This is a genomic window from Neobacillus mesonae (assembly GCF_023715155.1).
In the GTDB taxonomy this organism is placed as follows: domain Bacteria; phylum Bacillota; class Bacilli; order Bacillales; family Cytobacillaceae; genus Neobacillus; species Neobacillus mesonae_A.
Genome location: NZ_JAMBNQ010000018.1, coordinates 1 through 57,671, shown reverse-complemented (window position 1 = coordinate 57,671; position 57,671 = coordinate 1). Strand labels below are relative to the sequence as shown.

Sequence of the window (57,671 nt, the reverse complement as noted above, 5' to 3'; positions counted from 1 at the left end):
CTTGATAGGGAAAGGAAGCTTGTTGAAAATCTTTCCGTCCCAATTATTCCAATTAATCCTCAAATCTGTATTTTACCGCTCATTGGCCGGCTGGACCAGCAGCGAATTATCCCGATTCAAAATAAGGTGCTTGATGAAATTGAAACAAACCATATTCAAACATTAATCATGGATCTTTCTGGTATTGCCTATATGGAAGTGGAGGCAACGGATAATTTTATAAAAATCATTGATGGGATTTCCATGATGGGATGTAAAACGATTCTGACGGGTTTACGTGCTGAAATGGTGAAAAGTTTGATTGCTTCAGGTATTAGTTCAAATTCTCAAATAGAATATAAAGGAACTCTCAAACAGGCATTAAATGATGTGTTTTTAATGAATGAACTGTCAATATAACTCAATAGATTGAATTAAAAGCTGTGTGGATTCTCCTAATCCCGCAGCTTTTTATTATGAATTTAGTCACTTGAGATGGCGATAGCGTCCAAAGCATTATCCACCGGCTTTGCAGGTACGGGGCTCGTTTATTGAAATGGCAAATTCACAAATTTGTCATTTTTGATTTTTGGGCATTTTTTTCACTTAAAAACCTATTTTACAAAAATAAAAACTCGCTTTTTTAAGTTAAAAACAGTGATAACAAGGCATTTTCAGGAGGTTGGAAAATATTCACCCCAAAGCTAAAAGTAAAAATCTGTCTTTTTTAGTGCTGAAAGTCAATTTGAAATTGTGATTCAGTTCACTTCTTTGAGAATGGTTCCTAATTATTATATAGGTAAGAACTAATTAAGGGGGTTGAAACCTGATGAGCTCAACAAAAGTTCACAACCACAAACAAACAGGTGGAGAAAAAGAAACACCAAGAACGGGAACATGGATTTCCCTGGGCGTGGTTGCAGCAGTTATTCTTTTTACGTATTTAGTGTTATTTGGATTATATATGGGAAGAGTTTAGGGGGGATACAGAATGAAGATGCATAAAGATGAAAAAATCTGGCTGGCATTGAGCTTCAGTATCATGATGATTTTCATGTTAATTACAGGCTATCAAGCTGTTGCGGAAGGAATGGAACCACCAAGTAACACTGATTACATTGACCCACAAAAAGTCGACCAAACAGCGCCGTTTGATAAGCCGGGGATTAAGCAGATTGGTGATAAAGAATATGAAGTTGTCATGACAATGCAAGTATTTAGCTTTAATCCTGGAAACATTGAAGTTCCCGCTGGATCAACTGTACATTTTATCTTAACTTCAAAAGATGTTGTCCACGGTTTTGAAATTGCCGAAACCAATGCTAACGCAATGGTAATGCCAGGCTATATCCAAAAGGTTACTCAGAAGTTTGATAAACCGGGAAGTTATTTAGTGCTATGTAATGAATATTGCGGTGCAGGCCACCAAATGATGAGCACAACTATTACAGTTAAGTAAAGGGGGGAAAGGCTAATGGAAACAGCAATCAATCAAACATTTAATACAAAGGTTAATAATTTACTAGGTGTTAATAAAGAAGACGCAAAAATTTCAAAAACATATTTATTTGTATCATTTGTGATATTGTTAATTGGTGGATTTTTAGGTTTAGCACAAGGTTTAAACCGTGCAGGTCTTTTGGAATTGCCATCGTGGTTAAACTATTATCAAATTCTTACAATGCACGGTGTGTTCATGCTTCTTGCATTTACTACTTTCTTTACATTCGGGTATCTCTATGCAGGTCTTTCTCATGAACTGGGAGGTCTTCTTCCAAAGGTCAGAAAGATTGTCTGGACTGCGTTTGCAGCCAAGATTATTGGTGCAGTATTGGTTGTTATTCCAATCCTGATGAATGAAGCATCAGTAATGTACACATTTTATCCGCCTTTAAAGGCACACCCAATGTTTTATATCGGTTTGGTATTTTTCGCAGTAGGTATGTGGCTATGCAACATCGGAGGATTTATCCAAGTAGCAAATTGGCGGAAAAATAACAAAGGTAAGCATGTTCCAATCTTTTCTTACTTTGCGACTGGTATTAATATCCTAATGTTTTTTGCACTTATTCCTGTAGCAATCGAAGTTCTAACGCTTATTCCTTGGTCTATTGGCTGGACTAAGACCGTTAATGTTATGGTTTCTCGTACGTTATTCTGGGCATTTGGACATACGCTCGTTAATATCTGGTATTTAACAGCCACTTCTGCATGGTATGTCATTGCTCCGAAATTAATTGGCGGCAAACGTTGGAGTGATACATTAACCCGCGTTGTTATTATTGCCTTGGTCATTATGAATATTACTGGTGGATTTCACCACCAAATCATTGACCCTGGTATTTCTCTTCCAGTTAAAATGATGCACGTATTTATGAGTTTAGCAATTGGTTTCCCATCATTAATGACAGCATTTGCAATGTTTGCTGTATTTGAAAAAACAGCAAGAAAGCAAGGAGGAAAAGGACTTATCGGCTGGTATAAGAAAATGCCATGGGGCGATGTCCGCTTCTTAGCACTATTTATCAGTATGGCTTCCTTTATTCCAGCAGGTGCCGGTGGTATCGCGCAAACAACCAACCAATTGGACACAGTTGTGCATAATACGATGTGGATTGTCGGCCACTTCCACTTAACACTTGGTGTGACGGTCGCATTGGCATTCTTTGGTATTAGTTATTGGTTAGTTCCATATATTTCAGGACGTGTTCTAACACCAAAAATCAATAAATTAGGTGTCATCCAAACTTGGATCTGGACAATTGGCATGATCTTTATGTCAGGTTCCATGCATACAGTAGGGTTATTCGGATCACCACGCAGAACTTCTTATACAACATATGGCGATCATGCAACTGCATTAAGCTGGGACCCATATATGATGGCATTAGCTATCGGGGGAACATTGTTAATCATTGGTGTAATCCTTCAAGTGTATGCTGTGATCAACATGATGTTCTTTGCACCAAAAGGGGAAACAGAATTTCCAATTGCGGATGTCGAAGAAAATGCTTCTCCAACTCCTTACTGGACAGAGCGCTGGGGTATCTGGATTATCGTTATGCTAATCGTTGTAGCAATGGCATATGTCATTCCATTATCAGAATTTATTCTTAACGGACCTCCAGGATCTCCAGGATTTAAAACTTGGTAAAAAGAAATACAGAAACGCCCTGGTCAGCGGCTTATGGCGTGAACTGGAAATGAATTTTTAAAAAAGAGATAGCTCGATAGATAGGGCTGTCTCTTTATGCTAAATTAAGCAGGAAGTGATCATAATGATCAAGAAAAATTGGCAAACCACATTAGCTGGCATCATCGTAATTATATTTGGTTTTAGTCTATTCTTTTTTGGAACAGATGGATTTACTGCCTATACCGCAGAGAAGGCAAGAGTGAACAAATTAATGCATGATCGACCGAAATTTCCAAATGTCAACTTTGAAGACAGCAAAGGTCGGGAATATTCGATTTCTGAATTTGAAAATAAATATGTATTCGTTACATTTTTATATACATCCTGTACAACGGTTTGCCCGCAGCTTGAAATGAATATGTTACAAGTTTATAAAAAAATACCAAAAAAATACTTGGGTAAAGATATAACCTTCTTAAGTATTAGTTTTGATCCGGAGCGGGATACGCCTGAGACATTGGAAAAATATCGAACTTATTTTCATAGTGATGGGGAAACTTGGAGAATGGCTAGAATTCCAAATCATAAGGAATTGGATACTTTACTGAAGGCATTTGGGGTTATTGTCATTCCTGATAAAAATGGAACGTTTGCCCATAATTCAGCTTTTTACCTAGTGAATAAAAAGGGTACATTAGTGGATGTTTTAGATTATAAGAAACCTGACGAAGCAGCTAAAACAGTTATCAATATTCTTAAACAGGAAGAAGGGGAGTAATCATGACGCAATTACTAGTAGGTTTATTTATGATTATTTTCCTGGCTCTTCCGCCGGTTGCGAAGATAATGGAATCCGTCATGATTATCCATATGCACATGCAAATGCCAATGCTTATTATTGCTGGATTTCTAATAGCGAAGTTTTTTCAAGAACGTTATCCCGGCTTTTTTGAAAAATGGAATCGAAACGGCCTGCCTGGTATTATGTTATTTATCATCATCGTTTCCTTTTGGACTTTACCGAGAACAATGGATGAAGCATTAAATGAAGCAGGAATGGAAATCTTTAAATTTATCAGTTTACCATTATTAGCCGGAATTCCCCTAAGGGATAGCTGGAAACGACTAGGAAAGATTGGCAGGAACGTTGTTATCATTCTCTTTACCATTTTGTTTTTTGTTATGGGGTGGTTATATGTTGATGCACCTGTACAGCTGTGTAATAATTACCTCGTTATCGATCAAATCATCCTTGGCTGGGGATTCCTAACAACCGCCATATGTTTTGTGATTTATCTAGGGTATATTTTGTTTGTGGATCCATCTAAATATGAATAGTGATATTAAAAAGGCAGCGCAGGGCTGCCTTTTTTCGTGGGTTGATAGTTGAGTGAAAAAATTATGGTTTTGAATGGATTAAATTTTTGTGGTATGGATAGTTACGAAAATAATCAGATTTCGGGCACATAATTTTGAGGAAAAAGCAGAGGGCGAGGACTATAAAGGTCCCATAGAACGCGAATACAAGGAAAGAGCAGAGAACCTCACACTAAGAGAGGTTCATAGAGTGCGGACAAAAGAAAAAAGGCTGCCTCCATGCACTAAAAAATTATTATGCTGTGTTTCAAAGTCATAAGCAACTTAAATCCTGACGCGAATTACAGCGAATTTCATTTTTTAACAGAATTATACGTTTCGAGAGCAAATTCCTTGTATGGTGTAGGCGGCATCTCCTCAAAATGTTTAACAGCCGTTTTTGCCTCCCGCAATGCTCTTTCTTGATTACCAAGCCCAGCGTGGCAAAGTGCTTTATACGAATCTTTTATATAAAACAAGGATAAATCATATGGATGATGAGCATAGTCAGGGATTTCCACTTCCTCCAGACAAACGAGAGCTTCATACAGCCTGCCTAAACCAAATAATGATTTTCCTTTTTCTAGAAGGAACCAAGCCCTGTAGTCTTCATCTGTTTTCGAATCGGATAAATATTTATCGATTATGCCAAGGGCCTCGTGGTATTTTTCCTCCTCTGAATTAAGTGACAAGGCTTGAAAAAGATCATAAAAAATAAGGGATTGCTCATCCTCGGTAAAATCGCCGTATTGCTTTAATTTTAATAAATAGTGCTGCTGCTGTTCCTTATCTTTTGTCATTAAGCCATGTGCTGCAGCAAGCCTGTATAAATCATCAATCCGATAAAAAATTCGATGCTCTTTTGAAAATTGAATTGCATTTTTCATTACAGCCGCCGCCGCCTCCGAATCACCGATAGCGAAATGGAGGATAGCTTCATGATAATCCAAGTCAACCCTTGTCATAGGGTCAATAAAATGGTGTTTGGCCTCCAATTGTTTTCGTTCCTGTAAAAAGATACTTAAAGATCCTGAATAGTCATGTTGAATAAATTTTACCATTGACCAGAAGATTCCAATACCAGCCCGTTTAGATGTCAGATTCATGTCATCATACAGATTAGCCGCTTTTTTGGATAATTCCTGCCATCCGTCCTGCTTTTCCTGATAAAGACTTCGGCAGTAAATCTCTAATAAACGTGCAGATTCATATCCTTGTGAAAGGCTTTTAATATAGGGCTCAATCAGCGCAATTAGTTGTTCAAATTTGTTTGGTACTTCCGCTTTATTTAGATTAAAAATTTTTTCTGCCTCATCCAGCAATGCCCGCAGTTTCTGAGAACTGATATCCTCAAGGAGTTCGCTTACTTCCACCCCCAATCTCCCGGCGATATAAGATAAGCTTTCTATTGATGGATTCGCCTTATTATTTTCGATTAAGCTGAGCATTCCCTTAGTCAGCTCGTCACCAGCAAGAGCTTCAAGTGTCATCTTTTTTCTTTTTCGTATTTCTCGAATTCGTTCACCTAACATTAAAATATTTCACTCCTAGACTAATTTATCAATTGGTTTAATTATATTAAACTTTAGCTTGAAAAGGAAGAGGATGCCATGATATAATTTGTTTAATAAAATTAAACATTTAGAGGCGGGGGTTTAATTGAAAAATTCATTAAAGGTAAAAAAGGCCACATATCATCTTTGGACGTTAACAGTTAGCAAAATGATTTCTACTTTTGGTGCACAGGTTTATGCATTTGCGATTAGTTTTTATATTTTGCAGGCAACAGGTTCTGCAGCAAGTTTTGCAGCTAATTTAATCTGCAATATATTACCGCGGACCATTGCAGCACCGTTTGCAGGGTACATTGTGGATAATTATTCGCGGAAGAAGATTGTTATTTTTTCACAAATTGCTTCATCCTTGGCAATTGCCGGACTGCTCATTGTTAGTTTTAAAACGGGCTTGTCTTTATCCGCTATTTACACTACCTCATGCATCTTATCCCTAACATCCATTTTTTCCGGTGTCGCTTTTTCCTCTTCTATTACAGGTCTTGTTGATCAGGACCGGATTCAAAAAGCCATGTCTTTAAATCAAATGTCCATTTCCTTTGCATCTATTGGAAGCCCAGCAATTGGGGGACTGTTGTATGGAACAGTATCAATGTCAACGTTTCTCTTTGTATACATGGCAGCATCAAGTATAGCGGTAATTTTAGAATCTACCATGAATTTTAATCTGTTTACCAGCAAGAATACAGAAGATGATGAAAAAGAACCAATCTGGGAAAGTATGAAATCTGGGATTGATTATATCAAAACACAATCACTATTGATGATTGTCCTATGGATTGCCTTGCTAATTAACTTTTTTTTTGGTGCCTATCAGGTTGGTTATTCATTTATTCTGATTGAAAAATTAAAAATGACATCTCAGCAATTTGGCTTGACAGAAGGGGCTTTTGCTGCCGGAATGTTATTGTTGTCGATATATTACACGGTTCGGAAAGAAGTAAGATATCCATTACTAGTGTCAAAATGGGGGATTCTAGGTATGGGGGTTATTATGATGGCCATTTCGATGCCATTAATGCTGAAGTTTCCTCATCACATAATATTTGCCTATTATATGGTGCTTCAGCTGGGGCTGGGAGCAATGGACATGACGACCAATACGCCAATCATGGTTATTTTGCAAAAACAAATTGATGACCGTTTTAAGGGAAGGGTATTTTCAATATTGGAAACAATGGCAATGGCATTGATGCCGATTGGAATGGTGTTATTTGGTTTCTTGTACGATGTTTTTCCAGCACAATGGACTATTATTGTCTCTTCTTTGCTGTTTATCGGTGTTATTCTTGTCCTTGCAAGACCTTCAGTCATTCGAAGAATTCATCCAGAACTGAGCTCAAAAAAGGGTGTTAAAGTGAAAAAAGTTCCTTCAAGTGTTTAATTTTGACGTAAGATTATCTTTATAATAGAGATAAGCGATATAGAAGGGGCGGATGTACAATGTTTGCAGCAGGTCAGAAGGAAATGCAGCAAATGGACCAGTATACAATGAATAAAATAGGGCTGCCCGGAGTCGTTTTAATGGAAAACGCCGGGGCGGCTGTTGTTGAAGAAATTTTAAGATGCGCTTCATGTGAAAGTCCGAAAGTAGTGGTACTCGCGGGGGGAGGAAATAATGGCGGAGATGGTTTTGTCATTGCCCGCAGGCTGTTTGATTTGGGCCTCAAACCATCGCTGTGTTTATTGGCAAGTCCAGCACGGCTTAAAGGGGATGCGAAAATTCAATTTAATGTATATGTTAATCGAAAACTGCCGATTTTTTACTTTCAAGAAAATACTATCAAAGACCTTCGAAATGTATTAGACCGAGCAGATATTATTGTCGATGCAATTTTAGGAACAGGTGTCAATGGTCCGGTTAGACCGCCTTTTGATTCTGTCATTTCGATGGTAAATGAGTACCACGGAGAAAAATTAATAATTTCTGTTGATATTCCTTCTGGGGTAAGCAGTGATAACGGTAAAGTGGCTGGGGCTGCGATTAAGGCTGATAAAACCATATCGTTTGTTTTCCCGAAAAAAGGATTTTTCCTGCAGGATGGTCCCAAGCATATAGGAGAGTGGAAGGCAGTTGATATTTCTGTCCCCCCTTCCATTGCAGCGGATTTGGAATTTGATTTGCCAAAGGTGATTACGGAAAGTTTAGCGAAAAAATGTATACCTGTCAGGCCTCAGCAGGGACATAAGGGGACGTTTGGCCATGTGCTTGTCGTTGGCGGATCGCTGCATTTTGTGGGAGCGCCGATTTTTACAGCAAAAGCAGTGTTAAAGTCTGGGGCAGGCCTTGTCACATTAGCGGTCCCGAAAAATATCTATCCTATGGCTGCTGCACAGAATCCGGAATCCCTGTTTTTACCATTGCCAGAGGCGGATGGCCACTTTGCAGAAGCAGGACTGGAAGAACTAGCAGGAAGGTTGTCACAGTTTGACAGTATCGCTATTGGACCTGGGATGGGCCGGTTTTCCGGCGGTGAAAAATGGCTTGGAACCTTGTTTGGTTTATTGGAAAATCAGTCCGTGGTGGTGGATGCAGATGCCCTTTATTTACTGCGTAATGAGCTGGATAGGATCAGGCAGTATAAAGGAGATGTCATTTTTACTCCGCACCCTGGAGAAATGGCTAGGTTATTAAATTGTACAGTGAAAGAGGTGGAAGAGAACAGGTTAGATGCTGCCCAAAAATTTGCCAGGGAAAATTCCGTTTATTTGCTGTTAAAAGGACATCGTTCAGTGATTGCTGGTCCTCTAGGTGAGGTTTATATTAATCCATACGGTCATGATGCCTTAGGGAAAGGTGGAAGCGGCGATGTACTGACAGGTTTGATTACCTCTTTTTTAGCTCAAGGGGCAGGAGTTTTGGACGCTATAGTGGCAGCTAGTTATCTCCATGCAAAGGCTGGGGAGGAGAAAGCCAAAACTTTATCCCATTATGGGGTAACACCGCTTGATATTATTGATGGGGTGCGGGAACAGTTGAATTTAATTGGATAATGGAGGGGCGTAGCCGTTTGGGCTGCTCCTTTTTATGAGGACAGAAATAGTTTTCAGTTTCTGCGCAGAGTTCTCATAATCACTTCATGAGGAGAAAAGGGGTTTCTAGTTCCCGCGCAGAGTCCTCATAACTGCTTCATGAGGACAAAAAAGGATTCTAGTTCCCGCCTAGGGTCCCCATAACCGTTTCATGAGGACAGGGAAGGACGCAGAGTTCTCATAAACATCCCATGAGAACAAGAAAGGGCTCAAGCCCACACCAAAAGTCCCCAAAAATAAGAACATTTCCGGACCCGGATTCCTTTTAAGTTAATTATTAACCGCCGTATCCTTTACCACGTATTGATTCCGTGCAGCTCCAACACCTGCAATTGTCATGAGGACAACCACAACGCACAAAATAACCAGCGGTATGATCCAGGAATGTGTTTGGTCAAATAAAAAGCCGATGAGGCTTGGTCCAATAGCCGCGAGCAAGTAGCCAATGGATTGTGACATCCCGGATAAATCAGCTGCCTGCTTGGCACTTGTTGTACGCAGGCCAATCATGGTAAGTGCAAGACTAATGCTTGCCCCCTGGGCAACTCCGATGAAAACAATGGATAAAACAATCATCCAATAAGCCGAGGCGGCAATTAGTCCTAAAGTTCCGGTTAAGTAGCAGGCTCCGATTACCAGAACTAGGCCTTTCTGATTTTGAAACCGTCCAGCCAGCACCGGTGCGAAAAAAGTTGCCGGCAAACCGACGATCTGCATCAAGGACAGCATCCATCCGGCTGCGGATAAACTCATCCCGCTGCTTTCAACTATTTCTGGTATCCACGCAATGGTAGAATAGAAGGAAAAAGATTGCAGACCCATGAAAAAAGTCACCTGCCATGCGATAGAGGAACTCCATAATGCTTTAAAAGAAGAGTGGCCGCCCTGAGAAGCGGTTCTTTTGCTCATTTTCCCCCGAAGCTGCGGCACCCAAATAAAGATAGTAATCAAGGTGAGGATTCCCCAAAAAGCAAGTGCTTTTTGCCAGCCTAGTCCTAACCCTTGAGCAAGAGGAATACTGATTCCTGATCCAAGTGCTGCAAATGCATTCATGGATGTGGTATAGATACTGGTCAAAATCCCGACTTTATCAGGGAATTTTGATTTAACAATGCCTGGAAGCAAGACATTCCCGATGGCAATCCCAATACCGACTAATAAGGTGCCTAGAAAAAGAGCGGTAATCATTCCTGTTGATCGAAGGACGATTCCGATTAATAAAACAATTAATCCAAGCAAAATTGTCCGTTCATTACTTAAAGTCTGGCCGATTTTTGGTGCCAGAATAGAAAAAACGGCAAAGGAAAGCAAGGGAAGTGTTGTAATAAAGCCTGCTGTTCCATTGGATATACTTAAATCCTCACGCATTAAACCAATAATAGGACCAATTGATGTAATCGCCGGCCGCAGGTTAAAGGCAATAAAAATGATTCCGATGATTAAAAAAATGTGGTACATCTTTTGATTTTCATTTTCGTTCATCTGTTACCCCCAAATTTGGCCAAAAAAGTCCAGTTTATTAAACTATTATAACTATTATTATGTAGAAAATTCCAATTAAAGAGTCCAAAGGCAGGAAAATGGATCCATTTGCTAAAAGTGATATAATAGTAGATATAATTCTAATTCATATATAACCAGCTGATGCCTTATACTGAAATGTTTTTTTATAGGAGATGAAGGAACATGGGGTTAATTAGAAATGGGATTAGTATTATGCATTTTGATGAAACATATTATGCACAATCAAAACTATTAAACTACAAACATGAAGACCTTGATTTTCGTCACATTCAACATGTTAATTTATTTTGCGAAGAAGATTCATTAACTATTTTAAAACGGTATTTGAAAAAAAGAGCCCAGATGGGAATTACCTTTATTGGCAGCGGAAACTTTCATTATATGACGTATTTAATGTTAAAAGAAATAACTAAGCCGTTCACCCTCGTATTATTTGACAACCATCCAGACCTTGGGATGGGTGAGGTGCAAGGTGAGAGTTTGCTTTCATGTGGTTCATGGGTCGCTTATGCCCTGAATGACATCCCTTTATTACAGCAAGTTGTCATCATTGGACCAACTACGATTTCAAAGCATCCTATTCAGCATCGAAAAGTGACCATTTTTCCGCTTGACGAACGACATCATTATTCATTAAAATCAATTTTATCCACTATTCATACTCAAAATATTTATATCAGTATCGATAAAGACGTGTTGAATACGGCTGAAGTAGAAACCAACTGGGATCAAGGTATGATGAAACTTGATACACTAACCCACTACTTGGAAATGCTTATCAAGAGCAAACAAGTAGAAGGGATAGACATTTGCGGTGAGGAACATATTTCTCCAGTTGACATGGTTCTGCCTGATTATCAAGCCATGATTCATAAAAATGAACACGCAAACCTTGAAATATTGCAAACTTGTCTAAAAGCAGCACAACAAAAAACAATAGGCGCATAGAAACTCTGGATCCAATCTCAGAGTTTTTTTTTTGAATACGAACAATCCAAAAGTTCATATTTCTTCCATAAAATTGTTTCAATTCTGTAAATGTTCCCCGAAATTCACGATGTCCTTTTATGATAATGTCAAGATAAGGAAATGGATTTTAATCGGAGGGAGTCATACAGTATGGGAGCACGTTTATATGAACTGAATACCGGACCGAATATCCTGAAGGAAAAAGAATTAGTGAAACAAATGATTGAACTCTATTGTCATAAGGAACATCACCACGAACAATTATGTAACGAATGTCAGGAATTAAGAAATTATTGTTTATTGAAACTCTCATTTTGCCGCTTTGGTGAGAATAAACCGACATGCTCCAACTGCAAGGTTTATTGCTTCAGTCCTATCTACCGTCAGAAAATGGATACGATTATCAGATACCTTGGGCCATGGCTTCTCGTATATCATCCAATATTTATTTTTAAATATGTGTTAAATAAATAAGGAGCGAAGTACCAAAGATTCTATCAGCTGTACAGCACAATAGGATTTCTGGTACTTTATTATTTGATATTCACAAATAATTTACATACAACTTCAGTTATGGATTTCGGTTATAAAGGATGATCAACAAAACTAATATGACCATATCAAGTTTTGAGTAAAAGGCAAAATTAAGCAGACCAGAATTTAAGTAGGGCAGTTTTGTAATCAAGATGGCAGCAATCATAATAGCTATTAACGGAACAGTTGCTGTTTTGACAGATTTATTTACTAAAATAAAAATACCACAGCCAATTTCTAAAATAATGACAAGCTTTAGCATCATATTGGGATAAGGAAGACCAAAACTAAGAAAATGATTAGCAGTCTCCGTATTCAAGAGCTTCATTAGCCCGGAAATAATAAAAACATAGGCAACCACATATCGAATAAGTTTCATCGTTGAAAAAGATATACTCATTGTCCAGCCTCCTTTTTGTTCAACTGTATGCAGGAGGGAGGACAAACAATACCAAAAGAAGACTTATTTTAAATGGCATTTTTAGAATAGGATGTTTCGTCTTAAAGAATACTTTGAATAGGATGTTAGATGGGAAGAGGTGTTCTTTTATGAAAAAGACGACGAGAGTTTTTTGGGTTGCACTTGTAGTTTCGATTCTGTTCATTATTTGGGGAGTCGTTCCGAAAGATGTTCTCCCAAATGGAAATTTACAGCATGTGACGAATGTGATTCAAACTTCTATTATTGAAAAGTTTGGCTGGTTTTATCTTCTCTCAGCAACAGGATTTCTTGTGTTTTCTCTGACCATGATTTTTACCAGGTACGGAAATATTAAACTGGGCAAGGATAAGGACGAGCCTGAATTTGGCATCTTAACATGGTTTGCCATGCTGTTTAGCGCAGGAATGGGTATAGGTCTTGTGTTTTGGGGTGTGGCAGAGCCATTATCACATTACTATGATCCTCCAGCGGGAAAGGGACAAACAACAGAGGCGGCCAAACTAGCGGTGCGCTACTCGTTTTTTCATTGGGGCCTGCATCCATGGGGAATATATGCGGTTATCGGCCTAATCCTTGCGTATTTTAATTTTAGAAGAGATACACCTGGGGTCGTCAGCCAAATATTAAAACCAATATTCGGTGACCGGGTAAATGGTCCGCTTGGAGTATTGTTTGATTTTATTGCCATTTTTGCAACAGTTTTCGGAGTTGCCACATCATTAGGATTTGGTGCGACGCAGATCAGTGGTGGTGTATCCTACCTGTTTCCGGCAATTCATAATACTTTTACAACCCAGCTTATCATTATAATCATTGTGACGTTTTTTTACATGTTATCAGCATCTACAGGTTTAGAGAAAGGAATTGCATTTCTTAGTAATGCTAATATCCTTTTAGCCATCTTATTAATGCTGTTCCTGCTTTTTGCAGGGCCAACCAATTTTATTATGGATTTATTTACAACAACACTTGGGGGTTATTTACAAAATTTAGTTTCGATGAGCTTTAGGCTGAGTCCTTTCGAACAAAATACGTGGGTGCAGGATTGGACGATTTTTTACTGGGCGTGGTGGATTGCATGGGCGCCATTTGTAGGCACCTTTATTGCAAGGGTGTCAAAAGGAAGAACAATCAGGGAATTTATTATAGGAGTATTATTGGTTCCGACATTGTTTGGTGCTTTATGGTTTTCTGTATTCGGAGGTTCAGCCGTATGGCTGGAATTTTTTAAGCATGCGGGAATTAATGAGATTGTGAATAACCGAGGACAGGAAATTGCCCTTTTTACGGTGCTTTCTCAATTTCCACTTGGAACAATCATGTCTTATATTGCTATCTTTTTAATCGGAACGTTCTTTATTACCTCAGCTGACTCCGCCACATTTGTGTTGGGAATGCAATCAACTGGGGGAAGCTTAAACCCGCCAAATCGTGTAAAGCTGACATGGGGAGTTATTCAATCTGCATCTGCTGCTGTATTATTATGGGCAGGCGGTTTGGAAGCACTGCAAACGGCCTCCATTATCGCAGCATTCCCTTTCACCATTATCATGATTCTGATGATTTTTTCCTTAGTAAAATCACTGAAAGTGGAGAAGAAAGTATTCCGTGAAAAATTGATTAGACGAATTAAAGAAGCAACAGAAGAGTAATGAAGATACATCCAGTGGTGTCTGACAACGGTGTCAGGCACCCATTTTTATTTAACTGTAAATTCATGATTGACCTTAACGCAGCGTAAAGGTGTATCGTAAAATTACGAGGAGGTGACAAGTTGGAGTATACCGTGCAGAAGCTGGCAAGTTTGGCGGGAATCAGTGCAAGAACTTTAAGATATTACGATGAAATTGGCATGCTTAAGCCTGCTAGAATAAATTCATCAGGTTACCGAATTTATGGCCGGAAAGAAGTGGATCTGCTGCAGCAAATTCTCTTCTACCGCGAACTTGGATTAGCTTTAGATGATATTAAAATAATCGTAAAAAACCCTGCATTTGATGCCTCCCAAGCACTAAGAGAACATAGACAAAAGCTCCTCGAACAAAGGGAACAATTAAATAGACTAATCGAGAATGTCGAAAAAACAATCGCACATTCAGAAGGGAGATTCGAAATGTCGGATAAAGAAAAATTTGAAGGCTTTAAAAAGAAAATGATCGATGAAAACGAGAAAGAGTACGGTAAGGAAATTCGTCAGAAATATGGAGGGGATACAGTAAATCAATCAAATGCCAAACTTCAAAACATGACGGAGCAACAATACGATGAAGTCACAGCCTTGGCTGAACAAATAACAAAAACTCTTGCAGAAGCGATGAAAACAGGTGACCCGGCTGGAGAACTTGCACAAAAGGCAGCTAATCTGCACAAACAGTGGCTTAAGTTTTACTGGCAGAAATATAGTAAGGAAGCCCATGCTGGCCTGGCACAAATGTATGTGGATGATGAAAGATTCAAAGCCTACTATGATAAAGAACAGCCTGGAACTGCTGAGTTTTTAAGAGATGCCATTCTTCATTATACAGGAATAAAGCCTTGATGATCCTGGCACCTGACCCCACGGCGGAACTGTACCCGCTATGGTGTTAGGTGTCTTTTTGAATTTATATCCATTTTTAAGTTTTTTTAGGGTACATAGTATGTTATAATTACCGTAATATTTAGTATATTATGATATTTTTGATAAATAAAAAATGAATAGGCAGGTGGAAATATGAGTATTGAACCTATTCTGCAAATAAAGGATTTAAAGGTATCTTTTCAATCTGGGAAGAAGTTCCTGCCAGCAGTTGATGGAATAAACTTTGACTTAAGAGAAGGGGAAATTCTCGGGATTGTAGGGGAATCTGGGAGTGGTAAAAGTGTTACATCCCTCGCAGCCATGGGGTTAATTCCTTCCCCACCCGGAAGAATTGAGGAGGGGGAGATCATTTTTGATGGAAAAAACCTCAAAGATCTCCCTGAAAAAGAGTGGCGGAAAATACGAGGCAATCAAATTTCAATGATTTTTCAAGAACCAATGACATCTCTTAATCCATTGTTTACCATTGGCAATCAATTAGTGGAGGCTATCCGATTACATACGACAGTTTCAAAAGCAAATGCGAAAAAACAAAGCATTGAATTATTAAAACTGGTGGGGATTCCGAGGGCAGAGGGGATTTTAAAAGAATATCCCCATCAGCTCTCCGGAGGTATGCGTCAAAGGGTCATGATTGCGATGGCTATGGCCTGTCATCCGCGGGTACTGATAGCGGACGAGCCGACTACAGCTCTTGATGTCACTATTCAGGCGCAAATTCTGGCGTTAATGAAGGATTTAAATCAAAAAACCAACACTTCCATTATTCTTATTACCCATGATTTAGGGGTTGTCGCTGAAATCTGTGAACGGATCATCGTAATGTATGCAGGGCAAGTGGTCGAACAAGGAGATGTTCGAACCATCTTAAAAAATCCACAGCATCCTTATACAAAGGGATTATTGAAATCGGTTCCAAATCTAAAAAGCAAGAAAGAACGCCTTTACAGCATACCTGGAACTGTTCCCACACCAGGATCTGTTCCCAAGGGCTGCCGTTTTGCTGCAAGATGTACCGAAGTATTTGAAAAATGCCAAAACGAGACACCAGATTTATATAAATTAGAAAACGAAGGACATGAAGTGCGCTGTTTCCTACATACATTGAAGGGGAGGAGAGACGAACATGCCGGAGTTACTTCTTGAGGTAAAGGGACTAAAAAAATATTTTTCGATAAACGGCGGTATTTTAGGAAGAAAACAGGGGGAAGTGAAGGCAGTAGATGATATTTCTTTTTCCGTAAATAAGGGTGAAACATTAGGGATTGTCGGGGAATCCGGTTGTGGTAAATCAACAACCGGGCGCCTTCTTATGCGGTTGATTGAAGCAAGTGACGGATCCATTGTTTTTGAGGATAAAGAAATTACCAAAATGTCTAAATCAGAGTTGCGAAAGGTGCGCCGTGATATTCAAATGGTATTTCAAGATCCATATGCATCGCTTAATCCAAGGCATTCTATCGAACAAATTTTAGAAGAGCCATTAATTGTCCACGGAATCGGAACGAAAGAGGAGCGGCGAAAGCAGGTAAAAGAAATGCTGGAGGTGGTTGGGTTAAGCAGTTACCATGCAAAAAGATACCCCCATCAATTCAGCGGCGGCCAGCGTCAGAGAATCGGAATTGCACGAGCTCTAATGACAAAGCCGAAGCTGATTATTGCGGATGAACCGGTTTCTGCACTTGATGTGTCCATCCAGGCACAGGTGCTTAATCTGATGAAGGATATCCAGACAGAATTCCAGCTCACCTATATATTTATTGCTCATGATTTAGGGGTAGTCCGCCATATCAGCGACCGGGTAGGCGTGATGTATTTAGGAAGATTAATAGAATTGTCAGAAGGAGAAGAGCTGTATGACAACCCGCTGCATCCTTATACGAAAGCATTGCTTTCGGCGGTGCCGATTCCTGACCCGGATGTGAAAAAGGAAACCATTTTAATCCAGGGAGACCTTCCAAGTCCGTCTAATCCTCCTTCGGGCTGTGCTTTTCATACAAGATGCAGCGAGTGCATGGACATTTGTAAAACGACAAGACCAAAGGAACGTGTTGTAAATGGTCATTATGTTGCCTGTCATTTATATAAAGAGTGATGGGCCGCATTTATGATAGAAAAATAAAACTTTAGGGGGTAAGAAAACTACATGAAGAAAAGGACGTTAAATATGCTGCTGATAGCATTATTAGCCATCAGTATGTTTTTAGTTGGCTGCAGCAGTGAAACAAGTAACGAGGCAGGCGAGAAAAAGAAACCTCAAGAAGGAGGTGCTCCTGCAAAGGATACGCTTGTTTATGGCCGCGGCGGTGACTCTGTTTCACTAGATCCAATTACCACAACGGAGGGGGAAACCTTCAAGGTAACTATTAATATTTTTGAAACCTTATTAAATTATGGAGAACAGGATACAACCATTCACCCCGGACTTGCCGAAAAATGGGAAGTTTCCGATGATGGGTTAACGTATACGTTCCATCTTCGTCAAGGGGTAAAATTCCATGACGGCACCGATTTCAATGCAGATGCTGTGATCTACAACTTTAACCGCTGGATGAACGGGGATGCAGAGAAATTCCCTTACTACACTATGTTTGGCGGCTTTAAGAAGGATGAAGGGCACGTCATTAAAGACATTAAAGCCCTTGATGACCATACGGTACAATTTATTTTAAAAAGACCGCAGGCTCCATTTTTGAAAAACCTGGCTATGTCTATGTTTGGAATTGCAAGCCCCGCAGCACTTGAAAAATATGGTGATGACTTCAGAAGCCACCCGGTTGGAACAGGTCCATTCAAATTTGTCGAGTGGAAGCCAAATGACCGTATTGTGATTGAAAAGAACCCAGACTACTGGGATAAAAATCTTCCGAAGCTGAACAAAATTATTTTCCGCGTGATTCCGGAAAATACAGCGCGTCTTAATGCTCTTGCAAACGGCGAAATCGATGTAATGGATGGATTAAATAATTCTGATGAAGCCACTGTTTTAGCAAACGATAAGCTGCAAATCATCGAACGTCCATCTATGAACATCGGCTATATTGGTTTAACAACTACTCGTAAGCCATTGGATAATAAGCTGGTTCGCCAGGCGATTAACCATGCAATTGATAAGAAAACGATTATCGATGCGTTCTATGGTGGTAAAGCGCTCCCGGCAAAAAACCCAATGCCTCCTTCTATTGAAGGGTATAACGACGCCATTGAAGATTATCCGTTTGATTTAGAAAAAGCAAAGGCCTTGTTGAAAGAAGCAGGATATGAAAAAGGATTCGAAATTGACCTATGGGCAATGCCTGTAGCACGGCCATACATGCCGGAAGCTCAAAAGGTTGCTGAGGTTATTCAAGAAAGCTTAAGTAAAATTAATATTAAAGCAAATATCAAATCAGTGGACTGGGCCACTTATCTGGAAAAAGCAAATAAAGGTGAGTTTGACATGTTTATGCTTGGCTGGACAGGTGATAACGGAGACCCTGACAACTTTATTTACACATTGTTAGACAAAGACAGCATTGGCAGCAATAACTATGCACAATACAGCAATGACGAGCTTCACAAAATTTTAATTGAGGCCCAAACTGTTGCTGATCAAGAAAAGCGTAATGAGTTGTATAAGAAAGCACAAGAAATTGTACATGAGGATGCCCCATGGGTGCCGCTTGTTCACTCCACACCGCTTTTAGCGGCATCAAAAGACGTGGCAAACTATCTGCCGCATCCTACCGGTTCTGAGTGCTTAAGCAAAGTCGAATTTAAATAAGCAGCAATAAAAGGGGGAGGTTTCTTGCCTCCCTTTTTGGTAACAATTCTATTTGAAAAATGGTTATCCGCGAATTTTTGGTATTTATCCGCGTATTTGAGGAAGATCCGCGGATTGCAGCAGGATATCCGCGAATCATGGCCATTTATCCGCGAATCCAAAAAAGAGTAACTGTTGGAAAGCCTAAAAAGGGGTGAGTATCGTGCTTACGTACACAGTCCGGAGAATTTTTTCATTAATTCCTGTTTTAATCGGCATGACGCTGGTTGTTTTTGCTATCATTCATGCTATTCCAGGGAACCCGGCACAGGTAATTCTTGGACAAAGAGCGACGAAGGAGTCCGTTGCGGAACTGACAAAGCAGTTAGGACTGAATCAGCCATGGTACATACAATATTTTGACTATATAAAAGCATTATTGCATGGAGATTTAGGAATCTCACTTAGGACAAGGGTGCCGATTAATGAGGAAATCTGGCCTTACTTAACGGCAACAATTGAGTTAACATTAGTCGCTATTATTATTGCTGTCATAATCGGGGTGAATGCAGGGATTATTAGTGCTTGGTTCTCGAAATCATGGTTTGATTATGCCGCAATGGTATTTGCGTTAATCGGTGTTTCCATGCCAATTTTCTGGCTCGGTTTAATGGGGCAATGGGTGTTTTCGATTGAATTAGGCTGGCTGCCCACAACTGGAAGAGAGAATGTCAGGGATCCGGTTACAGCGGTAACGAATATTTACTTACTTGATACCCTTTTACAGGGAAGGTTTGATCAATTTACTGTGGTATTAAAGCATTTAATTTTACCAAGTGCTGCACTTGCCACCATCCCCATGGCGATTATTGCCAGAATGACGCGGGCAACGATGCTGGAGGTAATGAAATCTGACTACATTCGTACTGCCAGAGCAAAAGGGTTAAGAATGTTCTGGGTAGTGTATAAACATTCGTTAAAAAATGCCATTATTCCTGTCCTTACCGTTATCGGCCTGCAAACCGGACTGCTTTTAGGTGGAGCAATCTTAACGGAAACAATTTTCGGCTGGCCGGGCATCGGCAGATATTTATATGATGCGATTGGTTACCGGGATTATCCCGTTATCCAGTCTGGTATTCTGATCATAGCTGCCATCTTTGTTTTCATTAATTTGGTCGTTGATCTATTATATGTCTTTATTGATCCGCGAATAAAATATACCAAGTAAGGGAGGGGGAGCCCGTGGCAGAACTTGCAAAAAATACAACGGAAATTCAAACGATTGCTGCTGAAGAAAAGTTTGTACCACCATGGAAGGAAGCATGGCGGTCCTTTTATAAAAATCGCTTAGCTGTCATTGGTCTGGCAATTGTCCTGTTTTTTATCATTATTGCTGCCATTGCCCCATGGGTGGCACCGTATGGCTTTAAAGAACAGGTCATGTCTGAAAGGATGCAGGCCCCATCAAGTAAACATTGGTTTGGCACGGACGACTTTGGGCGTGACATTTTTTCAAGGGTATTATATGGAGCAAGAATTTCTTTATGGGTTGGATTTTTCTCAGTACTAGGTTCCGTTGCGGCTGGGACATTCCTTGGTATTATTGCCGGGTACTACGGGCGCTGGGTAGATACAATCATTTCACGGATTTTCGATATCATGCTGGCATTTCCAAGTATTCTATTAGCCATTGCGGTGGTCGCTATTCTTGGTCCATCACTGCAAAATGCTTTGATTGCGATTGCAGTCATCAATATACCCAACTTTGGAAGACTCGTTCGTTCAAAAGTATTGAGTGTCAAGCAAGAAGAATACATTATGTCAGCCAGGGCTATTGGAATGAAGGATTCCCGGATCCTGTTTAGGCATATATTACCAAACAGTATTTCTCCGGTAATAGTTCAGGCAACCTTAGCAATTGCTACGGCCATTATTGAAGCGGCTGCTCTCGGATTCCTTGGAATGGGCGCACAGCCGCCGACACCGGAATGGGGAAAAATGCTCGCTGATTCAAAGAATTATATTACCAATGCCCCTTGGACACTATTTTTCCCTGGGATGGCAATCATGTTGACAGTACTTGGTTTTAATTTAATGGGAGACGGGCTGCGGGATGTGCTGGACCCGAAGATGAAGAATTAGATGGAAAGACCTCAATTGGGGTCTTTTTTGTATTTGTTTCTTTGAAGAAATGCATTTTTCCTAAAAATTGTTCATGAGCACTTGTGAAGTGGATTGGAAGGAAAAATTGTCCTCATAAAGTGTTCACGAAAACTCGTGAAGGGAGAGAGTATCCCGATAAAACGTTCATGAGAACTTGAACAAGTGCAAGAAGGGGAAATGAATCTTAAGAATATTTATGTAGGAGAAAGTTGTTCTTGTAAAAAAATATTTTTGTCATACATATTCAGAAGATTTATAATAGGCTCAAGATTGTTCGTTTGGTTGTGGAGGGAATGTAAGTGACAAAAGATGAAAAAAGCATCATATTAATCGGCTTCATGGGAGTCGGGAAGACAACAGTCTCCAAGCTGCTCGCCCAAAAATTGAATCGTCCGTTCATTGATATAGATGAAGAAATCGAAAAAGAATTCAATATGCCGGTACCGGAGATTTTTCAAAAGTTCGGTGAAAAAATATTTAGAGACAGGGAAAGAGAATTAATTATCAGCCTGGCTGAATCTAAGCAAAAAATCATATCGGTCGGTGGAGGGGCATTTCTTCAAGAAGATATTAAAAAAGTTTGCTTATCCACGTGCACGGTCATTTATTTAAATATCTCTTTTGAAAACTGGAAGGACAGGATCAGCCTGATCATTGACAACCGTCCGGTTCTTCATGGAAAAACAATAGTAGAAATGGAAGAACTGTTTTATAACCGGCAGGCAATTTACAAGGATCATCATTTGAATATTTCAGTAGATAACAAGAATCCGGAAGACATCGTAAATGAAATTTTATTTAGGCTGGAATAGAATACATGAAACCAATAGTTAAAGTCAGGGAAGTTGTTACCGGCGAGAGTACCCGGTTAGCAGGCAGTACATTGGTTCAGCCATGATAGTCATTTCAGCATCTGTCCAGGACCCGCCCAGTATCTGAACTAAGAAGAACATTAAATCTTTTATTATCATCATTCAAATGAGCCAATCTAACACTGGTAGGAACAGCTGTTGGATTGGCTCCTTTTTATTTTTTAACATGAATAAGGGACAACAAAATTATGTAATCGCTTACAAATTTAAATTGAATAAATATTGATGAATACTGAAAAATTAATATTTTTTGTATTGAATAATTATATATTTAACTGTATAATAATTCATTATTAAAGCAATGTTTGGGAGTGAAAAAATTGAGAGCTGCAATAATCGGTGGAACAGGATATGGGTCAATCGAATTGATTAGACTGATACATCAGCACCCATATTTAGAGGTTGGTACGGTTGTATCCAACTCACAGGCGGGAAACAATTTCAGTGACAGCTATCCTCATTTGTCAGAAGTCATAGAACAGCCATTAGAAAAATTTGATGCGGAAAGTATCGCAAAAAATAATGAAGTTGTATTCTTGGCAACTCCATCGGGGGTAAGCAGCAATCTGGTTCCCCAATTAATGGAAACGGGGATTAAATGTATTGACTTATCCGGGGATTTCCGGTTAAGGTCCGCAGAACAATATGAAACATGGTATAAGAAAAGGCCGGCAAGCCATGAATATATAAAACAAGCAGTCTATGGATTAAGTGAGATTTACCCGGAAAAAGTTAAAACAGCATCCTTGCTATCCAATCCAGGCTGCTATCCAACAGCCGCAACCCTTGGGCTGTTACCTATCTTAAAAACGAACTTAGCAGATAAGGAATCTATCATTATAGATGCTAAGTCAGGTGTTACCGGAGCAGGAAGGGGTCTTTCATTAACCTCTCACTATGCAGAAATCAATGAAAACATAAAAGCTTATAAACTAGGTGCACATCAGCACATACCGGAAATTGAGCAAGTACTTTCAGATGAAAGCGGCAGCCCAATCACCGTGACCTTTATGACCCATCTGGCACCAATGAACAGAGGGATTATGTGTACGATGTATCTAAAATTAAACCAAAAAATACCTACAAAAGAAGTTGTAGAATTATACAACGAATTTTATAAAAATAAACCATTTGTCAGAATCAGACCAGTTGGAGTTGTTCCTTCAACGAAAGAAGTGCAGGGAAGCAATTATTGTGATATCGGACTTCACGCGGACGAGAGGACAAACCGGCTGACGGTAGTTTCCGTGATTGACAATTTGGTTAAAGGTGCTGCCGGGCAGGCCATTCAAAATGCGAATTTAATGTTTGGCTGGGACGAACAAAGCGGTCTTAATCAATTACCAATCTATCCATAAAACAATTAAAAATGAACGGACAAAAAGGGAGATTAAAGGGGGAACCAACATTGGCACAGGCAACAACAAGCAAAGAGATTGTTATTTTAGAAGAAGAAAGCGTCACATTACCGAAAGGATTTAAAGCAGGCGGCTTACATTGCGGTTTAAAAAGAAAACGCCTTGACCTGGGCTATATTGTTTCTGAGGTTCCAGCAGCTGCTGCGGGAGTATACACAACAAACGCATTTCAAGCAGCACCGCTTGTAGTCACTCAAGAAAGTATGGCAAAAGAAAATAAAATTCAGGCGCTGATTGTGAATTCAGCAAACGCCAATGCTTGTACAGGTGAACAGGGAATAAAGGACGCCTATGAAATGCAAAGTCAATTCGCTTCTGAACTTGGCATTCAAAATCATTTGGTCGCAGTTACCTCTACCGGGGTTATTGGCGAAGTGCTGCCAATGGAAAAAATTACAACGGGAATCAAACAAATTTTAAATAAAGAGCATGAAGATGTGAAAAACTTCCTTCAAGCAATCTTGACAACCGATTTAGTGGTGAAACATATCGGAGTTCAAATGACGATTGACGGGAAAACCGTCAGCATCGGAGGAGCATCTAAAGGTTCTGGGATGATTCATCCAAATATGGCAACAATGCTGGGATTTGTTACATCAGATGCAAATATCGCTCACGAAGATCTATCAAATGCCCTGAAGGAAATTACAAATCAAACATTCAATATGATCACAGTGGATGGTGATACAAGTACGAATGACATGGTTGTAGTAATGGCAAACGGTATGGCCGGTAATGACCAGTTAACAAAAGATCATCCAGATTGGGAAGTTTTTAAAGCAGGTTTGAAGATTGTATGTGAATCTCTTGCGAAAAAGATTGCCCGAGACGGTGAAGGGGCAACTAAATTAGTAGAAGTAAAAGTAGATGGTGCTTTCAGTCAAAATGCAGCAAGAGCCATCGGAAAATCAATCATTTCCTCTAATCTAGTGAAAACGGCTATTTATGGAACGGATGCCAACTGGGGACGAATTGTAACAGCCATCGGCTACAGCGGCGTACCGATTGAACCAATGGCGATAAAGGTATCATTAGGCACTATTCCGGTATTTGAAAATGGATTGCCAGCCCCATTCAATGAGGATGAAGCAAAAAAATATCTGGAACAAGATACGGTTCAAATTTTTGTGGATTTAAATCAAGGTGAATTTAGTGCCACTGCCTGGGGATGCGATTTAACCTATGATTATGTAAAAATAAACGCATCCTACCGCACATGAGGGAGGCACATCAATGAAATATCTAGTCATTAAATGCGGCGGGAGCGTATTGGAGAACCTTCCAAGATCATTTTATGAAGATGTCATTTCCCTTCATGAAACAGGAGAATGGACACCGATTATTGTCCATGGCGGAGGACCATTAATCAACCAATTATTAAAAAATTTACATGTGGAAACAACCTTTGTGGACGGTTTAAGGGTGACGAATCAAGAGGTATTGGATATCGTCGAAATGGTATTAAGCGGGACGGTGAACAAGCAGGTGGTGAGAAACATCATTGAAGCCGGTGGAAATGCCGTTGGAATTAGTGGTGTTGATGGCGGCTTGCTGCAATCCATTCCTACAAAAAATGCAAAAGAGCTTGGATTTGTCGGAGAAGTTGTAGAGGTTAACGTCAAGGTAATTGAAGGAATCATACAGCAGGGATACATACCGGTTATTTCACCGATTGGAATTGATGCAAGCGGACAGCGGTACAACATTAATGGTGATATTGCCGCTTCGGCCACAGCCAAGGCGCTGGGCGCAAATCTTTGTTTCATTAGTGATATACCAGGAATTTTGGTTGAAAAAGATGGAGTAAAAACAACAATAGATAAAGCTTCAAAAGCAATGATTGAAAAGTTGATTGAAAATCACACGATATACGGCGGAATGATTCCAAAAGTTAGGGCAGCGATTGACGGACTTGTCCATAATATCAGTGAAGTGGCTATTATCAATGGCTTTGAAAAAAATAGTCTGCTAGATTATACAAACGGAAAAACAATTGGAACGAAAATTGTTTTAGAAGAGGTGATTGCGTGATGGTGAATAATACTACAGTTTCTCAAATTTCTTCAATAATGGCTACGTACAGCAGATTTCCTGTCACGCCTGTAAAGGGAAAAGGAAGCTATATTTGGGATGATCAAGGAAATCAATTTTTAGATTTTACTTCAGGGATTGCAACCTGCAACCTTGGTCATGTGCCAGACGTTGTAAAAGAAAAATTGGCAGAGCAGCTCGAGAATCTTTGGCACTGCACAAACCTTTATCATATACCAAACCAAGAAAAATTGGCAGGCCTTTTGGCAGCCAACAGCTGCGGCGATAAAGTCTTCTTTTGTAACTCAGGTGCAGAGGCGAACGAAGCAGCGATTAAATTGGCAAGAAGATATGCAAATAAAGTGAAGGGAAGCGAATCTTCAGAAGTCGTAACCTTTTCACAATCATTTCATGGAAGAACATTAGCCACTTTGACAGCAACTGCCCAGGAAAAGATTCAAAAAGGGTTTGCTCCATTAATGCCAGGGTTTAGTTATCTGCCATACAATGATTTTGAGGCTTTGGAAGTCTTAAAAACCAAAAATCCGGCAGCAGTTTTATTGGAACTTGTTCAAGGTGAAGGCGGGGTCATTCCTGCTGACAAAGAATGGGCAGGAAAGCTTGCTCAAGTTTGTAAAGAGAACGGGATCCTGTTAATGGTCGATGAAATTCAAACGGGAATGGGCAGAACAGGAACACTATTTGCTTATCAGCAATTCGGAATTGAACCAGATGTCATCAGTCTTGCAAAAGGACTTGGCTCAGGTTTCCCTATCGGCGCTATCATTGCGAAAGAAGAAGCAGCTAAAGGCTTTGAACCAGGAAGCCATGGCAGCACGTTTGGCGGAAATCCATTAGCAACGGCAGCCGGCATGGCAACGGTAACACATTTAGTTGAGAGCGATGTTTTAAAAAATGCAAACGAAATGGCAGTTTATTTAGATGAACAGTTCGAAAGCTTGAAAGATAAATTTACAGTAATCAAAGAATACCGCGGTAAAGGACTTTTAAAAGGGTTGGTTGTTGAAACAAACGCCTCAGACATTGTCCAAAAGGCGATTGCCCATAACCTGCTTATTTTAACGGCCGGTCCAAATGTGGTTCGTATTTTACCTCCGTTAACTGTTACGAAGGATGAAATTGATGAATTTGTAATCAAGCTGGAAAAAGCATTACAAGGTATAGAGAAAGGGGCGTGAGGATGAATGGAAAAGGGATATCTTACTTTGGAAACGGGAGAAGTTTTTGAAGGTGTTTTAATAGGAGCCGAAAAGGATTCTCTCGGAGAAGTAGTATTCAATACAAGTATGACGGGATACCAGGAAATCATCACGGACCCTTCTTATGCCGGGCAAATTATTACATTTTGTTATCCGATTATCGGGAATTATGGTGTGAATGCTTTAGATGATGAAAGCATTACACCTGCCCTTTCAGGGGTAATCATAAGTGACCTATGTGAAACACCAAGTCATTTTCAGTCCATTCAAAAATTTTCCGAAAAGCTTAAAGCTGCAGGAGTACCTGGGATTGCTGGTGTTGATACCCGATTACTGGTTAAAACCATTCGTGCCCGCGGGACAGTTAAAGGCTTCTTAGGCAAACAAAAAGGGACTGATTTTACAAAACAAACTGAAACCTTTTGGATTGAAAAAGTATCGACGAAGGAGCCGAAATATTATCCAAACAGCGGCCCGCACGTAGTTTTAGTGGATTTCGGATGTAAAAAATCGATTCTTACCGCATTGCTCGCTGAAAATTGTGCGGTAACAGTTGTTCCTTACCATACTACATTTGAAGAAGTGAAAGCCTTAAATCCTGATGGCGTTCTATTCAGCAATGGTCCTGGCGATCCAAAGGCACTTAAACAATGGTTCCCGGAGATTAAGAAAATCAGCCAATACTTCCCGACATTGGGAATTTGCCTGGGACATCAGTTAATTGCCCTGGCCTATGGTGCAGAAACAGAAAAACTGGCATACGGGCACCGCGGCGGAAATCATCCAGTGAAAGAATTAATGACAGGCAAGGTGAAAATTACCGCCCAAAATCACAGTTATGTGGTTAAGGACGAAAGCATTGATAACAAAGTATTTGATGTAACCTACCGAAATGTAAATGACCGCTCCATTGAGGGCTTAAAACATAAACATTATCCTGTTCAAACCGTGCAGTTCCATCCGGAAGCACATCCAGGACCAAGTGATACAGAATATATTTTAAAAGGATTCGTTAACCAGATTGCTTCTTTGGGAGAGACACAATATGCCGTTAAATAAAAGCTTAAAAAAAGTACTAGTGATTGGATCAGGGCCGATTGTAATCGGGCAGGCAGCAGAATTTGACTATGCCGGCACACAGGCATGTATCGCACTGAAAGAAGAAGGTCTTGAAGTTGTTCTTGTGAATAATAATCCGGCAACCATCATGACAGATGAAGCTGTTGCCGATAAGGTTTATATTGAACCGCTAAATGTGAAAACCATTGAAAAAATTATTCAAAAAGAAAAGCCGGATGGTGTAATTGGAACGCTCGGCGGACAGACAGGTTTGAATTTAACAGTTGAACTTTTTGAAAAAAAGATTCTGGAAAAATATAATGTCGAACTTCTAGGAACTTCAGTAGAGTCGATTAAGAACGGAGAAGACCGTGAACGATTCCGTAATTTAATGCTCACAATCGGTGAGCCGATTCCGGAATCATCAATCATTCAAAGCTATGAGGAAGGCGTTCAATTTGTAAAAGAAATAGGCTTCCCAGTCATTATTCGCCCAGCATTTACGCTTGGCGGAGAGGGAGGCGGCTTTGCTTATAATGATGAAGAACTGGAAATGGTTTTGAAAAAGGGACTCGCGGCCAGCCCAATCCATCAGGTACTGGTGGAGAAAAGCATCAAAGGCTGGAAGGAAATCGAATATGAGGTCATGAGGGATGCAAATGATACATGCATCATTGTTTGCAATATGGAAAACATGGATCCAGTCGGTGTCCATACAGGAGACTCCATCGTCACAGCTCCATCGCAAACATTAACAGATGTGCAGTATCAAATGCTCCGTGACGTTTCTATAAAAGTTATTAAAGAACTTAAAATTATTGGCGGCTGTAACATCCAGTTTGCTTTGCATCCTGAATCAAATGAATATTACATTATCGAGGTAAATCCAAGGGTCAGCCGTTCATCAGCACTTGCTTCGAAAGCAACCGGTTATCCGATTGCCAGGATGGCTGCTAAATGTGCTGTTGGTTACCATTTAGACGAAATTGTGAACCCGATTACAGGCAATACTTTTGCATCGTTTGAACCTGCGATTGACTATATTGTCGTAAAACTTCCTCGCTTTCCATTTGACAAGTTCCCTGAAGCAGACAGAACGCTTGGAACGCAGATGAAAGCAACCGGTGAGGTCATGGCGATTGACAGGACATTTGAAGGTGCCCTGAATAAGGCCATCCGTTCAATGGAAATGAATGTTTACGGCCTTTGCCGCACAGCCAACCAAGCATTAACAGAAGATGCCCTTTTTGAATTGCTTGAAAAAGCGAATGATCAAAGGCTTTTTGTCATTGCGGAAGCTTTTAGAAGAGGAATCTCACTTGAAAAAGTGCATCAGTTAACCGAGATTGATTTCTGGTTTTTACACAAAATCAACTCTATTGTTTCATTGGAAACGGAATTGGCTTCTTATGAGTGGGGCAATGTTCCTAACAACTTATTGGTTCAGGCAAAAAAGACAAATATTGCTGATAAATTGTTATCCCAAATGTTTGCTGTTCCTGAAAAAGTGATCAGAAATAAGTGGAAAGAACTTAACATAAAACCAGGTTATAAAATGGTTGATACTTGCTCTGCAGAGTTCGATGCTGTAACACCATATTACTATTCTACCTATCACGGATTTGATGAAGCAGAAACAACCGATACGAAAAAGATTCTGGTTATTGGTTCAGGCCCGATCCGAATCGGCCAAGGCATTGAATTCGATTACTGTTCTGTTCATGCAGCTAAAGCGATTAAGAAAAAAGGGTATCAGGCTGTAGTGATTAATAACAACCCTGAGACGGTAAGTACCGATTATTCTGTAGCAGACCGCTTGTACTTTGAACCGCTGGCTGCTGAAGATGTCCTTCATGTAATCGAAAAAGAGCAGGTTGAAGGTGTTCTGATTCAGTTTGGCGGCCAAACTGCTATCAATCTTGCACGTGATCTTGAGGAAGAGGGAGTCAAGATATTAGGAACAACAGTTGATAATGTGGACCGGCTTGAAGATCGGAAGGAATTTTACCAGCTTCTTGAAGACTTGGAAATTCCTCATATTAAAGGAAAGACAGCGGGGCATGCGGAAGAATTAGTTACTGCAGCGACTGAGCTGGGATATCCAGTTCTTGTGAGACCATCCTATGTAATCGGCGGCCAGGCAATGTTTACAATTTTTTCAGAAGCAGAACTTGCAGACTATATAAAACAACTTGAAACAAATACAAATGAAAAAATGTGGCCGTTACTAGTAGATAAGTATTTACCTGGACTTGAAACCGAGATTGATGTGATCAGTGATGGGGAAAGCATTGTGGTTCCGGGGATTTTCGAACATATCGAAAAAGCCGGGGTTCACTCTGGCGATAGTATTGCCGTATTCCCTCCGATTACAATGTCTCAGGAAATCAAGGATACATTAATAGATTATGCAGGCAGAATTGCCAAAGCAGCACCGGTAATCGGGATGATGAATATTCAATTTGTTATTTACGAAAATAAGGTATTTGTTTTAGAAGTTAATCCGCGTTCCTCCCGGACTGTGCCAATCATCAGTAAAGTAACCGGAATCTCAATGATTGAATTGGCCATCGCTGTGCAGTTAGGTGAATCACTGACTAATCTATGTGAAAAAACAGGACTGCAGCCGGAACCAGCTTATTATTCTGTCAAAGCACCAGTGTTCTCTTCTGGTAAATTAAAAGGAGTTGACCATGTTCTCGGCCCTGAAATGAAGTCTACCGGCGAGGTCCTTGGTATGGGAGTAACGTTCCTTGAAGCACTTGATAAAGCAATGCCTGGTTTAGATGGAAGCCCTGAGGCAGACTATCTGCTATGCTCGATTTCAGACAGAGAAAAAACCTATAGTCTCCCAATTATCAAAGAGCTGGCGAAAGATTATAAGATTGCAGCAACCGATGGAACTGCTGCATTTTTTGAAAATAATGGGATTGACGTTAAAAAAGTTTTAAGCAATGAAAAGGATGTTAATGATCTGTTCCGAAATCAAGTTATAAAAGCAGTAATTAATATACCAAATCAAGGCCGTAATAAAATAAAATTTGGATTCCATATCCGTGAGCAGGCGATTCGCTATAAGGTACCGGTATTTACCCATTTTGATACGGTTCAAGCGATGATTGAAACAAAAAAAGGTTCTTTACCAGATATAAATGTTCGGACAGTAAGCGAATATTACAAAACAGAAGAAAGAGGTGCACTTCATGTCTGAAGCTACTAAATTACAATTAAAACAAAAGGACTTTCTACAGCTTGATGATTTTTCAAGTGAAGAAATTAAATATATGCTTGAAACTGCGCTGGAAATGAAAACACAGCAAAAACAGGGGATTCCACATCCCCATTTGAGCGGGAAGGTGCTGGGGATGATTTTTGAAAAATCATCTACCCGCACCAGAGTTTCGTTTGAAGTAGGCATGCTGCAGCTTGGCGGTCATGCCCTTTTCCTAAGTTCAAGAGATATCCAGATTGGAAGAGGAGAAAGTCTTTCAGATACAGCAAAGGTACTTTCCCGTTATGTGGACGGAATTATGATTCGTACGTTCAGCCATGATTCAGTAGAAGAATTAGCAAAGCATGCAACAGTTCCAGTAATAAATGGACTGACAGACCTGCAGCATCCGACACAAGTTATGGCCGATCTATTGACCATTATTGAACATAAAGGCAAGCTTGCTGGATTAAAAATGTGCTATATCGGGGATGGAAATAATAATATGGCTCATTCATTAATGGAAGGTGCTGTCAAGGCAGGCATGGATATCAGTATTGCCAGCCCTGCAGGATATTTACCAAACGGCAAAATTACAGAAAGAGCAATTGAAGCTGGAAAACAAACAGGTGCCTCAGTCATGATCACGAATGATTCTGTGAAAGCAATCAAAGATGCTGATGTAGTCGTAACGGATGTATGGACCAGCATGGGACAAGAAGAAGAATCGGCAAAGCGTCTTAATGATTTTGCAGGGTATCAGGTAAATGAAGAACTTTGTGCACATGCAAAAGAAGACTATATCTTCTTACATTGTCTGCCGGCACATCGTGGTGAAGAAGTAACAGCAGAGGTGATTGATGGTCCTCATTCCGTTGTATTTGATGAAGCAGAAAACCGCCTGCACGCTCAAAAAGCAATTTTAAAATTATTACTTGCAAAATAGTCTTTCTTTTTTTGAAAAATAATGTATAATAATACTATCAGATGAATTTTAATACAAAGATAGAAAGTAAGGAGCGTTTAAAAATGGCAAAAGAGAAAATTGTATTAGCCTATTCAGGCGGTTTAGATACATCGGTTTCGGTAAAATGGATTCAAGAAAAGTACGGTTATGATGTCATCGCTTTAGGATTGGATGTTGGTGAAGGCAAGGATCTTGAAGCCATTAAAACAAAAGCATTAAATGTTGGGGCAATTAAGGCTTATATCGTGGATGCAAAAGAAATGCTGGCAAAAGATTATATTTTACCAGCTTTAAAGGCTAATTGTTTATATGAAGGAAAATATCCGCTATCTTCAGCTATTTCACGTCCGCTTATTTCAAAATTACTCGTTGATGTAGCGGAAAAGGAAGGTGCAGTAGCAGTAGCACACGGCTGTACTGGAAAAGGAAATGACCAAGTGCGTTTTGAGGTTTCAATCCAAGCGTTAAACCCAGAATTAAAAGTAATTGCTCCTGTTCGTGAATGGGGCATGACACGTGACGAAGAAATTGCTTATGCAGAAAAAAATGGAATTCCGATTCCAATTAATTTAGATAATCCATTTTCTATTGATGCCAACATCTGGGGACGTGCATGTGAAGCAGGCGTTCTTGAAAATCCGTGGGCAGAAGCACCAGAAGCAGCATATGATTGGACCACTCCAATCGAAATGACTCCTGACGAAGCAGAATATATTGAAATTGACTTCGAACAAGGTGTGCCAGTTGCCCTTAACGGTGAAAAGATGCCGCTTGTTCAATTAATTGAGTCATTAAATCTATTAGGCGGTAAACATGGAGTCGGCCGTATCGACCACATCGAAAATAGATTAGTAGGGATTAAATCCCGTGAAGTCTATGAAAACCCAGCTGCCTTAATTTTAATCAATGCTCATAAAGAATTAGAGTTCTTAACATTACCACGTGAAGTAACTCAATTCAAAACACAAGTTGATCAGCAAATGGCCAAAATCGTCTACGAAGGACTTTGGTATTCACCATTAAAAGCAGCACTTGATGCATTTGTTGATGAAACACAAAAAGTAGTTTCGGGCACCATTCGTGTGAAACTTTTCAAAGGCAGTCATACAGTTGTCGGACGTAAATCTGTTCACAGCCTTTACAACGAAGAGCTTGCTACTTATACAAAAGGCGATGCCTTCGATCATAATGCAGCAGTTGGTTTCATTAAACTTTGGGGTCTGCCAACAAAAGTTTATTCAGAAGTAAACAAAAAAAAAGAAGTAGTCACTAAATAATTAGGGATGCCCCCGGAGTTCATTCGGGGGCAATCTACTTAAACGGGATTTTGAAAAACTGCAGATATATTTGGAGAAATGGCAGATAAATCTTGAAAGGCTGCAGATATATTGCTTAAAATGGCAGATATATTTTCAACTCGCAGATAAATTCTTTCAAGTTGCAGATATATCAGGTCTATTCGCAGATAAATTATCCAAACGCGCAGATACATTTCAAAAAACACCAATATGTTAAGGAATTTCACATAATTTAGGGGGAGCAGCAATGTCAAAGCTATGGGGCGGACGTTTTACGAAAGAAACGAATAAACTTGTTGAAGAATTTACTGCATCGATTTCGTTTGACCAAAAACTAGCGAAAGAAGATATCGCCGGAAGCTTAGCACATGTTCAAATGCTTGGCGAATGCGGTATTATTCCAAAAGAAGATGCTCAAACAATCAAACAGGGTCTGCTTAAAATTAAGGAAAAAGTGGCTCGTAATGAGGTTGAATTTTTAGTAGAAGATGAAGACATTCATATGAATATTGAAAAACTCCTGCTGGAAGAAATCGGGCCAGTCGGCGGTAAATTACATACAGGCCGAAGCCGGAACGACCAGGTTGCAACTGATATGCATCTATATTTACGGACGAAAACAACGGAATTAATTAAATTAGTTGAAGATGTTCAAGCATCCATCATCAAACAAGCAAAAGAGAATATTGAAACACTGATTCCAGGATATACCCACTTGCAGCGGGCACAGCCTGTTTCTTTTGCCCATCATTTAATGGCCTATTTCTGGATGTTCGAACGTGACAAAGAAAGATTGTTGGATTCCCTAAAACGAATCAACTGGCTTCCGCTAGGTTCTGGCGCATTAGCTGGGACAACCTTCCCAATAAAGAGGGAAACAGTTGCGCAAAATTTAGGATTTGAAACCATCTATCCAAACAGTATGGATGCGGTCAGTGACCGTGACTTTATCCTTGAGTTTCTCTCAATTGGTTCAATCATCATGACACATATTTCGCGTTTGTCAGAAGAAATGGTCCTTTGGTCAAGCCAGGAGTTCCAATTTATTGAACTGGACGATTCTTTTTGCACAGGCTCAAGCATCATGCCGCAAAAGAAAAACCCAGATGTTCCAGAGCTTCTTCGCGGAAAAACCGGCCGTACGTATGGCAACCTAATCGGTCTTTTAACTGTATTAAAAGGTCTGCCGCTTGCTTACAATAAAGACCTGCAGGAAGACAAAGAAGGTATGTTTGATACGGTGGAAACACTTGAAGGTTCACTCAAGTTATTAGCACCAATGATTGAAACAATGACCGTTAAAAAAGAGGTTATGCGTAAAGCAATCAACAATGACTTTTCAAATGCAACCGATATTGCTGATTATCTTGTAACAAAAGGACTGCCTTTCCGTGAAGCTCATGAGGTAATTGGAAAAATTGTTCTTTATTCCATCCAGTCCAACAAATATTTGCTTGATTTAAGTATGGAAGAATATAAAAGTTTCAGCGAATTATTTGAAAACGATATTTATGAGGTGCTGGCTCCTGAACATGTTGTCGCAGTTCGTTCAAGCTTCGGCGGAACTGCACCAGAGCAGGTGAAGCAGCAGATTAAATTGGCGGAGGAAAAACTGCAGCAATAATTTTGAGTAATGCCCGCGAATTGCGGGCTTTTTTTAGGTGAGAAATGTATTTTTAAACTGCTTTGACTTATGTTTACCTTCGGATAAGGAGCTGCTATAGCTGTCGTCATCTCTGGTTAAATATTTTACTAACCTCTATTATGCAGTTTTACCAAATAAGCCTCAAGAGCCGCTTAAAACGATTGAAAGAATACAGAAAAAGAGGTCATTAAATTATTACGGCTTTTATTCAAGAAACTATTGACAATACAAGTATATTCGGCTAATATTTAGTGTAATTATTGGAAAATTAATAAAGTTTATTATATAACTCTTATCGAGAGCGGCGGAGGGACTAGGCCCTGTGAAGCCCGGCAACCTTCAAGGTAATCCTTGAAAAGGTGCTAATTCCTGCAGATCTTTTTAGATCTGAAAGATAAGGGGAGGAATTTGCGGCCTCTTCTTATGGAAGAGGTTTTTATTTTGATGAAAGGGTCGATGTAGAATGTCTGTCATTAAAGTTGCCATTTTAGGTTTCGGAACAGTTGGAGAAGGGGTTTATCGAACGATACAATCCCATGCTGAAGAATTTATCGCAGTTCTTGGAAAAAAGGTTGAAGTAGCTGCGATCCTTATTAAAAACAAGCAGAAGGAAAGAGGCATTCATGACAACATTCTCCTGACATCAGATTTTGAAGAAATTCTTAAGCTGCCGCAGCTTGATGTTGTAATAGAAGCAATCACCGGCAAGGAAGCTCCATTCATTTATTTGAAAGAAGCAGTTACCAGAGGCTGCCATATTATAACAGCCAATAAAGAAATGTTTGCCTATCATGGAAAAGAATTGCTTGATCTGGCACGTGCAAAGAATGTTTCGGTTGGCTATGAGGCAACAGTTGCCGGAGGAATTCCAGTTATCCAAACACTAAGACAGCTTTTAAAAATCAACCGTGTATCCCAAATCCAAGGGATTTTAAATGGGACTTCAAACTTTATTCTTTCTGAAATGAGGGAAAAGAATCAGTCTTTTGCTGAAAGTCTGCATAAGGCACAGGAAAAAGGATATGCAGAAGCAGATCCGACAAATGATGTGGAAGGCTTTGATGCTTTTTATAAGGCCATGATTCTTAGCAGAATTGCCTTTGGGGAAGAACCAAACTGGGAGGCAGTCGAGCGTCAGGGAATTACTTCAATCACGCGTGAATTAATGGAGGCAGCCGAAAAAATAGGATTAAGATTTAAGCATGTTGCAAGCATCAGCCGCGATGGTGATCAGGTGAATGCCTCAGTAAAACCCGTTTTAGTGGACAGTGAGAATCCATTCTATCATGTGGAAGGCGTTGAAAATGCGGTTAATGTCCATTCGGATATTGTCGGACGGATTACGCTGCAAGGCCCGGGAGCAGGGATGTTTCCAACTGCCTCTGCTATGATTGAGGATTTAGTTTATGTTTGCCAAGGGAAGGCAGGCAGACGTAGAGCTAATCATTCTTCGGCTTGTATTGAATCGGATAAAAAGGAACAAAAGGAGCTTTGGCTGGTTCAAGAACTTGATGGAGAAGTAACCATTCCAGCAATTAAAATGATCGATGAAGTCTCAAAAGGAATCTATTTGGTCGAGTCAGCCAAGGAGGATATGTTACAGTTTGCCTCCCAACATCCGACTGTTTGTTATTTTTCAATTCTGGGTAAAGTAGATTTAACCGTTTTAAATAACGAAAAAGCAATAGTAACTGTTTTATAAAGTGGAATCATTTTATTTATGTGAACTAAAATGAAACTTGAACTTGTTCCTATAGGGCACGTTCATGAGAACAAGAAGCGGTGGAAAACCATCGGACTTGTCCTCATAGGGCATTCATGGGAACAGTAAACAGAAGAAATCCCGCGGACTTTTCCTCATAAAGAGTTCATGAGAACAGTAATCAAAAGAAATTCCCCGAGCTTATCCTTATGAAATGTTCAAGAAACTAAAAGGTAGAAAAACAAACAAAAACGGGTCTCGAAGTAAAAAGCATCCACATGTTCGGATGCTTTTTACTTTATCCAAAATATTATCCACATCTAAAGTCTTATATTATCGGGCGTTTTTCATACTTATGCACAGTATCCACAGTTATTTTGTCACTTATCCACAAATGGTTATGAACATCTAAATATGAAGGTAATCCGCGGTGTGATCAGACTTCTATGGTCTTACTAACAATATCCACATAATCCACAAAAAATAGCTGATATGATAGTTCACACTTTATTCAATTATCTAATAATTATTTGTGAAGAAACTGTGAAAGCCGTTGTTATTTGATATGCAGGGGAGTATATTAAGAGTGTAGAGAAGATGGTGAAATAATTCACAAACTTCTCTAACAGAAACAGCTAGCTGATGAATCTTATCAAAAAAATATGAATCATTTGGAGATGATTGTGATGAGATGGTACAAAACCCCTATCGCAGCAGTTGTTTGGACAGTTTTACGCATTTATTTAGGTGTTCAATGGGTTACAGCTGGTATTGAAAAATTAACAGGCGGTTTCGATGCCGGCGGCTTTCTAAAAGGAGCACTTGCTAATGCAGCTGGTGAACACCCTGCAGTGCAGGCATGGTATGCTGATTTCTTACAACAATTTGCCCTTCCTAACGTTCAAATTTTTAACGTACTAATTCCTTGGGGTGAACTTTTAGTCGGTATTGGATTAATCGTTGGTTTAGCAACCATTCCAGCATTAGTCGCCGGTGCATTTATGAACTTAAACTTTATGTTAGCAGGTACAACCAGCACTAACCCAATTCTTTATACAATTGCCATGATTTTATTATTCGCAGGCACAGGTGCTTATTATTTCGGACTTGACCGATTTGCAGTACCATATGTAAAAGCATTTTTCAAAAAAGATCAGGAAAAAACCGTTACACATTAACTTAGTGAATTCTCTCCCTAAACTTTGAAGCAGGGCTGCATACCCTGCTTCTTTTTTAATGAAAATTTATAAGTTTGGCTTAGTTTCAGACCTAGCCAGTTTTCGTTGCTCCCATGAGTATCATAGAAAGGAGACTGCTTTAACAGCTCAAGGTTAAATAACTCAGTGTTAAAAACCGAACTTTCAGGTCAGAACATTTGCTTGCCAGGGCTGACTGAGGCCCTTCCGTTTTATTCATTATTTCCGTTTTTTTGCACGCTGATTGGCAGCATTCGATCTTGCTTGTGCTTCAAGATCAGCTTGATCCGCCATTTCTTGAGAAAATTCTACATCAATACCATCAGATTTCATGTTCTGCGGCACTTGTGGAAGTGAAGCTTTGTTTTTATCACGTGATCTTTGTCCTCTTGAACGACCCATTACAAAAACCCCTTTCACTTGAAGAGAATGTGAACCGAAAATGGTTCTTTATTAGCATCTACAATTAAACGAGGTTCATGAATGGGAAAACTTTTCAGAGTGATTAAAGCTTCGTATTTCGATCTGTAAACCCGCCTGCGCGGTCAGCCATTTTAAATTCGCGCTGATATAGCACCTCTTGTGTACTGGTTAAAGAATATTTTCCTTTACCCAAATCCTTTTTCTTTTTTCCACCCATCATGCTCAATCCTTTCAACATTATTTGTTAATCGTATTTAAAAAGCAAAAATGGTACTTTATCCCGCCTTAACGGGGAGTATGACCCACCTATAGATTTTGAGTAAAAATGAAGCTAGATGGGAGACTCACTGCCCGTTAAGGCCCGATTGGTTCCACCACCATCAGTGGGGATGTCATACCCCCCCACTGATGGTAGTTTCACTTTATGTACTCAGAACCATTTTTGCCTTTATGAAAAAGAAAGATACGGATTTTGAAAAAAAATATATTTTTTCTCACAGGTTTAGTTAGCGGAATATGGTAAAGTAGTGTTGAGGTGAGCATATGGCTATCATTACGAAAATCACCACGCAGCAGAAAAATCAGGATCGGTATAACATTTTCATGGATTATGGCAAGGGAGAACAATTTGCCTTTAGTGTGGATAGTGATATATTAATCAAGTTTCAATTAAAAAAAGGGATGGAACTTGATGAATTTTCTATTGTAGAAATCGGGTATCAGGATGATATTCGCAAGGCATACAATTTAGCTGTCCAATTTCTTGCAAGAAGAATCCGCTCTGAAAAAGAGATCAGGGATTATCTAAACAAAAAAGAAGTTGAGCATCCTGTCATCCATGAAGTGATTCATAAATTAAAAGGGCAAAAATATATCAATGATGCGGAATTTGCCAAAGCGTTTGTGAGAACCATGGCTAATACCACAGACAAAGGTTCGGATGTCATTAGAATGGAACTGAAGGAAAAAGGCATTGCTGAAGAGATTCAAAATCAGGCATTAGCTGAATACCCAAAAGAACAGCAAATAGAAAAGGCAATAAAGATCGGGGAAAAGTTTTTCAAAAAGCCCTCAAAGGACTCGATAAAAATTCAAAGACAGAAGCTTGAACAGCAGCTGCTTAGAAAAGGATATTCCTTTGAAATGATTCAAATTGCCATACAGGAAACCATAAACGAAGAGGAAGAGGATGAATTAGAAGCTATTAGATACCAGGGAGAAAAAGCTCACCGCAAATTTGCCAAGTATACAGGATTTGAGTTTGAGCAAAAGATGAAACAAGCTTTGTATAGAAAAGGGTTCTCCATTAACCTGATTGAAAAATTCCTATCAGAAATAGAAAAATCATGACAAGGCGTCCTGATTTTTTAATTACCAGAATGGAATTTATATGTTTTCGACTTTGGAGATTGGCTAGCTCAAGCGGCCCTAGCCCCTCGAGGTCAAATAACCATCTGCCATAAAAGTCAAAAAAAGAACTTTTATGGCAGAAGAACTATTGTTAGTCTTTAGGCTGATCGCTAAGAGAAACTAATAAGAATAATCCTTGCAGGAACAAGCTGTTCTTGTTTTCGAAGGCTCTTACGCCGTTCTAATTCTCAATAATAATTTCGTCCTGATCCATTTTATCAATAATCATTTCTGCCACTTCTTTAGCGGACATCAGGCCTGACGGGTTTTTTACATAGTCGCTTCCTTCCCAGAAAGGTGTATTCATCCCGCCCATATATACAGCATTAAATTTAATTTTCGTATCTGCATATTCTTTTTGCAGGCTTTCTGTAAATCCTCTTACTGCAAATTTACTGGCACAATATCCTGCTTCCTGAACTTTCCCTCTTATACCGGCAGTAGAAATAATGTTCATTACCAGCCCTTCACCTTGTTCAACAAGCACAGGCAAAACAGTTTTTGTCATGAGAATGGTACCCAATACATTGGTATCTAACATTTCCCTGATTTGTTCCTCACTAGTATTCGCAAAATATCCAAAATGACCTACACCAGCATTGTTTACCAATCCGTAAACTGAATATTGACTGCTGATTCCATCCATCTTTTTAGAAATATCTTCACTGCTGCGAATATCCAGTGTCAGGATATCTGCCTTACCACCTGTCTCTTCAATTTCCTTTTTCGCGCTGGCTAATGTTTCTTCTCTTCTTCCTGTTAATAATAAATGGTACCCTTTTTTCGAAAATAATAGTGCTAATTCTTTTCCTAATCCGGTGCCTGCCCCGGTAACAATAATTGTTTTCATGAACAAAAATCTCCTTAAAATGCGGGTGCAAAGTACCCTGCCAATTGATATTTTCCTTTATTAATTTTACCAAAAAAATTATACTAAGATAAAACGATATTTGGGAGTGAAACAAATGCAGCAGGAGAGACGGTATAGTGATATGACAGAACAAGAATTATGGCAGGAAATTGCGGGACTGCAAGAAAAAGCACGTAAAGCAGAGCAGCTAGGTTATGTCAATGAATTTGCGGTTTTAGAGAGAAAAGTGCAGATGGCACGAGCATACTTGTTAGATCCGAGCCAATTTAAGCCTGAGCAAGTTTACGAAATTGAAGGTGCTCCAGGTGAATATTTTAAAATTGATTACATTAATGGTGTATTTGCATGGGGATATCGATTAGGCGGCAGCGGAAAAGAAGAAGCATTGCCAATTTCCTTGTTAGGCAAACTGAAATAATAAGTTGAGACAAACCAGAGAACTGATCCCTGGTTTGTCGTGTTTTTTGAAATCTTGCTTTACATATTTATTGCCAAACTTGCGGTGATTCGTCGTCACGTTCACCAGAAGCCCGCATCCGTTCTTGCGGGTGCGTATTAATGGTGCCGTCCGCTCTTTTCGATGCATATTCCGCTTTTGCGCGCGGTTCTCCCTCTAGCTTATTATTATTTTGGTTGGGGAAGTTACGCTCTTTATTTCTCATGTTATACCTCCAAGAAAGGGAATGAGGAGCGTGAAAAGCAAAGCTTTTTTTTGCGATGCTTACCACGTAAATTTATTATTTGCCTAAATGCTTTTCTTATGATAAAAGAAAATGGTAAAGGGGTGTTAGAATGAATGACTATCATGAACGGTTAGCAAAGAAACTGCTTGAAAAAAATGACCATCTTTCCTATTACCAAGCACGCACATGGGTTGAATTGTTATGGGAGGATTTCGAAACGACCTATGCCAGGGCAGGCGAGGAATACATGGGAAGTGAAATGACGGAGAGAATTGTCAAACAATGGATCGAAAATTATGGAGATAAGCTGCATGAGTTTACTGCGGTTAATCCCAAATACAAGCATTTTTTGGAACAGGACAAGTATACATTGCATTAAAATGAAAATGGGCCCTTAAGTGAGCCGCAAAGGAATAAATATAAAAAGCGGTGACGAATTGTGTCACCGCTTTTTATATTTATCCTGGTAAAACTCCTAATTTTTTTCTTAATTTTTTTTCGCTGAATACCCAGCCGGTATAGGAGGTAATCGGCTTTAAATTGTTATCCAGCTGTACCACTGCAACAAATGGGTAATGACCATTGCTTCGGTAGCGTAAATCAATAAACCGGACTTCATAATAATCATCAAATTCATCCACTTCCCAGCGGTAAACCGGCGAGAAGGAGAGGAAAGCTGAAATATTCGGATCCTTTTTCGCTGCTTCTATAACAGGTGTGTCCGGCACTGGAATACGTTTAAACCGATCTAGAATTTCTACTTTGCCGTCCAAGGATCTGCCTACGAAAAAGATTGTTTCATTCATGGCTGCAATCCGCCACTGGTGAAACTTCATCGTTGGGGCAACGATGATATCCGTTGCATCAGGAATGAGTACACGCACTTCCATCAAGACCCGTTTCCTTGTCTGATATCGCTTAAAGTAATAACCAATGATGATAAAATACATTAAGAGAAAGGTAAATCCCGGATGTGCTCCTAATATCCATGCCAGAATGCCAAGAACATGAATGGTAAAAATAAATGGGTCAAATGTGTTGATCCAGCCTAATGCCACCCATTTGGAACTAAGCGGCCTAAGGGCTTGAGTGCCATAAGCATTAAAAATATCAACAAAAACATGGATAAATACTGCAGCAAACGCCCACGCCCATAAATGGAGAAGGTTCGCTCCCGGGAAAAAGGCATATAGCACAGCACTGATTAAAAGCGGCCATAAAACTACTGCCGGCATGGAGTGAGTGACGCCGCGATGATTTCGAATATAAATGGCATTATTCCTCAATTTTAAAACTGTATCAATATCAGGTATTTGAGAACCAACAATGGTTGCTATTATCACGCTTGTTGTCGTGACGTGACTCCCAGCGACTACTGGATCCAGTGTTGCCAGACCGCCAAGTGCAATTCCCATTACAACATGTGTTCCAGTATCCAAAAAAATTGTCCCCCTTAAATATCCTTGTCAAATCCGACAAAGTGGATTATCGTAAAACGAGTTACTTTTATTATATACCCTTTTCATCGTTTGTTTATTAATATGGAGGAAAAAGTATGTCGATTGTACTAAAAAATATAGAAAAAATGAATATAGAAAGTTTTCAAAAAGACTTAATTGATTGGTTTAAAAGAGAACAACGGGATTTGCCATGGCGAAAAGACCAGGATCCATATAAAGTTTGGGTTTCGGAAATTATGCTGCAGCAAACAAGAGTCGATACGGTTATTCCATATTTCAATCGGTTTATGGAGTGGTTTCCTTCCATTGATGATTTGGCTGATGCCGATGAAGAAAAGGTTCTAAAGGCTTGGGAGGGTCTGGGCTACTATTCCAGAGTGCGAAATTTACAATCTGCTGTTAAAGAAGTGAGGGAGCAATACAATGGCGTTGTACCTGACACTCCTGAAGAGATTTCCAAGCTTAAAGGGGTAGGGCCGTATACAGCGGGTGCCATTTTAAGTATTGCTTACGGCCAGCCGGAGCCTGCGGTTGATGGGAATGTAATGAGGGTAATTTCAAGAATTCTTTCCATTTGGGAAGACATCGCTCGTCCGGCAACAAGAAAGGTGTTTGAACAGGCTGTTCGTGAACTTATTTCCCATGAGGATCCTTCTGCTTTTAATCAAGCTTTAATGGAACTAGGTGCGTTAATATGCACACCGACTTCCCCAGCATGTCTTTTATGTCCGGTTCGAGAGCATTGCCGTGCTTTTGAAGAAGGGGTGCAAAACGATCTGCCGGTAAAAACGAAAAAAACGAAAACACGAAATGTTCAGCTGGCAGCGGCAATTTTAGAGGATAAAAACGGGAAAATCCTGATTCATAAACGCCCTTCCACAGGACTTCTTGCAAACTTATGGGAATTTCCAAATGTAGAAATAGAACACCCATTAGATAAAGAACGAGCACATTTAGAAGAGGCTTTTAACAGCTTACTCGGTTTAAACATTCATTTAGACAAAATTATAGGCCAGGTGGAACATGTCTTTTCTCATTTAATTTGGAATCTTAAGATTTACATTGGAAAAATAAATGTTGTCTTGGAGGAAAGTGAAGAGTGGAAGCTGGTTTCAGAGGGAGAATTAGAACAATTTGCTTTTCCGGTTCCTTATCAGAAGATGTTTAAGATTTATTTGAATTCACTTGAGAATGGAGAGTTATTCGCTGAAAAAGAGTAGAAAAATTCGCCCCTCTGGAGTCGCCAATAGGCCTTATTGTTGACCAAATCATGGAAAGACTTAACAGATGGCTGCCAATTGATTTTTATTGGCGGCCGAAAAAATTAAATGGATCCTTCTTCGGCCGCCAATCCCAAAATTAAAGCTTAAGCTGCTGGGTTCCGCCCCTGATTTGAATTTCATCCATAATTTCGCGGTGAATAGTCTGCCCTTCTGTATTTAAATAAGGCATAATCTGTTGCAGTGCATGATGAAAATACCCCAGTTCCTCATCCTTCCAATCTGTAATCGACATCATTGATAATTCGGTCATATCCCGCCCGGCATACATCATTCACATACTCCTTTCAAGCAATCTTAAGTTAGTTTTTTGTATAAAAATTGTCTTCTATTCAAAGAAAAGCTAAAATAATAACATTACATAAAGAGGGGAAAAAATTCATGACACAAAAAGTTGCATTAGTTACTGGAAGCAGCCGGGGGATTGGGAAAGCTACTGCCCTTCGGCTTGCACAAGAAGGATATGACATTGTTATCAATTATGCGAGAAGTAAAAAGGGGGCAATGGACACCGCCGAACAAATTGAGGCATTAGGAAGAAAGGTTTTAGTTGTAAAGGCAAATGTTGGCGATGTCACTAAAATTAAAAATATGTTTGCCCAAATCGAAGAGGAATTTGGCCGCTTGGATGTTTTTGTCAATAACGCCGCATCCGGTGTACAGCGTCCTTTAATGGAGCTTGAAGAACATCACTGGGACTGGACATTAAATATTAACAGTAAGGCACTATTGTTTTGTGCTCAAGAAGCTGCAAAATTAATGGAGAAAAGCGGCGGCGGGAAAATCGTCAGTATCAGTTCATTAGGTGCCATCCGCTACTTAGAAAACTATACCGCAGTAGGAGTATCAAAAGCAGCAGTAGAAGCTTTAACAAGATATTTAGCCGTTGAATTGGCGTCGAAAAATATTATTGTGAATGCTGTTTCTGGCGGTGCTGTTGATACAGAAGCATTGAAATCTTTCCCGAATCGGGAGGAACTGCTTCAGGAAGCTGCAGAAAAAACACCAGCAGGAAGAATGGTGGAAATTGAAGATATGGTGAACACTGTCATGTTTTTACTTTCTGACCAATCCAGTATGATTAGAGGCCAAACGATTATTGTAGATGGCGGCATTTCATTGCTCGTTTAATTTTATTATTTTTTTCGGATAATCTTCACGAACCGGGGTAAATTAAAATTCGTGGAGGTGATATCAATGGCAAAATTCAATCAACAGCCAAACAAAACTTCTGCTGGAACTAATATCCAGGAAGTTAGACAACAAAATGCACAATCGACTGGTGCAGGTTCTGCAGGACAATTTGGTACTGAATTCGCAAGCGAAACAAATGCTGCAGAAGTTAGACAGCAAAACGCTCGTTCCGCTCAAGCAGGTGGTTCTGCTCAAGCAGGCGGTGCTGCTGGACAATTCGGAACAGAATTTGCAAGCGAAACAAATGCTGCTGAGGTTAGAAAGCAAAACCAGCAAGCAGAGTCTCGTAAAAACCAAAATGCTGGCAAATTTGGCCAAAGCTAATTAAACATATTTATTTGGAAGGCGCTCCTCATTCGGAATGGAGTGCCTTCTTTTTTCGACAAAACTTCCTTTCACTCTACAGAAATAGTCAAAGGGAATTATCTCTTTTATAAAGAATACATAAGGGTACTTTAAAATAGGTGGTGAGGAAATGAATGATTTTAATCGATTAGTTTCTGAACAGATGGCAACAATGGAAAAATTGCTGTTTCTGCAGGCAGAGCTTGAGCGCTGTCAGGACATTCAAGCGGAACTTCTAGCCTTGCAAGATAAAACAGATCTTGAAAGTATCCAAATAGAAATTCAACAAATGAAAAAAGAATTAAAAGAAATACAGAACATTTTTGAAAAGCAAACAGAAGAAGTCATTAATTCCTACCGGGAAATGGATCTGACTCCTTCCTAAAATACGTAAAATTTTCAAAGAGCCAATGGGAAATATGGCTCTTTTGTTTTAAATTCTTGTCATAACCGTTATAATAAGAAGAAAAGGACTATTCTTTGTTGCCTTTTGTCGGTAAATTTTTTGGTAAGATAGGTTACAAAGTGTTCGGAATGAAGGTAGGGGAGAACATGGGCGTACCCATCGAAGGTGAACCAGTACAAATACATAGTTACAAACACAATGGGCACATCCATCGCGTCTGGGAAGAAACCACCGTTTTAAAAGCATCGCAAAATTTAGTGATTGGCGGTAATGACCGTACATTGGTGACGGAATCAGACGGCAGAACCTGGATTACAAGGGAACCTGCCATTTGCTACTTTCACTCACAATATTGGTTTAATGTGATTGGAATGATTCGTGAGGACGGCATTTATTATTATTGTAATATCAGTTCACCATTTATTTTTGACGGTGAGGCACTAAAATATATTGATTATGATCTCGATATAAAAGTGTTCCCTGATATGACTTTTAATTTGCTGGACGAGGATGAATATGAACGTCATCGGCGTGAAATGAATTATCCCGATGTCATTGATCAGATTTTGAAACGGAATGTCGATAAATTGATTCACATGATTAGACAGCGGACTGGTCCGTTTGCACCTGATTTTATCGATATATGGTATGAACGTTATTTAACGTACAGACGATAGTGGTGTTTAGTGTATTAAACGCCTGTTGACATGTTCAACAGGCGTTTTCCATGTAATAAAAGGGGGGATTACACTGGAGAGTATCCGCAGGTATCTTGCATTTGTCAAACCCTACCGCTGGCAAATTATTGTGACAATCATCATTGGAATCATTAAATTTGCGATACCGCTCATTCTTCCACTATTACTTAAATATGTGGTAGATGATATTCTGCAAAATCCCAATTTAGCCGGTGATGAAAAAGTTCATAAATTATTGGTTATGATGGGAATAATGGTTGTCATTTTTATCGTTCTTCGGCCGCCAATTGAATATTACCGTCAATATTTTGCACAGTGGACTTCCAATAAAATATTATTCGATCTACGCGGTGCGATGTATGAACATATTCAAAAATTAAGCTTTAAGTATTATTCGAATACTCGGGCAGGAGAAATCATTTCACGCGTGATTAATGATGTGGAACAAACGAAAACTTTTGTCGTTACAGGTCTGATGAATCTTTGGCTTGATATGGCTACCATTATTATTGCTATTATTCTTATGTTTTCTATGAATGTGAAGCTGACGATTGTTTCTATTTTGCTTTTTCCGCTATATGCTTTTTCTATCCGCTATTTCTTTGGAAACCTGCGAAGGTTAACGAGAGTCAGGTCCCAGGCATTGGCAGAAGTTCAAAGCTATTTGCACGAACGCGTTCAGGGAATGTCGGTAATCAAAAGCTTTGCCATCGAAGAACACGAACAAAAACAGTTCAATAAAGTGAATTACAATTTTTTAGATAAAGCGTTAAAGCATACAAGCTGGAATGCCAAATCCTTTTCTGTTGTTAACACGATAACAGATATTGCCCCATTGCTTGTCATTTCTTATTCTGGCTATCTTGTAATTGAGGGCAGCTTGTCATTAGGAACAATGATGGCGTTTTATGCCTATATTGATAAGCTCTATAATCCGCTAAGAAGACTGGTCAACTCATCAACAACCATTACCCAATCATTTGCTTCTATGGACCGGGTATTTGAATTTATGGACGAAAAATATGATGTGGTGGATGCTCCTGATGCTGTGGAATTAAGGCAGGTAAAAGGGGAACTTTCGTTTGAAGGTGTTTCCTTTTCCTATAACGAAGGGGAAGAAACCGTGTTGAAAAATATCAACATCCATGTAAAACAGGGAGAAACAGTTGCTCTTGTTGGGATGAGCGGAGGCGGAAAATCGACGTTTGTCAGTTTAATTCCGCGATTCTATGACGTAACAGATGGGGGCATTCTGCTTGATGGGGTGGACATCCGGAAGTTTAAGGTACAGTCCTTAAGAGATAAAATTGGCGTCGTTTTTCAAGATAATATACTTTTCAGTGAATCGGTCAGGGATAATATTTTACTAGGGAAACCGGATGCTGCGGAAGAAGAAGTGATCAATGCAGCCAAAGCGGCTAATGCCCACGAGTTTATTACCCATCTTGCTGAAGGATATGATACAAAGGTTGGGGAAAGAGGGGTTAAACTTTCCGGAGGACAAAAACAGAGAATTGCTATTGCACGGGTATTTTTGAAAAATCCACCCTTGCTTATTTTAGATGAAGCTACATCAGCACTGGATTTAGAGAGTGAACATTTAATTCAGGAGTCACTCGAGAAATTAGCCAAAGAACGGACAACTTTCATTGTTGCCCACCGTTTATCAACGATTACTCATGCAGACCGAATTGTTTTAATTAAACATGGCCGAATCGTGGAAGTGGGCACACATGATGAACTGATGGAAAAACAAGGGGATTACTATAAACTATTTCAGGTCCAGCAATTGGAACATCAAGAAACCGAAGCAAACTAATCTGCTTCGGTTTTTTATTCATTATTATTATCTTCAATGGATATTTTATTATGATGATAAGAGTGGAAACTTGTAATCAATTTATCCAGGTGCTCGACCTGTTCACCATAATCAATAATAGAGGCAATAATCTGCATCGTATGGTAAACAAGAGGCTCGTGTTCTTCATCCCCGGCAAGTTCTTTTTGATAGCTTAAAAAGTAATGAAATAATTCTTCTCTATTAAATAATACATTCTCTTCAGGATAGGGAGCAGGCGTTGGGATTTTTCCGATAAAGCGAAGCATTAGCTGTTCATGATGATAGACAATTGAATCCAGCTGCTCCTGGGTGGATAGCTTAAATTTTTCCTGAAACCCTAAAAGTTCATTCTCATAGCGGTGAATCCGTTTCAGTGTATCCAGCGCTTTTCTCGCTGTAATTGTCATTTGCCGGTACACTACCAGCTTACGTGCCTTTTCTAAATCATTCTTTTTAAATAGCTTTCGTTCTTCTTTGTATAGTTTATATAACTGTTCCATGGAATGAACGTTTTCTTTTAATTTTTTTATATCCTCTTTAAGAAGATGATGGTCATAATTATGACGGATGCTTAGTCGAATCCACTTAATCATTTCTTCAGTTGTATGGACAATTTTTAAATAAAGCTTATTTTCATATTTTGGCGGCATGAACACGAGGTTCACAATAAATGCCGAAAAAACTCCAATCATTATAGTGGAAAAACGAATTCCAGCGAACTGAATAAAACTCATGCTCGTCGTTTCCATAATAGAAATAAGTGTAACAAGGGAAAGTCCAATGTTATTCTCAAGCTTTAATTTAAGATGAAGAATAATAACAATAATTGCTGCAAGTCCAATCACAATAAAATGATTTCCTAAAATCAGAACAAAGATGACGGCAAGAACTGCACCAATTACATTCCCTTGAATTTGCTCAATTATTGTTAGATAAGATCGATAAATGGTAGGCTGAATGGCAAAGATAGCTGCAATCGCTGCGAATACCGGTGAAGGGGAATGGAGCAGCTGAGCAATATAAAGTGATAAAACAATAGCAATTCCCGTTTTTAATATGCGGGCTCCTAACTTCATTTTTTAGAATATCCTTTCAAAATAGGTTATTATAGTAATTTGCTCATTTAAACCATAAAGTACTATACATGGATTAAAACATATTATCAAGAAAAATTATATGTTTAAATTTCAAATTGTTGCAGAAATTGAAAGAAAAATAAAACGCCCGCTAAAAAGAGAAGCGGACGTTTTATGGGGATTAACATTACTCAGATTTTAATGCAGAAAAAGCGTTTCGTACAGCATGTAAGGTTGCTTCTACATCCTCTTCTGTATGAGCGATGGTCAAGAACCATGCTTCATACTTGGAAGGCGCAAGATTAATTCCTTGGTGGAGCATCAATTTAAAGAATTTCGCAAACATTTCGCCATCTGTATTCTCGGCCTGTTTATAGTTTTCGATTTTTTCTTTTGTAAAATAAACGGTAAAGGCACCTTTTAAGCGGTTGATGGTGATGTCAATGTTATTTTCCTTGGCTGCTTCTAAAATTCCCTCTTCAAGCATGGCACCAAGGCGGTCTAAATATTCGTATAACCCATCTTGTTTTAAAACCTCAAGGCAGGCAATCCCCGCTAACATCGAAGCAGGGTTCCCGGCCATGGTTCCTGCTTGATAAGCAGGTCCAAGCGGTGCTACTTTTTCCATAATGTCTTTACGGCCGCCGTAAGCTCCGATTGGCAGCCCGCCGCCGATGATTTTCCCCATCGCTGTTAAGTCCGGCTTCACTCCTAATAAATCCTGTGCGCCGCCATACATAAAGCGGAAAGCAGTAATAACCTCGTCATAGATGACAAGTGCCCCTGCAGCATGAGTTAATTCATTTACCTGTTCTAAGAAACCAGGGTTAGGCTCAACAATACCGAAATTACCGACAATCGGTTCTACTAAAACTGCAGCAATGTCACCGCCCCATTTTTTTAGTGCTTCTTTAAATGGCTCAATATCATTGAACGGAACAGTAATGACTTCCTGTGCGATTGATTTCGGCACGCCAGCGGAATCAGGTGTTCCAAGTGTAGAAGGACCAGATCCAGCTGCTACAAGGACAAGGTCAGAATGGCCGTGATAACAGCCTGCAAATTTGATGATTTTATCGCGGCCGGTATAGGCCCGTGCAACACGGATGGTCGTCATTACTGCTTCGGTACCAGAATTGACAAAACGGACTTTATCCAGTGAAGGGATGGCTTCTTTCAGCATTTTGGCAAATTTCACTTCATGCGGTGTCGGTGTTCCATAAAGGACTCCAGTTTCTGCAGCATGTTTAATGGCCTCTGTAATATGTGGATGTGCATGGCCGGTAATAATGGGGCCATAGGCTGCAAGATAATCGATGTACTGATTTCCGTCGACATCCCAAAAGTAAGCTCCTTGACCGCGTTCCATGACTACCGGTGCACCGCCGCCAACTGCCTTATAAGAACGAGAAGGACTGTTAACACCGCCCACAATATGTTCTAATGCTTCGTTATGTAATTTTTGTGAATTGGAAAATTGCATGATTTTTCCTCCTGTTTTTTTACTTTTATCCCGCATTAACGGGCAGTATGACCCCCGCTTCAAGAGTTAGCACATGCAGGAAGTATAACTGTCCGTAAAAGCCCGATTGATTCAACTAACAATCAGTGGGATGAGAAAAACCCCAGCTGAATGAAGTTCCACTTTATTTTATCATTTTTTCTTTGTTTTAACTTTTTGACTATTTTATCAGGCAGGAGGATTGGTTTAAAAACTGTAGAAAGATGTGGGAAATTGCTTAAATCATTTTAAGTCTGCAAATTGGATCTGGAAGGTAAAAATAATGCGGATTTGCAAATAAAATGTTCAAAGCCGCAAAGTAATCGGTTAGACTCGCAGATATCCATTCAAAACCAGCAAAACACTAGACAAAAAAACCTCATCTGTGCATCAAAGTTGTGTTCCTCTCCTAATTTAGCTAAACTATTTTTTTAGGTATGTATCGGGAGGTACAAAAAATGAACGCAATTGAAGTGAAGAACTTACGGAAAGAATTTAAAGCATATTCAAGCCGTTCTGGCCTGAAGGGTGCGTTTCGTGACTTATTTACAAGGAATTATAAAATCATTCCTGCAGTTAATGATATTAGTTTTTCCGTCAAACAAGGAGAAATGGTTGGTTATATCGGTGAAAATGGGGCCGGGAAGTCGACTACGATTAAAATGTTAACGGGAATCTTAACACCGACTTCAGGGCAAATTCAAGTGAATGGGATGAACCCTCACAAGGAGCGGGAAAGATTCGTCCAAACAATCGGTGTCGTTTTCGGCCAGCGCTCCCAATTATGGTGGGATATCGCGGTTCAGGAATCGTTCCGTCTGCTCAAAAAGGTCTATAAGGTGTCAGATGAGCAATATGAAGACCATATGCAGCATGTAATCAGAACATTAGATATCGAACCGCTTTTAGATAAGCCGGTACGAAAACTTTCACTTGGTCAAAGAATGAGATGTGAACTGGCTGCGGCCCTCATTCACAACCCGCCGTTGTTATTTTTAGATGAGCCGACAATTGGTCTCGACGTACTCGTCAAACTAAAAATTCGAGAATTTTTAAAAGAAATCAATGAAAAATACAATACGACAATTCTTCTTACCACACATGACTTGTCCGATATCGAGGCATTATGTGAAAGGGTTATTTTGCTTGATGGTGGCAAAGTCATTTACGATGGCGGCTTACATGATTTGAAGGAAAATCTGGCAGACGGAAAAGAACTGCATTTTCAGTTTCTTGAAAATGTGGATCTTCCAGCTGTTAAAAAGGCAACAAACGGAATGCCTGTGAAGTGGGAATACGATGAGAAGGAGCAGGTGTTCATTGCTAATATCGAAAATGATGACCTTCTGATTTCACAGATTATTGCTGTGATTGTGGCTGCATTTAAAATTAAGGACATCAAAATTAACGAGACTTCAACAGAAGAAATTATTCGCAATATCTATGAAAAGGGTGCGGTCGAAGTTGGATAAATATATAGAAATGATACGTGTCCGCTTTTTAATGATGCTTGCATACCGGACTAATTATTACACAGGTATATTAATCTATGGCATCAATATTGGCGCTTACTATTTTCTATGGACAGCTATTTACGGAGGAAAAGAAGAAATTCAGGGGGTGTCGGTCGTACAAATGACCACCTATGTCGCCATTTCATGGATGGCCCGGGCATTTTACTTCAATAATCTTGACCGGGAAATGGCACAGGAAATTATGGAAGGGAAAGTCGCTGTTGAATTAATAAGGCCTTATAATTATCTCGGCATGAAAACGATGCAGGGGCTTGGGGAAGGGATCTTCCGCTTATTTTTCTTTTCGCTGCCAGGACTATTAATTGTATATTTTATTTTTCCAATCCAATTTTCTTGGGATTTAAGTGTCTGGAGCTTGTTTGCACTTTCTATTTTATTGAGTTTTTTCATAAATACGCAGCTGAATTTATTAACGGGAATCACAACATTTTTCTTATATAACAATGCCGGCCTCATTCGTGCGAAACGGGTGATTATTGACTTGTTCTCAGGACTATTGCTTCCAATCAGCTTTTTTCCGGGCTGGGTGCAGTCCATCATGAAATTTTTACCGTTTCAAGGTATCAGTTATGTTCCCAGCATGATTTTCACGAAAGGTTTTACACAACAAGAGGCATGGGCAGCCATCGGTCAGCAGTTTATTTGGGTGATTATTTTAATCATCCCTATCCAATTGCTGTGGTATCTCGCCAAAAAACAGATGGTAATTCAAGGGGGATAAACAGTGTTTTACGTATCCATGTTTTTTCAATATATCTCTCAATACGCAAAGACTAGACTACAGTACCGGGCTGATTTGTTTGTTGAATTTTTTTCTGATTTAATGTCACAGGCAATTAATCTTATTTTTATATTAGTTGTTTTTGGGCATACGGATAAGCTCGGCGGATGGAGCAGGGATGAGATTATCTTTATTTACGGCTTTTTCCTTGTGCCTTACGCTGTATTCTCCGCATTTTTTAACATTTGGAATTTTAATGATCGCTATATTGTCAAAGGAGAATTGGACCGGATTTTAACGAGGCCCATTCACAGCCTTTTTCAAATAATCTTAGAGGGGATTGAATTAGAATCTTTATTAGGAGCAATTACCGGGATAGCTGTAATGGTTTATGCCGGGAGCCGTCTAGGCCTTGCGATTTCCTGGTATGATCCGTTTTTATTTATTTTATTTGTGATTGGCGGTGCCTTAGTGTACGGTGGAATCTTCGTGATGCTTGCCTGCATCAGCTTTTGGGCCGACGCGAAAACATCCATCATGCCAATGATGTATAATATCAGTAATTATGGCCGCTATCCGGTCAATATTTACAATAAATTAATTCGATTTGTTCTGACGTGGATTTTACCATTCGCATTTGTCGGGGTTTATCCGGCTTCCTTCTTTCTTGGGAAAAATGAGTGGTTTTGGTATGCATTTTTAACCCCGGTGATTGGCATCGTCTTTTTTTGTTTATCGGTCATTTTATGGAATTACGGGGTGAAAAAGTACCGCGGTGCAGGGAATTAAATGAAAAATGAGAAACCGGGCAAGTGAAGCCCGGTTTTTTGATATTTTATTGTCCAAGCAGGCATAGAAATAGAGTATCTCCACCGAAGTTAGAGGTGATCATAGGTGATTATTTTCCTCCTGCCAATCGTTTTGTTTTGTATCTTTATGAGTATCCGAACCTTATTTATTCCTAACACGATTAAAGGGAAGCTGGTTTCAGTAGAAAATTTCTTCTATTTATGCACTGTATACTTAACCGTTATCATCGGATTTGGACTAATTTTTTTAATCCTCGAATTAATGGGAATGACAGTGCTGGCTGAGGCAAATAAAGAGCATCAATACAATATCTTTGAAACGAGTTTTTATTTTAGTGCCATGATGCTGTTCTCCGTAGGAAATGGGGATGTCATTCCACAGGGTATCGGCAGAATTATTGCTGCAATGGAGGCGTTAATCGGTTACACCCTGCCTGCAGCATTTGTGGCGAAAGTAATGGTGGAACGCAAAAAATAAAAACAGGAAAGTTGTTTTGTTATAAAACTTTGGTTAGGCTTATAGGTAAGAATATTTTTAAAATGGAGTGAATGAAATGACTGTTGAAATAGGGAAACAAGCACCTGACTTTACATTAGAAGCACAAAATGGGGAGTCCGTAACATTATCCAATCTAAAAGGAAAAAATATTGTTCTTTATTTTTATCCAAAAGATATGACCCCAGGCTGTACAACAGAGGCATGTGATTTCAGGGATCAGTATGAGCAATTTAATGATGTGAATGCGGTCATCCTTGGGGTGAGTCCAGATCCAATCGACAAGCACCAAAAATTTATTGAGAAATACGGCCTTCCATTTCAACTGCTTGCCGATACAGAACATAAAGCAGCAGAAAGCTATGGTGTTTGGAAACTAAAGAAGAACTTTGGCAAAGAGTATATGGGAATTGAACGTTCAACTTTTATCATTGATAAAGAAGGCAATCTGGTTAAAGAGTGGAGAAAAGTACAGGTAAAAGGCCATGTAGAAGAAGCATTAAATTATATTCGGGAAAATCTGTAAATTTCCCACGCCTATTTTTATCAGAAAAGGCATTTGTCCAATGCAAAGATACTTGATTTGAATATCATTTTATTAGGGCATACCTCCTCAGATAAAAACTTTGGGTCCTTTCGGGGGCCCCTTTTTTATGGAAAAAATCCTTTTTCGCAAAATTCCAAGCTGAATAACATGATAATGGAAAAAATGAAATGTTAAAGGATTGATGAGCAAAAATAGTTATTAACGGAGTGAACTTGCATAAAGTTATTTTCATCAGGAAAATTTTAAAGGGAAAGAAATATTTAAAGGAGTTTATCATAAAATACAAACAAACCTTTTTTATGTTAGTCCTGAAATAAGCTGTAGTCAGTCATTGCGCTCATAAAAATCGCTATGTTCCTGGTATTACAATATTGACAAAAGTACTAAAGAATTAGTAAACTAATTATAACAATTATAATTTAATAATTTGTTTTTAATAATATGTTTTAGAAAAGAGGTGCATGGCGATGCAACATTTGAAAGAAGCATTGGATACTCTTAAAGATACTGGAGTAAGGATTACTCCTCAACGTCATGCGATACTTGAATATTTAATAAACTCGATGTCACATCCCACTGCCGATGAAATTTATAAAGCTCTAGAAGGAAAATTCCCAAATATGAGTGTGGCAACAGTTTACAATAATTTACGAGTATTTCGTGAAGTTGGACTTGTAAAAGAATTAACTTTTGGGGATGCTTCCAGCAGATTTGATTTTATTACAACCCATCACTATCATGTGATTTGCAAAGAATGCGGGAAGATTATAGATTTTCATTATCCTGGCTTAGATGAAGTAGAGCACTTAGCTGCACATGTTACTGGATTTAAGATCGATACCCACCGTATGGAGATTTACGGAACATGTCCTGACTGTACAGGGAAAGAAGTGCACTAATATTTAAAAAAGGTGACTTAACCATCTGGCTAAGCCACCTTTTTTATTTTTGCCTTCTGCTATTATATTTCTCATCAAATTCTTTTCCAACTAGATCCGGATCAAGCGTCAATGGTTCACGGCAGTGCATACACATATCTACCCTGCCCAGCATCTTCGTCGGTTTACCACAGCTTGGACACTTCACTTGAATGGCCTTCGTCGAAAGCATTCCAATCCAAAAGTATACGACTGTGCTTGCAATAATAAAAATAAGTCCCAAAATCATTAAAATAGTCATAATAAGGGGAGAGGTACGAAAATAAATTCCTATGTACATAACTATAAATCCAACAAAGATTAAAGCAAGCGCAAAAGTTCGTATTTTATTGATTTTACTTGAATATTTCGCCATGTTTCATCCTCCTAGAGAAACTATACCATATTTATTTTAAAAGGAAAAAAGTTATTGATTTGAAGAATGTCGAAAAATGTCTTAAATTTTAGAAGGAGATTTTTTATTACTGTCGAACATATATTGCTAGCAAGAAAAATGGAGGTTAGACGATGGAGGATATTCTGCGGCCCATTTATCAAGAAAGGGCGAGCCAATCCAATACCTTGGGAGTTTTGTTAATAGAAAAGAAGGAAAAAACGATACTTACAACTGATTATTTTGATGTCATTCTTTTAATTATAGTCAAAGAGGCAGAACAGCCAGTTTTTATAAAACACTATACGTATGACCAGCAAAAGGCTGCCATGCATATTATCTCAGAAGCTCAGCTTCAAGAATGGCTTTTATTGGGAACAAATCGCAAAATTTTTGAATGGCTGCACCATGCAAAGGTTGTTTTTGATCGAAATGAATATGTTGCTAATTTAAAAATGGAACTTCAGGAATTTCCTTTTAATGGTCGAAAAATTAAAATGGGCCTGGAATTTGCGAAATTAATCCGCCGCTATGTTGATGGAAAAACTTTATTTGAAAACAAACAATTTTTAGATGCATACAATCATGTTGTTCATTCTTTACATCATTTGGCTAGATTAGCGATCATTGCAAATGGACTGCATCCTGAATTAACTGTCTGGCGGCAGGTAAAACAAATAGAACCAGAAATCTATAAATTATATGAAGAGCTGGTGAACAGTGAAGAAACTCTTGAACAAAGACTGGAGCTTTTGTTCTTAGCAAGTGAGTTTTTAATCCATTCCAGAACTGAATTGGGCTCAACACACCTAATTGAGGTGCTTAGTAAAAAAGAATCCTGGATGTACAATGAAATGCTGAATGAGAAAGAACTTAAAACGTACTCTGTTGATTTACCGGTATTACTAGAATACTTAATAGAGAAACATATCCTTGAAGTTGTTAATGTAGAAACAAAAGGGCAGGGAGTTTTCCATCGTTGTTATCGTGTGAATCAAAAATTATCGTAAAAAAGTAAAAAAGGTATTGACCATTCATTAAATAATTGGTATATTTATAACCGTCGCTGCGAGACATCATTAAAGCTTTCGCAGTTGGCGGTTAAAAAAGGTGTTGACATAAAGAAACACCTCATGATATATTATAAAGGTCGCTTTTGAGCGATAAAAAATGATTTGTTCTTTGAAAACTAAACAAACAAAAACGTCAACAAACAATAATTATTCATTTCTTAAATGAGATGAAGCCAACGTAATCTTTATGAGCTAATCAACTCAACTTTTTTGGAGAGTTTGATCCTGGCTCAGGACGAACGCTGGCGGCGTGCCTAATACATGCAAGTCGAGCGAATCTTTGGGAGCTTGCTCCCAAAAGTTAGCGGCGGACGGGTGAGTAACACGTGGGCAACCT

Annotated in this window: 57 protein-coding genes, 1 rRNA gene and 1 riboswitch (1 of these 59 running past the window's edge); of the genes, 46 read left to right on the top strand and 12 right to left on the bottom strand. The window is 39.3% G+C overall.

From position 1 onward, the window contains the following. The 6 genes from M3183_RS15385 to M3183_RS15360 all read left to right on the top strand — a co-directional run. Positions 1–399, top strand: partial view of an ATP-binding protein gene (locus M3183_RS15385; RefSeq protein WP_251471023.1) — the 3' end only. Its footprint begins 1,164 nt before the window's first position; the window shows 399 of its 1,563 coding nt (coding positions 1,165–1,563); its start codon lies off the left edge, out of view; its stop codon occupies positions 397–399. A gap of 409 nt (positions 400–808) precedes the next feature. Further along, positions 809–958, top strand: coding sequence for a hypothetical protein (locus M3183_RS15380; protein ID WP_251471022.1), 150 nt, complete (start codon positions 809–811; stop codon positions 956–958). Between the two features lie 12 nt (positions 959–970). Next, positions 971–1,438, top strand: coding sequence for a cytochrome c oxidase subunit II (locus M3183_RS15375; RefSeq protein WP_251471021.1), 468 nt, complete (start codon positions 971–973; stop codon positions 1,436–1,438). A 15-nt stretch (positions 1,439–1,453) separates the two neighbouring features. Beyond that, a complete protein-coding gene (locus tag M3183_RS15370) occupies positions 1,454–3,133 on the top strand; it encodes a cbb3-type cytochrome c oxidase subunit I (RefSeq protein ID WP_251471019.1) in 1,680 nt (559 codons plus the stop codon). 124 nt (positions 3,134–3,257) lie between these two features. Further along, a complete protein-coding gene (locus M3183_RS15365) occupies positions 3,258–3,893 on the top strand; it encodes an SCO family protein (RefSeq protein WP_251471017.1) in 636 nt (211 codons plus the stop codon). A 2-nt stretch (positions 3,894–3,895) separates the two neighbouring features. Continuing rightward, positions 3,896–4,453 (top strand): hypothetical protein, encoded by a 558-nt coding sequence (locus tag M3183_RS15360; protein WP_251471015.1) that lies wholly within the window; start codon positions 3,896–3,898, stop codon positions 4,451–4,453. A gap of 332 nt (positions 4,454–4,785) precedes the next feature. Here M3183_RS15360 and M3183_RS15355 read toward each other — a convergent pair whose 3' ends face one another. Next, positions 4,786–6,003 carry a helix-turn-helix domain-containing protein gene (locus M3183_RS15355; protein WP_251471014.1) on the bottom strand — a complete coding sequence of 406 codons (1,218 nt, stop codon included), beginning with the start codon at positions 6,001–6,003 and terminating at the stop codon, positions 4,786–4,788. A 127-nt stretch (positions 6,004–6,130) separates the two neighbouring features. Between M3183_RS15355 and M3183_RS15350 the strand changes: the two genes are divergently transcribed. Next, positions 6,131–7,429 (top strand): MFS transporter, encoded by a 1,299-nt coding sequence (locus tag M3183_RS15350; RefSeq protein ID WP_251471013.1) that lies wholly within the window; start codon positions 6,131–6,133, stop codon positions 7,427–7,429. Between the two features lie 59 nt (positions 7,430–7,488). Continuing rightward, a complete protein-coding gene (locus M3183_RS15345; protein ID WP_251471012.1) occupies positions 7,489–9,039 on the top strand; it encodes an NAD(P)H-hydrate dehydratase in 1,551 nt (516 codons plus the stop codon). A 309-nt stretch (positions 9,040–9,348) separates the two neighbouring features. On the opposite strand, the gene M3183_RS15340 is transcribed toward M3183_RS15345, so the two are convergent. After that, positions 9,349–10,560 carry a CynX/NimT family MFS transporter gene (locus tag M3183_RS15340; RefSeq protein ID WP_251471011.1) on the bottom strand — a complete coding sequence of 404 codons (1,212 nt, stop codon included), beginning with the start codon at positions 10,558–10,560 and terminating at the stop codon, positions 9,349–9,351. Positions 10,561–10,764: 204 nt separating this feature from the next. Between M3183_RS15340 and M3183_RS15335 the strand changes: the two genes are divergently transcribed. Both M3183_RS15335 and M3183_RS15330 read left to right on the top strand, forming a co-directional pair. Then, on the top strand, positions 10,765–11,550 hold the full coding sequence (locus tag M3183_RS15335; RefSeq protein ID WP_251471010.1) for an arginase family protein: 786 nt from the start codon (positions 10,765–10,767) through the stop codon (positions 11,548–11,550). Between the two features lie 171 nt (positions 11,551–11,721). Continuing rightward, positions 11,722–12,045 carry a nitrous oxide-stimulated promoter family protein gene (locus M3183_RS15330; protein WP_251471009.1) on the top strand — a complete coding sequence of 108 codons (324 nt, stop codon included), beginning with the start codon at positions 11,722–11,724 and terminating at the stop codon, positions 12,043–12,045. 97 nt (positions 12,046–12,142) lie between these two features. Here M3183_RS15330 and M3183_RS15325 read toward each other — a convergent pair whose 3' ends face one another. Next, positions 12,143–12,505 (bottom strand): DoxX family protein, encoded by a 363-nt coding sequence (locus tag M3183_RS15325; protein WP_251471008.1) that lies wholly within the window; start codon positions 12,503–12,505, stop codon positions 12,143–12,145. A 149-nt stretch (positions 12,506–12,654) separates the two neighbouring features. Here M3183_RS15325 and M3183_RS15320 point away from each other — a divergent pair, with 149 nt between their 5' ends. The 19 genes from M3183_RS15320 (at position 12,655) to M3183_RS15230 (ending at position 37,637) form a co-directional block, all read left to right on the top strand. Continuing rightward, the gene (locus M3183_RS15320) at positions 12,655–14,199 is read left to right on the top strand and encodes a glycine betaine uptake BCCT transporter (RefSeq protein WP_251471006.1); all 1,545 of its coding nucleotides are present in this window, start codon (positions 12,655–12,657) and stop codon (positions 14,197–14,199) included. 122 nt (positions 14,200–14,321) lie between these two features. Next, the gene (locus M3183_RS15315; RefSeq protein ID WP_251471004.1) at positions 14,322–15,086 is read left to right on the top strand and encodes a MerR family transcriptional regulator; all 765 of its coding nucleotides are present in this window, start codon (positions 14,322–14,324) and stop codon (positions 15,084–15,086) included. A gap of 174 nt (positions 15,087–15,260) precedes the next feature. Further along, positions 15,261–16,274, top strand: a complete 1,014-nt coding sequence (locus M3183_RS15310; RefSeq protein WP_285879967.1) for an ABC transporter ATP-binding protein — start codon at positions 15,261–15,263, stop codon at positions 16,272–16,274. Further along, a complete protein-coding gene (locus M3183_RS15305) occupies positions 16,255–17,223 on the top strand; it encodes an ABC transporter ATP-binding protein (protein WP_251471002.1) in 969 nt (322 codons plus the stop codon). The genes M3183_RS15310 and M3183_RS15305 overlap by 20 nt, the downstream gene beginning before the upstream one ends. Before the next feature lie 51 nt (positions 17,224–17,274). Next, positions 17,275–18,891 carry an ABC transporter substrate-binding protein gene (locus M3183_RS15300; RefSeq protein WP_251471001.1) on the top strand — a complete coding sequence of 539 codons (1,617 nt, stop codon included), beginning with the start codon at positions 17,275–17,277 and terminating at the stop codon, positions 18,889–18,891. Between the two features lie 202 nt (positions 18,892–19,093). Next, a complete protein-coding gene (locus tag M3183_RS15295) occupies positions 19,094–20,101 on the top strand; it encodes an ABC transporter permease (RefSeq protein ID WP_251471000.1) in 1,008 nt (335 codons plus the stop codon). A 14-nt stretch (positions 20,102–20,115) separates the two neighbouring features. Then, positions 20,116–21,015: a nickel transporter permease gene (nikC, locus tag M3183_RS15290; protein WP_251470999.1), complete on the top strand. Its 900-nt coding sequence runs from the start codon at positions 20,116–20,118 to the stop codon at positions 21,013–21,015. Positions 21,016–21,374: 359 nt separating this feature from the next. After that, positions 21,375–21,848 (top strand): shikimate kinase, encoded by a 474-nt coding sequence (locus tag M3183_RS15285; protein WP_251471075.1) that lies wholly within the window; start codon positions 21,375–21,377, stop codon positions 21,846–21,848. Between the two features lie 380 nt (positions 21,849–22,228). Beyond that, entirely contained in the window at positions 22,229–23,266 is a 1,038-nt protein-coding gene (argC, locus tag M3183_RS15280; protein WP_251470998.1) for an N-acetyl-gamma-glutamyl-phosphate reductase, read from the top strand. Between the two features lie 50 nt (positions 23,267–23,316). Then, positions 23,317–24,546 (top strand): bifunctional ornithine acetyltransferase/N-acetylglutamate synthase, encoded by a 1,230-nt coding sequence (argJ, locus tag M3183_RS15275; protein WP_251470997.1) that lies wholly within the window; start codon positions 23,317–23,319, stop codon positions 24,544–24,546. Between the two features lie 13 nt (positions 24,547–24,559). After that, entirely contained in the window at positions 24,560–25,357 is a 798-nt protein-coding gene (gene argB / locus M3183_RS15270) for an acetylglutamate kinase (protein ID WP_251470996.1), read from the top strand. Next, positions 25,357–26,556 carry an aspartate aminotransferase family protein gene (locus tag M3183_RS15265; RefSeq protein WP_251470995.1) on the top strand — a complete coding sequence of 400 codons (1,200 nt, stop codon included), beginning with the start codon at positions 25,357–25,359 and terminating at the stop codon, positions 26,554–26,556. The genes argB and M3183_RS15265 overlap by 1 nt, the downstream gene beginning before the upstream one ends. A 6-nt stretch (positions 26,557–26,562) precedes the next feature. Further along, positions 26,563–27,636 (top strand): carbamoyl phosphate synthase small subunit, encoded by a 1,074-nt coding sequence (locus tag M3183_RS15260; protein WP_251470994.1) that lies wholly within the window; start codon positions 26,563–26,565, stop codon positions 27,634–27,636. Then, the gene (gene carB, locus M3183_RS15255; RefSeq protein WP_251470993.1) at positions 27,623–30,847 is read left to right on the top strand and encodes a carbamoyl-phosphate synthase (glutamine-hydrolyzing) large subunit; all 3,225 of its coding nucleotides are present in this window, start codon (positions 27,623–27,625) and stop codon (positions 30,845–30,847) included. The genes M3183_RS15260 and carB overlap by 14 nt, the downstream gene beginning before the upstream one ends. Further along, on the top strand, positions 30,840–31,793 hold the full coding sequence (gene argF, locus M3183_RS15250) for an ornithine carbamoyltransferase (protein WP_251470992.1): 954 nt from the start codon (positions 30,840–30,842) through the stop codon (positions 31,791–31,793). The genes carB and argF overlap by 8 nt, the downstream gene beginning before the upstream one ends. An 83-nt stretch (positions 31,794–31,876) precedes the next feature. Continuing rightward, positions 31,877–33,091: an argininosuccinate synthase gene (locus M3183_RS15245; RefSeq protein ID WP_251470990.1), complete on the top strand. Its 1,215-nt coding sequence runs from the start codon at positions 31,877–31,879 to the stop codon at positions 33,089–33,091. A 268-nt stretch (positions 33,092–33,359) separates the two neighbouring features. Continuing rightward, positions 33,360–34,736 carry an argininosuccinate lyase gene (argH, locus tag M3183_RS15240; protein WP_251470989.1) on the top strand — a complete coding sequence of 459 codons (1,377 nt, stop codon included), beginning with the start codon at positions 33,360–33,362 and terminating at the stop codon, positions 34,734–34,736. Positions 34,737–35,046: 310 nt separating this feature from the next. Beyond that, a riboswitch (SAM riboswitch) is annotated at positions 35,047–35,158 on the top strand. Positions 35,159–35,220: 62 nt separating this feature from the next. Continuing rightward, positions 35,221–36,459, top strand: coding sequence for a homoserine dehydrogenase (locus M3183_RS15235; RefSeq protein WP_251470988.1), 1,239 nt, complete (start codon positions 35,221–35,223; stop codon positions 36,457–36,459). 686 nt (positions 36,460–37,145) lie between these two features. Then, positions 37,146–37,637: a DoxX family protein gene (locus M3183_RS15230; RefSeq protein ID WP_251470986.1), complete on the top strand. Its 492-nt coding sequence runs from the start codon at positions 37,146–37,148 to the stop codon at positions 37,635–37,637. A 237-nt stretch (positions 37,638–37,874) separates the two neighbouring features. Here M3183_RS15230 and M3183_RS15225 read toward each other — a convergent pair whose 3' ends face one another. Both M3183_RS15225 and M3183_RS15220 read right to left on the bottom strand, forming a co-directional pair. After that, positions 37,875–38,057, bottom strand: a complete 183-nt coding sequence (locus tag M3183_RS15225) for a YfhD family protein (RefSeq protein WP_251470984.1) — start codon at positions 38,055–38,057, stop codon at positions 37,875–37,877. A gap of 103 nt (positions 38,058–38,160) precedes the next feature. Beyond that, on the bottom strand, positions 38,161–38,295 hold the full coding sequence (locus M3183_RS15220; RefSeq protein ID WP_251471074.1) for a YfhE family protein: 135 nt from the start codon (positions 38,293–38,295) through the stop codon (positions 38,161–38,163). A gap of 326 nt (positions 38,296–38,621) precedes the next feature. Between M3183_RS15220 and recX the strand changes: the two genes are divergently transcribed. Beyond that, positions 38,622–39,428: a recombination regulator RecX gene (recX, locus tag M3183_RS15215; RefSeq protein ID WP_251470981.1), complete on the top strand. Its 807-nt coding sequence runs from the start codon at positions 38,622–38,624 to the stop codon at positions 39,426–39,428. A gap of 241 nt (positions 39,429–39,669) precedes the next feature. On the opposite strand, the gene M3183_RS15210 is transcribed toward recX, so the two are convergent. Next, the gene (locus M3183_RS15210) at positions 39,670–40,338 is read right to left on the bottom strand and encodes an SDR family NAD(P)-dependent oxidoreductase (RefSeq protein WP_251470979.1); all 669 of its coding nucleotides are present in this window, start codon (positions 40,336–40,338) and stop codon (positions 39,670–39,672) included. Positions 40,339–40,453: 115 nt separating this feature from the next. Here M3183_RS15210 and M3183_RS15205 point away from each other — a divergent pair, with 115 nt between their 5' ends. Beyond that, positions 40,454–40,777 (top strand): YfhH family protein, encoded by a 324-nt coding sequence (locus M3183_RS15205; RefSeq protein WP_251470977.1) that lies wholly within the window; start codon positions 40,454–40,456, stop codon positions 40,775–40,777. 67 nt (positions 40,778–40,844) lie between these two features. Here M3183_RS15205 and M3183_RS15200 read toward each other — a convergent pair whose 3' ends face one another. Next, positions 40,845–41,021, bottom strand: coding sequence for a small, acid-soluble spore protein K (locus tag M3183_RS15200; protein WP_251470976.1), 177 nt, complete (start codon positions 41,019–41,021; stop codon positions 40,845–40,847). Between the two features lie 130 nt (positions 41,022–41,151). Here M3183_RS15200 and M3183_RS15195 point away from each other — a divergent pair, with 130 nt between their 5' ends. Continuing rightward, a complete protein-coding gene (locus tag M3183_RS15195) occupies positions 41,152–41,421 on the top strand; it encodes a YfhJ family protein (protein ID WP_251470975.1) in 270 nt (89 codons plus the stop codon). 79 nt (positions 41,422–41,500) lie between these two features. Here the strand turns inward: M3183_RS15195 and M3183_RS15190 are convergent, their stop codons facing one another. Beyond that, positions 41,501–42,481 (bottom strand): metal-dependent hydrolase, encoded by a 981-nt coding sequence (locus tag M3183_RS15190; RefSeq protein WP_251470974.1) that lies wholly within the window; start codon positions 42,479–42,481, stop codon positions 41,501–41,503. A gap of 116 nt (positions 42,482–42,597) precedes the next feature. Between M3183_RS15190 and mutY the strand changes: the two genes are divergently transcribed. Then, on the top strand, positions 42,598–43,722 hold the full coding sequence (gene mutY / locus M3183_RS15185) for an A/G-specific adenine glycosylase (RefSeq protein ID WP_251470973.1): 1,125 nt from the start codon (positions 42,598–42,600) through the stop codon (positions 43,720–43,722). Positions 43,723–43,861: 139 nt separating this feature from the next. Here mutY and M3183_RS15180 read toward each other — a convergent pair whose 3' ends face one another. Then, entirely contained in the window at positions 43,862–44,053 is a 192-nt protein-coding gene (locus M3183_RS15180) for a hypothetical protein (RefSeq protein WP_251471073.1), read from the bottom strand. Between the two features lie 110 nt (positions 44,054–44,163). On the opposite strand from M3183_RS15180, the gene fabL reads away from it, so the two are divergent. From fabL to M3183_RS15155, 5 genes are all read left to right on the top strand, one after another. After that, the gene (gene fabL / locus M3183_RS15175; RefSeq protein ID WP_251470972.1) at positions 44,164–44,913 is read left to right on the top strand and encodes an enoyl-[acyl-carrier-protein] reductase FabL; all 750 of its coding nucleotides are present in this window, start codon (positions 44,164–44,166) and stop codon (positions 44,911–44,913) included. A 66-nt stretch (positions 44,914–44,979) separates the two neighbouring features. Beyond that, complete coding sequence (locus M3183_RS15170) at positions 44,980–45,300, top strand: gamma-type small acid-soluble spore protein (RefSeq protein WP_251470970.1); 321 nt, start codon at positions 44,980–44,982, stop codon at positions 45,298–45,300. A gap of 151 nt (positions 45,301–45,451) precedes the next feature. Then, positions 45,452–45,706, top strand: a complete 255-nt coding sequence (locus tag M3183_RS15165; protein ID WP_251470969.1) for a YgaB family protein — start codon at positions 45,452–45,454, stop codon at positions 45,704–45,706. 167 nt (positions 45,707–45,873) lie between these two features. Then, complete coding sequence (gene ntdP / locus M3183_RS15160) at positions 45,874–46,404, top strand: nucleoside tri-diphosphate phosphatase (protein ID WP_251470968.1); 531 nt, start codon at positions 45,874–45,876, stop codon at positions 46,402–46,404. Between the two features lie 73 nt (positions 46,405–46,477). Then, positions 46,478–48,244, top strand: coding sequence for an ABC transporter ATP-binding protein (locus M3183_RS15155; protein WP_251471072.1), 1,767 nt, complete (start codon positions 46,478–46,480; stop codon positions 48,242–48,244). Positions 48,245–48,258: 14 nt separating this feature from the next. Here the strand turns inward: M3183_RS15155 and M3183_RS15150 are convergent, their stop codons facing one another. Both M3183_RS15150 and M3183_RS15145 read right to left on the bottom strand, forming a co-directional pair. Then, positions 48,259–49,341 (bottom strand): FUSC family protein, encoded by a 1,083-nt coding sequence (locus M3183_RS15150; protein WP_251470967.1) that lies wholly within the window; start codon positions 49,339–49,341, stop codon positions 48,259–48,261. Positions 49,342–49,528: 187 nt separating this feature from the next. Further along, positions 49,529–50,824 (bottom strand): glutamate-1-semialdehyde 2,1-aminomutase, encoded by a 1,296-nt coding sequence (locus M3183_RS15145; RefSeq protein WP_251470966.1) that lies wholly within the window; start codon positions 50,822–50,824, stop codon positions 49,529–49,531. Between the two features lie 476 nt (positions 50,825–51,300). On the opposite strand from M3183_RS15145, the gene M3183_RS15140 reads away from it, so the two are divergent. The 6 genes from M3183_RS15140 (at position 51,301) to perR (ending at position 55,849) form a co-directional block, all read left to right on the top strand. Continuing rightward, a complete protein-coding gene (locus tag M3183_RS15140) occupies positions 51,301–52,314 on the top strand; it encodes an ABC transporter ATP-binding protein (RefSeq protein WP_251470965.1) in 1,014 nt (337 codons plus the stop codon). Then, positions 52,307–53,098 carry an ABC transporter permease gene (locus M3183_RS15135; RefSeq protein ID WP_251470964.1) on the top strand — a complete coding sequence of 264 codons (792 nt, stop codon included), beginning with the start codon at positions 52,307–52,309 and terminating at the stop codon, positions 53,096–53,098. The genes M3183_RS15140 and M3183_RS15135 overlap by 8 nt, the downstream gene beginning before the upstream one ends. Before the next feature lie 3 nt (positions 53,099–53,101). Beyond that, the gene (locus M3183_RS15130; RefSeq protein ID WP_251470962.1) at positions 53,102–53,887 is read left to right on the top strand and encodes an ABC transporter permease; all 786 of its coding nucleotides are present in this window, start codon (positions 53,102–53,104) and stop codon (positions 53,885–53,887) included. Positions 53,888–53,992: 105 nt separating this feature from the next. Next, positions 53,993–54,385 carry an ion channel gene (locus tag M3183_RS15125; protein WP_251470960.1) on the top strand — a complete coding sequence of 131 codons (393 nt, stop codon included), beginning with the start codon at positions 53,993–53,995 and terminating at the stop codon, positions 54,383–54,385. 76 nt (positions 54,386–54,461) lie between these two features. Continuing rightward, the gene (bcp, locus tag M3183_RS15120; protein ID WP_251470957.1) at positions 54,462–54,929 is read left to right on the top strand and encodes a thioredoxin-dependent thiol peroxidase; all 468 of its coding nucleotides are present in this window, start codon (positions 54,462–54,464) and stop codon (positions 54,927–54,929) included. 482 nt (positions 54,930–55,411) lie between these two features. After that, complete coding sequence (gene perR, locus M3183_RS15115) at positions 55,412–55,849, top strand: peroxide-responsive transcriptional repressor PerR (RefSeq protein ID WP_251470955.1); 438 nt, start codon at positions 55,412–55,414, stop codon at positions 55,847–55,849. 43 nt (positions 55,850–55,892) lie between these two features. Here perR and M3183_RS15110 read toward each other — a convergent pair whose 3' ends face one another. Then, positions 55,893–56,243 carry a YgzB family protein gene (locus M3183_RS15110; protein WP_251470953.1) on the bottom strand — a complete coding sequence of 117 codons (351 nt, stop codon included), beginning with the start codon at positions 56,241–56,243 and terminating at the stop codon, positions 55,893–55,895. Between the two features lie 152 nt (positions 56,244–56,395). Between M3183_RS15110 and M3183_RS15105 the strand changes: the two genes are divergently transcribed. Further along, the gene (locus tag M3183_RS15105; protein WP_251470951.1) at positions 56,396–57,271 is read left to right on the top strand and encodes a nucleotidyltransferase-like protein; all 876 of its coding nucleotides are present in this window, start codon (positions 56,396–56,398) and stop codon (positions 57,269–57,271) included. 270 nt (positions 57,272–57,541) lie between these two features. Next, positions 57,542–57,671 (top strand): 16S ribosomal RNA (locus M3183_RS15100); the annotation flags it as partial.

Excerpts from the sequence above, each read along its gene's own strand:
- M3183_RS15345 (WP_251471012.1), top strand. The coding sequence starts at position 7,489 with ATGTTTGCAGCAGGTCAGAAGGAAATGCAGCAAATGGACCAGTATACA.
- M3183_RS15230 (WP_251470986.1), top strand. The coding sequence starts at position 37,146 with ATGAGATGGTACAAAACCCCTATCGCAGCAGTTGTTTGGACAGTTTTA.
- M3183_RS15285 (WP_251471075.1), top strand. The coding sequence starts at position 21,375 with ATGGGAGTCGGGAAGACAACAGTCTCCAAGCTGCTCGCCCAAAAATTG.
- M3183_RS15355 (WP_251471014.1), bottom strand. The coding sequence starts at position 6,003 with ATGTTAGGTGAACGAATTCGAGAAATACGAAAAAGAAAAAAGATGACA.
- M3183_RS15360 (WP_251471015.1), top strand. The coding sequence starts at position 3,896 with ATGACGCAATTACTAGTAGGTTTATTTATGATTATTTTCCTGGCTCTT.
- argF (WP_251470992.1), top strand. The coding sequence starts at position 30,840 with ATGTCTGAAGCTACTAAATTACAATTAAAACAAAAGGACTTTCTACAG.
- M3183_RS15165 (WP_251470969.1), top strand. The coding sequence starts at position 45,452 with ATGAATGATTTTAATCGATTAGTTTCTGAACAGATGGCAACAATGGAA.
- M3183_RS15195 (WP_251470975.1), top strand. The coding sequence starts at position 41,152 with ATGAATGACTATCATGAACGGTTAGCAAAGAAACTGCTTGAAAAAAAT.
- M3183_RS15265 (WP_251470995.1), top strand. The coding sequence starts at position 25,357 with ATGGTGAATAATACTACAGTTTCTCAAATTTCTTCAATAATGGCTACG.
- M3183_RS15335 (WP_251471010.1), top strand. The coding sequence starts at position 10,765 with ATGGGGTTAATTAGAAATGGGATTAGTATTATGCATTTTGATGAAACA.
- M3183_RS15105 (WP_251470951.1), top strand. The coding sequence starts at position 56,396 with ATGGAGGATATTCTGCGGCCCATTTATCAAGAAAGGGCGAGCCAATCC.
- M3183_RS15150 (WP_251470967.1), bottom strand. The coding sequence starts at position 49,341 with ATGAAGTTAGGAGCCCGCATATTAAAAACGGGAATTGCTATTGTTTTA.
- M3183_RS15380 (WP_251471022.1), top strand. The coding sequence starts at position 809 with ATGAGCTCAACAAAAGTTCACAACCACAAACAAACAGGTGGAGAAAAA.
- M3183_RS15340 (WP_251471011.1), bottom strand. The coding sequence starts at position 10,560 with ATGAACGAAAATGAAAATCAAAAGATGTACCACATTTTTTTAATCATC.
- M3183_RS15145 (WP_251470966.1), bottom strand. The coding sequence starts at position 50,824 with ATGCAATTTTCCAATTCACAAAAATTACATAACGAAGCATTAGAACAT.
- M3183_RS15110 (WP_251470953.1), bottom strand. The coding sequence starts at position 56,243 with ATGGCGAAATATTCAAGTAAAATCAATAAAATACGAACTTTTGCGCTT.
- M3183_RS15180 (WP_251471073.1), bottom strand. The coding sequence starts at position 44,053 with ATGTATGCCGGGCGGGATATGACCGAATTATCAATGATGTCGATTACA.
- perR (WP_251470955.1), top strand. The coding sequence starts at position 55,412 with ATGGCGATGCAACATTTGAAAGAAGCATTGGATACTCTTAAAGATACT.
- argB (WP_251470996.1), top strand. The coding sequence starts at position 24,560 with ATGAAATATCTAGTCATTAAATGCGGCGGGAGCGTATTGGAGAACCTT.
- M3183_RS15225 (WP_251470984.1), bottom strand. The coding sequence starts at position 38,057 with ATGGGTCGTTCAAGAGGACAAAGATCACGTGATAAAAACAAAGCTTCA.
- M3183_RS15300 (WP_251471001.1), top strand. The coding sequence starts at position 17,275 with ATGAAGAAAAGGACGTTAAATATGCTGCTGATAGCATTATTAGCCATC.
- M3183_RS15245 (WP_251470990.1), top strand. The coding sequence starts at position 31,877 with ATGGCAAAAGAGAAAATTGTATTAGCCTATTCAGGCGGTTTAGATACA.
- ntdP (WP_251470968.1), top strand. The coding sequence starts at position 45,874 with ATGGGCGTACCCATCGAAGGTGAACCAGTACAAATACATAGTTACAAA.
- M3183_RS15200 (WP_251470976.1), bottom strand. The coding sequence starts at position 41,021 with ATGAGAAATAAAGAGCGTAACTTCCCCAACCAAAATAATAATAAGCTA.
- M3183_RS15305 (WP_251471002.1), top strand. The coding sequence starts at position 16,255 with ATGCCGGAGTTACTTCTTGAGGTAAAGGGACTAAAAAAATATTTTTCG.
- M3183_RS15330 (WP_251471009.1), top strand. The coding sequence starts at position 11,722 with ATGGGAGCACGTTTATATGAACTGAATACCGGACCGAATATCCTGAAG.
- carB (WP_251470993.1), top strand. The coding sequence starts at position 27,623 with ATGCCGTTAAATAAAAGCTTAAAAAAAGTACTAGTGATTGGATCAGGG.
- M3183_RS15365 (WP_251471017.1), top strand. The coding sequence starts at position 3,258 with ATGATCAAGAAAAATTGGCAAACCACATTAGCTGGCATCATCGTAATT.
- fabL (WP_251470972.1), top strand. The coding sequence starts at position 44,164 with ATGACACAAAAAGTTGCATTAGTTACTGGAAGCAGCCGGGGGATTGGG.
- M3183_RS15205 (WP_251470977.1), top strand. The coding sequence starts at position 40,454 with ATGCAGCAGGAGAGACGGTATAGTGATATGACAGAACAAGAATTATGG.
- bcp (WP_251470957.1), top strand. The coding sequence starts at position 54,462 with ATGACTGTTGAAATAGGGAAACAAGCACCTGACTTTACATTAGAAGCA.
- M3183_RS15140 (WP_251470965.1), top strand. The coding sequence starts at position 51,301 with ATGAACGCAATTGAAGTGAAGAACTTACGGAAAGAATTTAAAGCATAT.
- M3183_RS15320 (WP_251471006.1), top strand. The coding sequence starts at position 12,655 with ATGAAAAAGACGACGAGAGTTTTTTGGGTTGCACTTGTAGTTTCGATT.
- M3183_RS15235 (WP_251470988.1), top strand. The coding sequence starts at position 35,221 with ATGTCTGTCATTAAAGTTGCCATTTTAGGTTTCGGAACAGTTGGAGAA.
- M3183_RS15170 (WP_251470970.1), top strand. The coding sequence starts at position 44,980 with ATGGCAAAATTCAATCAACAGCCAAACAAAACTTCTGCTGGAACTAAT.
- recX (WP_251470981.1), top strand. The coding sequence starts at position 38,622 with ATGGCTATCATTACGAAAATCACCACGCAGCAGAAAAATCAGGATCGG.
- argH (WP_251470989.1), top strand. The coding sequence starts at position 33,360 with ATGTCAAAGCTATGGGGCGGACGTTTTACGAAAGAAACGAATAAACTT.
- M3183_RS15210 (WP_251470979.1), bottom strand. The coding sequence starts at position 40,338 with ATGAAAACAATTATTGTTACCGGGGCAGGCACCGGATTAGGAAAAGAA.
- M3183_RS15375 (WP_251471021.1), top strand. The coding sequence starts at position 971 with ATGAAGATGCATAAAGATGAAAAAATCTGGCTGGCATTGAGCTTCAGT.
- M3183_RS15370 (WP_251471019.1), top strand. The coding sequence starts at position 1,454 with ATGGAAACAGCAATCAATCAAACATTTAATACAAAGGTTAATAATTTA.
- mutY (WP_251470973.1), top strand. The coding sequence starts at position 42,598 with ATGTCGATTGTACTAAAAAATATAGAAAAAATGAATATAGAAAGTTTT.
- M3183_RS15325 (WP_251471008.1), bottom strand. The coding sequence starts at position 12,505 with ATGAGTATATCTTTTTCAACGATGAAACTTATTCGATATGTGGTTGCC.
- M3183_RS15310 (WP_285879967.1), top strand. The coding sequence starts at position 15,261 with ATGAGTATTGAACCTATTCTGCAAATAAAGGATTTAAAGGTATCTTTT.
- M3183_RS15260 (WP_251470994.1), top strand. The coding sequence starts at position 26,563 with ATGGAAAAGGGATATCTTACTTTGGAAACGGGAGAAGTTTTTGAAGGT.
- M3183_RS15220 (WP_251471074.1), bottom strand. The coding sequence starts at position 38,295 with ATGGGTGGAAAAAAGAAAAAGGATTTGGGTAAAGGAAAATATTCTTTA.